A 52985-nucleotide genomic window follows, 5' to 3' on the forward strand; every position below is an offset into this window, starting at 1 on the left:
GTGCAGGCACGTCTCGAAGTGCAGGCACGTCTCGAAATCAGTTCTCGGTCAGGGGGAAGCCGGGACGGAATAGATCGGTGCGCGATCGATGACCTGCCCGTTCGAGGAGGTAAGCGCATGCAGTTCAAATCGGCTACCGGACGCAACATTTTTTCCGTGGCAGCCTGCGGTGTCGTCGCGACGATCGCGGCATCGAGCGTTCTTTTTTACATCGCCTATAACGATATGCGCAAATCGAGCCTCGATCAGATGCTCCAGATCGCTGCCACCAACGCGCTTAGCGTCGAGAAATCCATGAGCGTGGCGCTCGGCATCGTCAATGCGTTGGAAACGTCGCTGTCGACGATGAAGGAAGGCGGAAATTCCAATCGTGCGACCGCCGACGACCTGCTGAAGAACATGCTGCAGGATAATTCGATGGCGCTCGGTGTTTGGACCGGTTGGGAACCGAATGCCTTCGACGGCAAGGACAAGGATTTCGTCGGCAAGGACGGCCACGACACGACCGGCCGCTACGTGCCTTACTGGGTCAGGAGTGGCGACAAGATCCAGCACACGCCGCTGGTCGATTATGGCGTGTCGGGCGCCGGAGACTACTACCAGCTTCCCTTTACCCAGAAAAAGACCGTCGTCATCGAACCCTATGTCTACGCGGTCGACGGCAAGGACGTGCTGATGACCTCGGTCGCCAAGCCGATCATGGTCGACGGCAAGGCGCTGGGCGTCGCCGGCATGGACATTTCGCTCGACGACGCCAACAAGGCGATCTCGGCAGTCCACCCGATGGAGGCCGGCTATCTCAGCCTCGTGACAGGCGCCGGCAGCATCATCAGCCATCCCTCCGCCGAGCTCGCAGGCAAGAATATCAAGGACGGCGGTGATCTCACGGCCGGCTGGGATCAGTTGATCGCCAAGCCCGGCGTCGAGCAGGAGATCGCAGGCCCGGACGGCCAGACCTATTTCTCGGTCGCCTATCCGGTAAAGCTCACGGCTGACCTGAACTGGTATGCCGTCGTTTCGGTGCCTAAATCCACCGTCTTTGCCCAACTCAACAACATGGCATGGAGCGCCGTTGCGATCACCGCCATCGCTGCCCTCCTGCTCGGTCTCGCAGGCTGGCTCATTGCCCGCAAATTCATCCGCCGCATAGAGGGCGTGATTGCCGAGACCGATCGCATCGCCCATGGCCAGCTCGACGTGCAACTGAGCGACAAGAATGCGAAGGACGAAATCGGCGACCTCTCACGTTCCCTCGCCATCCTGCTGGAAAGCAATCGCCAGAAGATCAAGCTGGAAACGGATGCGGAAAGCTCCCGGTCCCGCGAAGAGATCGAACGACAGGAACGTTCCGTCCTCCATGCCGCCCGTGAGGATTCGATCAAGTTCGCGGTCAGCGAACTCGGCAACGGACTGGCCAGCCTTTCCAATGGAGATATGACCGTCCGGCTGGAAAAGCCATTCACCGACTCCCTTGACGAAATCCGCGTCGATTTCAATGCGTCTGTCGAAAAGCTCCAGGCAGCCCTGATTTCTTTCTCCGAAAACGCTGCCGTCATTCAGGCCGGTTCGGAGGAAATCCGCTCCGGCGCCGACGATCTCGCCCGCCGCACCGAACAGCAGGCCGCTTCCGTCGAGGAGACTGCCGCAGCACTCGAGCAGATCACCACCTCGGTCAAGGACTCCACCCTTCGCGCCGAGGAGGCGGGAACGCTCGTCAGCCGCACCAAGGATGGTGCAGAAAAGTCTGGTGAGGTCGTGCGCAATGCCGTTGACGCCATGACCGGCATCGAGCAATCGTCGCAGTCGATCTCCAACATCATCGGCGTGATCGATGATATTGCCTTCCAGACCAACCTGCTGGCCCTCAATGCAGGCGTTGAGGCAGCACGTGCGGGGGAGGCCGGCAAGGGCTTTGCCGTCGTCGCACAGGAAGTGCGTGAACTCGCGCAACGTTCAGCGACGGCCGCCAAGGAGATCAAGGCGCTGATCACCTCGTCCGGCGACCAGGTCAAGCGTGGCGTCGATCTCGTCGGCCAGACCGGCAAGGCGCTGCAGGCGATCGTTGCCGAAGTCCAGCAGATCAACAGCAACGTCCAGGCAGTCGTCCAGGCCGCCCGTGAACAGTCGACGGGCCTCCTGGAGATCAACACGGCGGTCAACCAGATGGACCAGTCGACCCAGAAGAATGCCGCAATGGTCGAGGAATCGAATGCCGCCTCGCACACGCTGGTGACGGAAGTGTCTGCCCTTTCGGAGCGTCTGGCACAGTTCAATCTCGGCCAGACGGCCAACGCGGCTCCTGCCGCCCGGACGATTGCCAGGCCGTTGGCACGCCCGGTCGCGGCGACGCTTGCGGCGCGCAGGCCGGTTCCCGCCTCAGCCACCGACCATGCCAGGCCCGCTCCCTCGCCGGCGCGCGCACTCGGCGGCAAGCTCGCAGCCGCCTTCGGCACCTCAGCCGCACCGGCTTCGACCGAGGGCAACTGGGAAGAGTTCTAGGACATTTGGCGCGCGACGCTGCTGAGCGCCGCGCCACACGCGCCCTCGAAGGCGGCAAGCATTGTTTTCCTCAAGCGGCCACAGCTGCAAGGATGGCGCGCGCTCAATTTTGATTTGAAAGCATTCAATATCTCGCGCTAAGGTCACACAAACCAGCATCAGCGCAAAGTCCTCGGAGTTGCCGATGACGTTTCCCAATCCCTCAGCCGCCTTTGACCGCATGCTCATCATGGGCAATGGCGGCGCGGGTAAAACATGGCTCGCCTGTCGTATCGCTGAGCAGCTTCACCATCCGGTTGTCCACCTTGATGACATGCATTGGGAGCCGGGGCGCTACGGCATCGATCGCGACAGAGCGTTGCGGGACGAGATGGTCAAGGCGGCGGCCGAGCGCGATGCCTGGGTCATGGAGGGCGTTTACGGGCAGCTGGCGAACATGGTCCTCAACCGCACGACGACCCTGATCTGGATTGATCTGCCGGAGGAAGAATGCATCGCCAACATCAAGCTGCGAGGCATCCAGGGCGGCGAGTCCCAAACTCAGTTCGATGGCCTTTTGAAGTGGGTGGCCGAATACCGGAGTAGAATGAACAACTGGAACTCTTTCGAGACGCACGCGCGATTGTTCTCGGTCTTTTCCCGTCCGAAATTCCTGTTATCGAGCCGTGAGGCCGTCACCGATTTTACCGGCCGGTTGTCCACGAGCATCGTCGAGGCCATCGATGAACGAGCCCAGATTTCCGAATGACGAGGGCGAAGACGCCTGGATAGTCGTCCAGGTGTCTGCGGATGAACACTGGAACGCCTACCACGACATCCGCCGCGCTGTCCTTTTCGAGGCCCGCGGGTTGATTGGCTATGATGCGAGCCATCCCGATGATCGAAGGGATGGGTATTTCCCTTTGCTGCTTCTGCTTGAAAATACGCCAGTGGGTGCGGCTCGCCTCGATCTGATGGACGATGCGGCGGCGTGTGTGCGAACCGTCGCGATCAGGACGGAATGCCAGGGAAAAGGGTACGGGCGGATGCTCATGACGGGCCTCGAAAAATTCGCATCACAACACGGGGTCGAGAGATTGGTTGTGAATGCGGCGCGAGACGCCGTCGGATTCTACGGCGCGCTCGGGTGGACCGCCGTTGAGGCCGGTGGTGATAACCCGGTGCTGACTAAGGAATTGCGAACCGGGCCTTAATGGTGAAGTATTGCGCGACCGCGAGCTGATCTGACTTTCTCGTGGAGCTTCTGCAACCAACGCCGAGGTCACGATGCTCATTATCTTTGGCGGTCTGCCTGGCAGTGGAAAGACGACGATTGCCCGCGCTTTGGCCGAGCGGTTGAATGCGGTCCATGTGCGCGTCGATACCATCGARCAAGCAATCCGCGCTTCCGGAATAGCCGATGATGCCGGGCCTGCAGGCTATATCGTGGCTTACGGTATTGCCGGAGACAATCTGACCCTTGGCAGGACTGTCATTGCCGACTCCGTCAACCCACTTCGGATAACCCGGTCGGCGTGGCTTTCGGTCGCACAAGCGGCTGGGGTGATGGCGGCGGAGGTCGAGGTCATTTGCTCGGACAAAGCCGAGCACCGCAACCGTGTCGAAACGCGCCTCACTGACGTCGAAGGTCTCGTGAAGCCGACATGGCAAGAGACTTCCGAAAGAGCCTATGACGAATGGCACGATGCAATCCTCATCGATACGGCTTTGAAAACGGTGGAAGCGGCTGTTGACGAATTGATCGACCGACTGAGCGACTGAGAAGGTAATTACACCAACCTGCCGCCAATTAACGACGAATCGGTATCGGAATCATGGAATCTCGGATCGTTCTCGTTCGTCACAGTATCCCTTCCATTGAAGGGGATACGCCGTCCATCGACTGGAGCCTTAGTGTGGCTGGTAAGGCAGCCGCGATCGAGTTGGCAAAATACCTCTCCGGCTTCCGCGTAAAGGAAATATTCAGCAGTCCTGAAATGAAAGCGCATCAAACCGCTGCCTTGATTGCTGATCGTCTGGCTCTGCCCGTTTGCCTTGATTCCGACTTGCGGGAACACGGCCGATCCAAGGTGGGATATCTTGCGCGAACTGATTTTGAAGCAGGCATCACCAGACTGCTAGAGCATCCTCACCAGCTCACATTTGGCGACGAAAGCGCGGATGCGGTTTTCAACAGAATGGACCAAGCCGTGGCCCGAGCGAGAAGGGCCCAACCGAGTGGCGACTTAATGATCGTAACACATGGCACTGCCATGTCGATCTACGCTGCTCGGGTTCTCAGGGTCGATCCGCTGGCGTTCTGGCGAAGTCTTTCCATGCCGACTGCCGTTGTGCTGAACGGGAACGAAATGAAGGTTATCGATGTACCGGACACTCCGGCGGGCCGATGACCGATTAGGCAACCTCCCAAACATAGCTTCCGTCCGCGGTGCTTGCGCTCCGCTAGGCCGCGAGAATGGTGATCCCGTAGGCATTGGCAGCTGCCGTCATGCGGGCGATGGTGTCCACCGAAGGGCTGGCCTTCGGTGGCTCGGTCGTGCCTTCCGCTGCGATGAACTCGGCCATGTCCCGATCGACTACCGCGGAAAAGACCACGAGGACGGTTCCGCGGTTGGAATAGCCGTCCAGCATGAAGGGGGATGGCGGCCGCTTTGCTGGTGATTTCCCTAAAATCCTACCGTCGGGTAGACAGGCGCCCTGTCGCCAATTCTGCCCGGCAAGCCTCACCAAAATCGAGGAGAAAGTTCATCGCGCCGGAACGGGCAAGATCCCGGATTTCGGAGAGCGAGCGATTGGGCGTCAAATAGGTTTCGACGATCCTTACCATCGCCAGCTCGGCTGCATCCACGACCGGACGGGATGAAATCAGACGCATCTGGGCGACCAGTGCATAAAGCAGCACGAGGTCGGAAACATCGTCCTTCTGGTGGCTTATTGCGTCACCGTAAAGCCGCGTGGCTTCAGCGATGAAATCCGAAAACAGCTTTTCGCGTTTGGCAGCCTCGGCCTCGCGTTGTTTTTCCTTCACCTGTGATCGATGCGTCATCCAGGTGGTGGCAAACGAGGTCAGGCTGCCAATCGCGATGCCGGCGAGCCCCATCAGAGCAGAAATGTATGCGTCCATGAGGTTCTCCTCTCGGAACGAGCCGGCGCGCGACACGTAAGTAACAGGGCGGATCGCCGACCAGCCCCAATGCCCAGGCGTGCTGGTCAAAAATTCAAAGGTTTACCAGCGCGAGGCTTGGGAGGTTCTACTCGGCAGGCGGAGGCCCCACCCACACGCCGACTGGTATTTCCGGGATACAATTCGACAATCCGTCGAGCATGCCTTGCAACACGCCCTCGCTCAGCTCTTCAATCTTGCCGCTGGGGCCGACGAGGCTGTCTACCAGCAGCAAGGTCAGTCCATGCATTTGCGACCAGAATATTAGAATGGCACCATCGATCATACGCGTGTTTGCCGCGGTGTTGGGAATGAGGCGCCCAAGAGCGCCGTCGCATATCGCCTCTACCACAACGGCTTTCATGCTGTAGGCCGCAGTTCTTTCGATCGCAGGGCGCCCATTGTCCTGGCCACCAAGGTAGCCGCCGAACATCAATCTGTAGAGCGCTGGATTGTTGACGCCGCCGCAAACGTAAGCGCGCGCTATAGCTGCCAGCCGCTCGCGCGGACTGTCGAGTTCCTTCGTCGCATCGGCCATCCGCTTCGCAAGGAGCTCAAATCCGACTGCCGAGACGGCGGCCAGCAATTCGCGCTTGTCGGCGAAGTGTTTGTAGGGGGCGTTGTGACTGACGCCCGCTCGTCGGGCGAGCTCCCGCAGCGAAAATTCCGTGCTCTGGGATTCGCTGAGGACATCGAGTGCGGCCTCTACGATCGCCCTGTGCAGGTCGCCATGATGATACGGGCGCTGCTCTGTGGTGGAAATATCTTTGGTCATATTCGTCCATTAGGTTTTTAAGTTGCTCGTGTCAACATTTTTGACTGCGCGATGTTGACATTGTCTACTCTAATCTTTAAGTGGGCGTTGTCAACATCTGGCGCGCCCGTTCCGTCTGCTATTTCGGCGCAATACGAGCACGCGATCGGCGCCTACGGACGCTACAATAAAAAAGGTACATTGATGGCCGCTCAACATCCCGTCAAAAACAAGAGGCACCGCATGGCGGAGCGTCCGCCATTCGAGCGTATCGCGCTGTTGTTGCAAGGCGGAGGGGCGCTCGGTTCATATCAGGCCGGCGTCTATCAAGCACTGGCCGAAGCCGGTCTGCATCCTGACTGGGTCGCCGGCATCTCCATCGGTGCCATCAACAGCGCTCTGATCGCCGGCAATCCGCCCGAAAGACGAGTGGAGGCGCTCAGGAGCTTCTGGGAGACGGTAACCGCCCCGGCTCACGGGTTTCCCACTCTGTTTTCGGCGATGCTAGGGGCGATGGGGCTCCAGGGTGATTTCGCGCGTGGCCTGCTCAATCAGGCACATGCCTTCGCCACCCTTATGGACGGCGCCGCAGGCTTCTTCACGCCACGTCCGGCGCCACCTTTCTTTTCATCCGCCGGCAGCATCGAGGCGGAAAGCTTCTACGACGTCGCACCGCTGAAGGCGACGCTGGAACGGCTGGTGGACTTTGACCGCATCAATACAGGGGCCATGCGTTTCAGCGTCGGCGCCGTCAACGTGCGCACCGGCAACTTCGAGTATTTCGACACTACGACCCACAATATCCGCCCCGAACATATCATGGCGAGCGGCTCCCTGCCGCCTGGCTTCCCGGCGACGAGGATCGACGGCGAGTGTTACTGGGACGGCGGCCTTATCTCGAACACGCCGCTGCAATGGGTCCTCGATAACGCGCCGCGCCAGGACACGCTGGCCTTTCAGGTTGACCTCTGGAGCGCGAATGGCGAGTTCCCGCGTGACCTGCTCGGAATCGAACTACGGCAGAAGGATATCCGCTTCTCGAGCCGCACGCGCGCGGCGACCGACCATTTCAGGACGCAGCAGCGGCTGCGCCGCGCACTCGGCCATCTCGTGGAGCTCGTCCCGCAGGACGCCCTGCTGCAAGCCGATCCGGAGATCAAGCTTCTCGTCGATCAGGCCGACGAGAAGGTCTACAACATCGTCCAGCTCATATATCGCGCCAAGAAATACGAAGCGAGCTCCAAGGATTACGAGTTCTCCCGGCTGACGATGGAGGAGCACTGGGCCTCCGGCTACAACGACGCCCTTCAAACATTGCGCCACCCCGAGGTGCTGCAGCGGCCCGGCACGCCGGACGGCGTCGCCATTTTCGACTTCGATTGAGATTTCACCCAAAGAGAAGAGCACGACCATGAAGATCGCCGCAGTCCGCGAAAATGCCTTCGCGATGCCGCTCAACAATCCGGCCTATCCGAGGCCACCCTACAAGTTCTACAACCGCGAATTTGTCGTCATCCACTACCGGACCGATCCGGAGACCCTTCGCGCCGTCGTGCCGGAGCCGCTGGAAGTGATCGGCGACACCGTCGCCTATGAATTCATCCGCATGCCGGATTCAACTGGCTTCGGCGACTATACGGAAACCGGGCAGGTCATTCCGGTGCGCTTCACGACGCCATCGGGCAAGGTGCAGGAAGGCAGCTACGTGCATGCCATGTACCTTGACGACAACTCTCCGATCGCCGGCGGGCGTGAGATCTGGGGCTTTCCGAAGAAGCTGGCAACGCCGAAACTGTCGCACGAGCAGGAGACGCTCGTCGGAACGCTGCACTATGGCTCGGTTCTCTGCGTGAGGGCGACCATGGGCTACAAGCATCGCGAGCTCCCGCTGGAGCCGCTGGCAAAGGCGATGGCGAAGCCCGCCTTCGTGCTGAAGGTCATCCCGGACGTCGACGGTTCGCCCCGGATTTGCGAACTTGTGCGCTACTATCTCGAGGATGTGACGCTGAAGGGCGCATGGGCCGGGCCTGCAGCCCTGCAATTGTTCGAACATGTGACGTGCGACGTCGCGCGTTTGCCCATGCGCGAGGTCACGTCGGCCAGCCACTACATCGCCGACCTGACCCTCGGCCTCGGCGAGGTCGTGTTCGACTACCTTCAAAACGACTGATCTCCCCTAACTGAAAGGAACCATCCATGTCTCGATTTGATGGAAGAGTGGCGATTGTCACCGGAGCCGCGAGCGGCATCGGCAAGGAAATCGCGCTTCGCTTCGCAGCCGAAGGCGGCATTCCCGTGATCGCCGACCTCAATCTTGACGCCGCGAACGCAACGGCCGCCGAGATCAAGAGCAAGGGCGGCGATGCCTTCGCCGTGGCGATGAACGTCGCCGACGAGGAGCAGGTGGAAAAGGCCGTTGGCGAGGTGGTCGCCAGGTTCGGCAAAATCGACGTGCTGGTCAGCAATGCCGGTATCCAGATCGTCAAGCCGCTGGTCGACTTTCCCTTTGCGGACTGGAGAAAGCTGCTTTCGATCCATCTCGACGGCGCCTTTCTGACCACTCGCGCCTGCCTCAAGCACATGTATGCCGCCAATTATGGCCGGGTAATCTACATGGGTTCCGTGCACTCCAAGGAAGCCTCGAAGCTGAAGGGCCCCTATGTCACGGCCAAGCACGGACTGATCGGACTGGCCAAGGTACTGGCAAAGGAGGGAGCCGAGCACAACGTCACGGCCAACGTGGTCTGTCCCGGCTTCGTGCGCACGCCGCTCGTCGACAAACAGATCCCCGAGCAGGCGCGGGAGCTCGGCATCAGCGAGGAGCAGGTGGTCAAGACGGTGATGCTCAAGGACACGGTCGACGGCGAGTTTACCAGCACCGATGATGTGGCCGATGCTGTTCTCTATTTCGCGGCGGCGAGGTCCAATGCCGTGACCGGTCAGTCGCTGGTCGTGAGCCACGGCTGGTTCATGCAGTAGGATCGATTACGGACAGACGGACGACGCCCTTTGCGGCGCCGTGCGACAGAAACGCTCCAGCACCCGGACCAACTCTACCTCGCGACGAGCCACAGTCGGCTCGCGCTATCTCGTTCTTGAGTATCAAAGGAAATGAACATGGAAGTCTGTAATGGTTTGCGCCGGGCCTTCTTGAAGGCCCGGCGACCGTCTGTCGCCACCAGTCCGTCTGTTGACCGCGCAAGCGTGCGTCGCGTGACCGCGACACTGCGGAATGCGCTCCAGACTACCGCGCTCGGCATGATCGTAGGACTCGCCGCGCTGCCGACAGCCCGAGCGGATGAGCCGACACCGCCGGTAAAAAAAGCGGTCAGCGACGAGGCCGCGACCGCCGTTGCGCAGATGGGAAAGACGCTGCACGCCAGGGACCTGTCGGTCACGGCAAGAACGATCAGTGTCTATCTGGACGAATTCGGACAACCGCTTCACATCTTCCATACGATCAAAATCGCCGCCCGCCGGCCCGATCGGATCGCCGTCGAGTTTATCGGCGATGACGGCAGACACGATCTCTTCTACGACGGTAAGGCGGCCTCGGTCTTCCTTCCCGACAGAAAGAAATACATGACGATCCCCGCGTCGGGCGACATACCGTCCGCGCTCGACGAGATCGCAGACAAGCTGGACCTCGATTTTCCGCTCGGCGTCCTTTTTGCGGGCTCTCCGGACGAAGTGCTGCTGGGCGATGCCATGGCGGCCGAGCAGGTGGGCATGGCTACTATCGACGGGGTCGAGTGCCGGCATCTGCTTTTCTCACAGAAGTCCGGTATCGATGTGGAATTGTGGCTGGAGAAGAATGACGCGGCGACGCCGCATCGCTTGGTCGTCACCTACCCGTTGCTGCAGGGCCAACCAAGCTTCGTTGCCGAATTCACCAGCTGGAAGACCCAGCCCCCTCTGTCCGACTCCGAATTCACCTTTGAACCTCCTGCGGATGTGAAAAAGATTGAGCCGACTGCGGCCGCCGCGCCGGAAACGGAAAGGGCCAAGTGATGACCTATCTGAAGCGCACCTGCTTTGCTTTTCTCGCCTTGACGGCCATTACATCGGACGCGGCCTTCGGTCAGTTTGCACCGCCGCCCGGCGGCCCACCGCCCCTGCCGTCTGGAGGCCCACCACATCTGCCGTCGGGAGGGCCGGGAGGGCTGCCACGTCCACAGATGGGCGGCATACAGCGTCCGCCGATGGCCCATGGCCGCCCGCCGATGCACGTGCAGAACCGTCCACCGGTGAACCCTCGTACTCGTCTGCCAAATGTCGGTGGCGCCAAGGGGCGATTGGCGGCAGGGCCTGGCCGCGGACGGGGCAACCTGTCCGGAAATATCCGCAACACGCTGAACTCAGGCGGTAACTTGAATGGGAACCGCGCCTTGATGAACTCCGGGGGCAACATCGCCGCAAAGGACTCGGGCAACCTCACCGTCAACAACTCTGGCGATCTCAAGGTGTCTGGCAACGGCAACGGATACTTTGGCCGTGGTTATTATGGTCGTGGGGACCACGGCGTTGGAGACTATGGTCACGGAGGGTATGGCCGTGGAGACTATGGCGGTGGAGACTATGGGCGTGGATACTATCGCCGCGAAGCCTACGTCCTGGGCGGGTATGCGGCAGGCGTCGTCACCGGTGCTGCGGCAGCCTCGAGCACGGGCGGAACGACGTATTCTTCCTATGGATACCAGTCTGGCTCCGCTACGGGCTCCTCTGGCACGGCGTCCTCGAGTTCGTCCCACGGCAGCGCGGGCTCTGCTAACGGGGCATCGTCGGGTTCGTCTCACGCTGGTTCTTCTGGTTCGTCTGACGCCAGGTCTTCAGGCTCTTCTGGCGAGGTATATGCGAGCTCTTCGGATCAGAGCCGCTCCGGCCCGTCCGTTGGCGGCGGGACGAACCAAAGCGGCGGCAATAGCAGCTCCCCGTCTGTGAATCCTCTGATTGCCGGCCTGTTTGAGAGCCTGCCGCCAGAGGGTACGGCATGGACATCGGAAGAAGCGGTCGGTTGGCTTCAGGCCGCAGCCGCCAATCTACGGATCGTCTATAAGATCCAGGGAAATATCTTGGTGACGGGTGAAGTTCCATCGTCGAATTACGATCGCGTGCCTGGCGGGAATTAGGTTCCGCTCGGCACCGGAAGGAGGTTCAGGCCGGACGTCGCACGACGCATCCGGCCTTGCCACGCATCGAAGACTGCCAAGCTCCCCTCCGCTCTGACGTACTTCGCCAGATCAGTACCTGCGTCCCGAACGCTGCACGAGTCCGCTCATCACGAGGTCGATGTGCGCCTCAACAATTGCCTTGCCGTCGATCGGTTTTCGACCCGCAAACATGAGACGCCAGACGGCAACGTGAAAAATCGAACTCGCGAGTACGTCCGGCGCATGGGCCGCCGCGTCTTGCCGAAACTCTCCCGATTTCACGCCTTGCTCGACGAGGGCCGTGAGGGCAGCAAGCGTCGGCGCAATGAACTTGCCATGATAGAAATCGACCGCTTCGGGAAAGCGAGTGCCTTCGGCGAGGGACAAGCGCAGAAGTTCTCTCGTCTTTCGGTCGTTGGCCGTGCTTTCATAGGAGATCAGCAGCAGGCCTCGCATCCGGTCGGCGCAGGATCCACGAAGGCTGCCGATGGCGGTCGACAGGTCCGCGGATGACGTCGAGGCCTGGCGAAACATTTCCTGGAAAAGAACTTCCTTGGTCGGGAAATAGAGGTAGACCGTTCCCTTTGTTATCCCCAGTCGGGTTGCGACGTCTTCGACACGCGTTGCCGCATAACCTTTCGCCGCAAATTCCTCGAACGCGGCCTCCAGTATTTCATCAGGACGCCTTGCCTTCCGCTCCGCCCTTGATGTTTTCTTTTCGACTCGTTTCATCACATCCCATTGGATTCTTTGAGAATATCCGGTGACACACCTTTAGTGGGTGTGCGATCCACAGTGGCAGCAGAGACCTGGTCGTGCGTGCTCATCTTGCAACGATGTTGCGTGTGTCAACATATTTGGCCTAGATATGTTGACAACGCCCACTTTACGCATGCAAAGTGGGCGTTGTCAACATCGGACGATGGCCTGTTACACGCAGCAAATTGAAGCTGGCGATTCGCGGCGTCGTAGCGTTCGTCCCTCGGGAGCTCTTCGGATTCGTCTCTCGCAAGATCTTCAGGCTTGTCCTGGGGGGTATAGCCGAAGTCCGAACGTGCAAGACTCTTGACTGGCGGAAGGCAGCTTCGAATTGGTCATCCGGACACCTACGAGCGGAACTAGGTGCAAGCCGCGGCACCACGTGCCGCTCGCCATCAATGGGGACGATGCGAGCTTTTGGAAGGCTATACGAATAGATAGCATGCCTGATTCCAACGCATCTCTTCATTGGCGGGTACAAAAATGCTCTACTGTGAGCGCCTTCTTAAAGGCAACGAGCCGCCTAACTCTTTGTGGTGCAACGGTTCCTTTACCACCCGCTGAATGGGAGCCCTCTTTCTCTGTCGAGCTGCCGCCTAGCGTCATGAGCCTCGCAGATGTCCAAGAGCCACCGGGCAGTCATGTCTTGTAGACCGCTCACAATTGACGAAAGTCATTACCACACGGAGGCCGTTCACGATGGCAGCGCCGAGATATACCCGTTGTAAGAACCTCAATATTTACTGGACTGTGGTCGATAAAGTCATCGGACAGCCGGCCATCATCGATGGGTTTGTCATGGACATGCTCACCGCCGAGGAGGCCGATAATTTGGTCGATCTACTAAATCGTGGCAACCAAGAGAGCCTCTGGTGTTTTGCAGAACGATGTTAGAAGCAATGGTCGATGACCGGCGTGCTCGTACGGCCCTCAGACAGACTGAAAACCTTGAGCTCGACATCCTTTCGACTAGGGCGTTCATCGGATGCTGGAAACTGAATTCGGTGTGGAGAATGCAGCCGACGTTCGGATGATCATCAAAATTGACGCTGGCGTGAACGAGCACGGCAAACCCAGGATTCCCGACCCCCCGCCTGAGGACCCCATCTGCGTCCGAAAGCCGTAACTTGTTCGCTTTCGGTTGCGGTGGCATTTACTATCCAATTCCGGATAATCCCTCGTCGGTTCAATTCCTTTAGAACTTTGCGAAGCCTGCCATTTCATTTGGCCGTCGGGCTATGCATCGATATGCTTGGACCTCAATTCCCTCGGCCAAGAATATTGAGGGCGTCGTGCAATCTAAGGGCAGCCAGCGCCTTCGTTGCCTCGTCGGCCGGCCATCCGGCTTCCATTGCCGCCGACAGCAGGGTGGCGTCGGTGTGAAGCTCAAGTCTCTCGTAGAGGGGCTCAAGCGCTTCTCGGGCGGTAACAACGTGTTCGTCTGGAGGCGTGATAGGAGCCGGAGATACCGTCGGCATTCTGCGTCCCTTCCTAACGGTTTTAGAACCTGAAAATCGGCCATGGTTCCAACGTCTGGTGAATGGCTGCCGACGCCGGTGCCAACATGACCAGCCTGGGGAGCCAGCACTCATGAGCAAAAGGTAAAACAAGCCGCGTAGCTCCGCCATCATACTTGTGTATGCTCAAGTTATACGGAGGCAGCACCAGGCGGGCTGCTAGGGAGCTATGCTCGGCTCGGCCGCTCGTTTCGAGAGTGAAGCGTCCACACATTTCTCACCGAGGGCATCTCATCGGGAAGGAGCGGGTGGTGGTCTGATTTCTGGCAGCAGGCCTCGACGAGCGACTCCTAAACCCCTGTATAAGGCATCCCCTCCTCTTCGCTACCCGATCCTTCCTCAAGATCAATAGCCGGTCGAGCGGCGTCCTGTTACGGTCAGGGCACTTTATTCCGCGCGGCAATGTCATCAAGCTCGCGAAGGAGTTCATCACGCCTCGTGATGCCTGCATCAAGAACAGACTTGAGGCCGGTTCGCCAACGATAGGTGGCCGGCGAGCCGATGGGGCCGGACCGTTTGCCTCTTCGCTCCTCCGCGTTCTTTCTAAGGATTGACACCATGACACATGACCTCCACCGCATCCAAATCGAGCTGGTCCCATTGACGCTTTTTCCCAGCGCATATGGGGACGCCGGGCCTTGGGCTCCGGGCTCTCCGCTCCACACGCCGCCAGATATTTCATCACTGCCGACGACAGACTTGGAGGCTCATTTGATGATGTTTGCCGTCATGCCGCGCGAAACGATCGAGTGTCCCTGGGGGCAAGCTATGCACGCCTGGAGATCTGTCTTTACCCTATACGTTACTGGAACCCAGTTCGGTCTTTTTTGCTACTCCGCCGGGCTTGTCCGTCTCCTGGATGACCTCGGGAGTCTTACCCCTTCAGTGATTTCCGCGACCATGCATTAAGCCAGAGCCGCGTCTTGGGTCCAGAATTGAGGATCATCGAGCTTGGTGCCCGGCACCTTCTAGCTGGTTCAGACATGTGGATGCTCCCCACCGCCCCATCGGCCCGGTCGCGGCGTCGTGAAGATGAATCCAGCTCCGGCCRCACATTGTTCGTCTCGTGATGGAGACCAGAGGCCCTGCCTAAGGCCTTGAGACTGCGCGAGACCTACTTGCTGCGAGTGCTTCAGCCGGGTGTTGGTCCTACGCAGTTTCCCAACACCGCCATTTCGTCGGCTGGCTTTGCGCCGATCGTTTCATCTCGTTGGAGAGGCAGGCTGAACAGAAACAGTGCCCCACGAGGGTCATTGGCGGCGGCCCACATTTGGCCCCCGTGAGCCTCGATGATTGAACGGCAGATCGCCAGGCCCATACCCATGCCGCTGGATTTGGTCGTGTAGAATGCCTCAAAAAGACGGTCCATGGTCTGCGGGTCCATGCCTGGACCCGAGTCGCGTACCCCGACGACCACGCCTCCTGAGGCCGCTATCTCGGTGCTGATCAGCAACTCGCGCTCTTCCCCATCGATGCCGCTCATCGCCTCGATGGCGTTCATGATCAGATTTAGGACCACCTGTTGCACCTGGATGCGATCTCCTTCCACGGACGGGAGACTCGTCGCGAATTCGGTCTGCAGCGTGACGCCTTGCCGGAGCACTTCACTGCCGGTCAAGGCAATCACGTGACGAATGGCTTCATTGAGGTCGAACTGCCCCTTGCGAGGGGGCTCCTTCTTGACCAAGGCACGGATCCGGCCAATGACATCGCCGGCCCGATTGGCGTTATCCACGATCCGGCCGAGCGCCTGAGCCACTTCCTCCAGATTCGGCGGATGGCTGCCGAGCCAGCGCAAAGCCGCCTGGGCGTTGGTGAGCGACGCGGCGAGCGGTTGATTGACTTCATGGGCGATGGATGCAGTGAGCTGCCCCATTGTGGCGACGCGGTTTGCGTGGGCCAGTTGCCCCAGCGCCTCGCGCAGGGCTCCCTCGCTCTCCCTTAACGCCTCTTCGGCCTGCCGGCGCTCCGTCAAATCGAGGACGAATGAGACACCTTCGTTCCTGCTTTCTTCTAATAGGGCACCGCCGATCAGCACGGGCAGACGGCTGCCATCTTTCCGAAAGTACTCCTTCTCGAACGGTTGGACTGCCCCGATCAACTTCAGCTCCCCGATGGCCCGTGCGTCGCGGTCGCGCCATTCGGCCGGCGTCAGTTCCGTCCAACATAGCCGACCAGAGGCAAGATCCTCTCGGTCGTATCCCACCATGCGGAGGAACGCGTCGTTGGCCTCAAGAATGCGACCTTCGATGTCCCAGATGACGATTCCGATGATGTTGGCCTTGACCAGGCGACGGATCCTGGCTTCGCGTTCAGCGAGATCGCGGTACAACCGGGTATTCTCCAGTGAGATCGCCGCCTGAGAGGCGAGCAGCTTCAGCACCGCGATCCTGGCCGGCGCAAAGACCCGAGGGGCGAGGTTGTTTTCAAGATAGAGTACCCCGGCCAGTTGGCCCTGATTGAGCAACGGCACACAGAGAATAGAACGAGTACGGTGCTGACAAATGTAGGGGTCCGCGGAAAATGGGTTCTGAGCTATGGCGTCGTCGAGAACCACGCTTTCGCTTGTGCGCAAGACATAATGAAGGAGCGATTGCGGCAGGGCGGTCCCTGTCGCGATCTCGTCACACATCTGCACCACGACCGTTTCGCCGCCCGTCGTGGCTTCTGCCGTGATCCGCGACTCACCGCCACGCGACAGGATCAACAAGCCGCGCTCGGCGCCCGCCTGCTCAACGGCGGTGCGCAACACGGTGTCGATCAGCTTTTGAAGCACAATCTCGCCCGACACCGCTTGCGAGATTTTGATAACGGTTGCGAGATCGAGTTGTTCGACCGGTGCACCAATGGTGCTTGTCGGAGAGGGAACGCGCTCTTCCCCTCTCAGGTCAGGATAGAGTTGGTCAAGTTGCCGCACCTTACCGTCGGCGCCCCAGCGCCGATAGCAGCCACGCGCATTGCGGAGATAGAGACGTGCGAAATCCTCGAAGCCTCCCTGCGCGTAAAAGCGGGCGGCAAGTTCATATGCGAGGGCTTCATGATGAACGAAGCCGTTTGCGCGCGCCGAGCGGATCGCTTGTTCGTAAAGACGCACCGCGTCGATTTCGCGGCCTTCGAGGCGTGCTATTTCGGCGCCGACCAGCGCGGCTCGGTTCTCGAAGTTCTCCGGGCAATTCTTCGCATAGATCTGAAGCTGTCGGTGGTGGGCAACCAGAGCCTCCGTATGCTGCGCCCGCGGCTCAGCCACAGCATAGTCGCAGCATGCGGCGCGGGCCAACGCACCGTAGAAATGATGCTCCGGCGTTTCTTCGAAATGCGACACCGATGTCCATGGCAGCCTCTGCGCCCGCAATGACGCATCGACGGCCGCCTCATAGTCGCCGGCAAAGAACCGCGCCTGCAGTTTTCTGACAAAGTAGCAGGTTTCCGCAAGATTCGGATTTTCGGAAAACCGACGTTCGATCTCAAGTTCGTCAAATCCGTCGTCGTCAAAGGAGCCGAATTTCCGGGTCAACCCGCGCAGCGTCCGGACGAGTCCGAGTTGCGCACTGGCGAGATCTATCACGAACTGGAACCGCACCTCCTGCGCAAACGTGAGGCCAATCTCCGCTTGGCGCTGCACTTCCATAAGCGGATCTCCCGCGGCCAGCAGGTTCGAGTTCAAACTGACATGGCTGTATCCGGCAAACGTGAGGTCGCCGCACTGGTTGGCAATTTCAAGCGCTCGCCGCAAGATGTCGCGGCCGGTTCGGACATGTCTCGTCCACGGTATGACGTGAGCCCCGAAGTCTTTGTAAGTCCTGGCCTGAAAGCGCTTCAGGTCGTGCTTTTCGACCAGATGGCAGCCTAGCTGACCAAACCGGAATCCGGCCTCATAGTCGCCGAAGCGCGGTCCGGCAATATAGCCAAGCGACACATAATGGTAGCAGGAGCCGTCGCTGTTGCCTCGCTCGAGGCTCAGGTTCACAGCCAGGCAGATTGCCATGCAAGCCAGATTCGCATCCGTATGCCATACCGCCCCAACGAGCCGGGTGAGAATATCCAGCGTCGAGGCGGATGCTGGGTCGCGCATCAACGGCAGATCAATGAGTTCCTCGATCGCGCGGCTGCCGAGCTGCGACCATATTCGGCCGTATTCTCTTTGAACCTCCTCGTCGGCCGGATGCGGCGCCCAGTCGATGCCGAGATGTTGCCTCACATGGTCGAGACCGACCGCGGCCGACCGGCCGGTCTGACCGAGCGCAGCATAGAGATCGATGCGCAGGCAGGCGACAGCAGCCTGATCGTCGGAGCAGACAGCACGATTGGAAAGCTGAGCTAATCGCTCCTCCGCGTCCGGCAGCGCGCCAAGGTGGAACTCGCATTCGGCTCGGTTCAGCTCAAGCGCGAAGGTCAGTTGGCGCTGGCGCTCCCAGGCGTCTTCCGGCAGCAGCGTCGTGCCTGCAACAAAATAGTTGAGTGCCGAGGCGTATGCCGTCGACGCCGCTGCGCGCTTGCCGGCCAGCAGATTGAACTCGGCCAGTTGCTCGCGCTCCTTAGTTGAGGTGATCAGTGCGGCTCCCCGATTGAGCTGGCTGACAATCTCGAAAACATAATCGTCAATCAGCTCCGGCGCGGTGTTTGCCGCAAGCAACCTCCCAATGCGGAGGTGCAACTCGCCGCGTCGCTCCTCCGGGATTAGCGAATAGGCGGCTTCCTGAACGCGATCGTGGACGAACCGATATGCGCCTGCCAACCCCTCGAGCAGTTCATGAGCGACGGCGGGCCATAAGGCGCCGGCGACTTCTTCCTCCGGTATCCCGAGGACGAGCGAAAGCGTCGCAATATCTGCTATGTTTCCAAGACAGGCGAACTGCTGCAGCGCCTCCCGCGTTTCGGGCGGCTGGCGCTCGAGCTTGCCGACCATGAGGTGCACGACGTTGTCGGTGTATCCCTTGGCGTGAATGCGCCCGAGATCCCAGGACCAGCATGCCGCGTCATGATCGAAGGCGAGCATTCCCTCTTCGGCGAGCGAAAATAGGAACTGACGGACGAAGAACGGATTGCCGCCGGTCTTGTCGAGCATCATTTGTGCGAGCGGGGCTGCACGATCGGTCTGACAGTGGAGCGCATCTGCAATCAACTGCCGGAGATCGTCTTTGGTAAGCGGCGCAAGGGTGATCTCCGCTACCTTGCCGCCGGCGGTTTTGATCGCGTCGAGCTTCCGCATCAGCGGATGGGCGGCGGTGACTTCGTTGTCGCGATAGGCACCAACCAGCATCAGGTGTTGCAGATCCGGCCGGGTCAAGAGATCTTCAAGCAGATCGAGCGTCGCCGCGTCGAGCCACTGGAGATCGTCGAGGAACAGCGCCAGCGGATGCTCCGGCTGGGCGAAGACACCGATGAACCGCCGGAATACCAGCTCGAAACGCCGTTGCGCCTCCTGTGGCGGAAGTTCGGGGACCGGCGGCTGGTCGCCGATGATGAGCTTCAGATCGGGGACGAGGTCGACCATCAGCCGTCCGTTCGGTCCCAGCGTCTCCCTCAGCGTCTCGCGCCAGAGTGCCAAATCGGCGTCGCTCTTCGCGAGAAGCTCCCGGACAAGGCTCTGAAACGCCTGCGCAAGGGTCGCATATGGAATATCGCGCTTATACTGATCGAACTTGCCGGACGCAAAAAGGCCGCGCGGCGGCGCCAGAGCTTTGTGAAGTTCATTGACCACCGCCGACTTGCCGATGCCGGAATAGCCAGAGACCAACACCAACTCCGGCGCGCCGCTCGACACCACGCGGTCCCAGGCAGTGAGCAAGATCTCGACCTCGTGCTCTCGCCCGTAAAGCTTCTCGGGAATCAGCAGGCGGTCCGGGATGTCGCGTTCGCCGAGCGGGAATGCGTCAATCCGGTGCTGCATTTCCCATTGGCTGAGACAGTGGGTCAGATCGTGCTCGACGCCGCCTGCCGTCTGGTATCGTTCCTCGGCCGTCTTGGCGAGCAGCTTCATGACGATGGCCGAGACTGCCGGTGAAACATCCGCCACCCGCTCGTTGGGCGGCGTCGGCTGCCGTGCAATGTGGCAATGCACCCATTCCATCGGGTCGGAGGCGGAGAACGGCAGGCTGCCGGTCAGCATTTCGTAGAGTGTCACGCCGAGCGCATAAAGGTCGCTGCGGGAATCGATCGAGCGGTTCATGCGCCCGGTCTGTTCGGGGGCCATATAGGCGAGCGTTCCGGCGACCACTTCGGGCGGCTCGTGAGTCTGCCGCTCGCGGGAGAGGCGCGAGGCGATCCCGAAGCTTGTTAGCCGCACCTCGGCGCCCGTGCCCGTTACCAGGATATTGGCCGGTTTGATGTCCTTGTGGACGAGACCGCGCTGGTGGGCCCCACGGAGCGCAGCGGCGATGCCGATCCCGAGGCGCAGGAAAAGCTCCGTTTCCATAGCCGTTCCGAGCCGCCCGGCGAGCGGCTCGCCGCCCGGATCTTCAAGCACCAGCATGGTCCGGCCGCCTTCGCGCACCAACTCAAGCGGTCGCACTGCCCATGCGCTATCGAGCTCATCCTTCAATGCATATTCATGGTCGAGGCGGCCGAGGCTCGAAGGCGTCGGGTATTCGAGCGTCGAAAGCACGACCAGTACCGGGTTCCACTTGCCGTCGGCACCCCGGCGCCGTTCCCGATGGAGCACGCGCTCACCGTCCTCCCAAAAAACCTCCAAACTCCCATCTCCACCAACACCGAAGAAAGAGGATGTGCCTGCTTGCCGACTTCGTCATCTCGCCTGTCGCATTTGGCACTGCCACTTTCGTTTCGGGAATCCGTCCGTCAAATTGGCCAAAGTGAGCACATGACGAACCGCGACCACTTCCCCACTTTCTTACCACATCTCGCCTGTTCGTCCCAACAACGAGCGGCCATCACCCACCCGTTCGATACGTGGTCCACCGCTACGAAAGACCGCCCAACGGCTGCTGGGCGGTCAGGCGGATCGTGGACCCGCAGAGCTTCGGATGGAGGGAGCGCCGAAGCGTGGTGGTAGCAACGGGGGGATTCGCGACCTGCCTGTCCCGAGGCAACGAGTAGAGGCTAGCGATGGAAGGGACGACGGGAAATTATACTGTGGTATCGTCTTGCGATACTTTGGAATACCGGCACCGACACCCATCAGCGAATTCCGCTCAGCGATTGACATGTCGGCGACGTCATCCGTGGCCCGACAACGACTGGGCCGACAGTCTCTCTCCTTGTCTAACCCAGCAGGCCGGCAGGTGGTACAGCCGCGGTGTCGCCGAAGATAAAAGGCGAGCACAACATCGGCGTGCTTCGTGCCTGTCGTACCGTCAGGTGCGATTCGTTGTCGGTGTTGAAGTCGAAAGTGTCTGCCGGCTCTGAGTCCAAAAAGGAGCCTCCCGCGGGGGTAGGGAGGCTCAAGGCGGGCCGATCGGGACGATACGGCCTGGGAGGAGGTGGAGAACGAAAGGAGCCTGCATCATAGAGGAGAGCTCCCGCCGGCGCTATTAGCCACCAGGACGGTTCGATTACCAATGAGGAGGGGGTAACCTATACGCGCAGCCAAGACCCTTACGAGTGCGTTTGCGGCTTTCCCGGCGCGAGCATCAGTTTGTCAGCCATACGCGCGAGTTCGGGCAGGGATCTGGTGCCCATCTTCTGCATGACCTGGCTGCGGTGAACCTTCACGGTAATCTCGCTCACGCCTAGATCGCCGGCAATTTGCTTGTTAAGCCGTCCGGTCACCACCAAAGCCATCACCTCGCGCTCCCGCGGCGTCAGGCTATCGAAACGCGCGCGCACCGTCGCCAATGACTTTTCATTTTCAAGCCACACGCGGTCGCGCGCCAGGCCGACGTGAACGGCGTCGAGCAAATCCTGGTCTCGGAACGGTTTCGTTAGGAACTCGACGGCGCCCCCCTTCATCGCCTGGACAGACATGGGAATGTCGCCGTGCCCGGTGATGAAGACGATCGGCAACTGAATATTTTCTCGCGACAGCGCAAGCTGAAAATCAAGGCCGCTTTGCCCTGGAAGGCGGACATCGAGCACGAGACAGGTCGGTCCGTCGGGTCGCCCAGATCTGAGGAAGTCGCCGACCGAAGCAAGGAGGTTGACGGCAAAGCCGACGGAACGCAGCAGACTGCCAAGCGCCTCGCGGATCTCCGGGTCATCATCGATGACAATGATGGTTGCTGGCGCCTCGGTCAATCGTCAGAACTCCCAAGGTGATTCGACGTCTTGGGAATATATACTATCGAGCCCCACTGCAGCGGCAGCGGGCGAAGCCAACCAGCATAAGCATAGCGCCGGTCACGCGATGAGAACACTCCTCCTGTCTCCTTCGCTATTGCCGAAACGGGTCCTCTTTCGCACACCAGAATGCGCGATAATTACCTCGGCCACAAGGCTAGATGCGGGCGGCCCCAAAAGCGCTTGCGCGTCCAGCTGTCTGCCGTGGCATGCCGATGCGCCACATGCCCGGCGATGCCGCGCTCGTCGCGCAAGTCTTAGACACGCTATACGATTGTATAGCTTGCGACGCCTTTGTCGCCGTTCGATACTAAATCCATCCAGTCAAGCGCGCCACAACGCTAATTCGGCACGATGCCGGTCGGCGAAGTTGGGAGGCGGCAGTGCCAACCAAGAGACCTCTGATTGCGATCGTCGACGACGACGAGTCGATACGGGACGCTATAAAGGGGCTCATGAGGTCGATGGGATTTGACGCCGAGTCCTTTTCATCCGCAGATGATTTCTTGATATCTCCTGATGTCCGCCGCACGGCCTGCCTCGTGACAGACATCAATATGCCTGGAATGAGCGGACTCGATCTGCACCGCCGGCTCGTCGCGCTGGGCAAGAGCATTCCGACTATTCTGATCACCGCCTTCCCGGAAAAGAATATGGGCGCGTCAGCGTTGGGCGCGGACGTCGTCGGCTGTCTGACAAAGCCGTTCAACGGACAGACTTTGCTTGATTGCATCCGYTCTGCGCTGGCTCTCAATGGCGAGGGCGAAAGCGGTTCATGAGGTCGCAAAGACCTGTCCGAGGCAAAGCGCGCCGCCCTGTAAGCATTTGGCCGGTGACGGGCAGGGGACCGTCTCGCCCGGTTCTGAGACAGTGTGAAGTAAGGACGACGCTCGAGGCTTTTGAGCAAGGCCCACCGCCCGCCCGCTGTCGAACCTGCTGACGGGGTCTTAGACGGCCTGCCATGCGTCGTGCCGTGACATAATCAGGCGCTCGCGCGGCCGGTCCGCAACCTTCTCAATGCCCCCTCGGGCGAGGGGCGGTTAGGCAGGCGGGGGAACGCTGGGGGCCGCAGCGCATCGGATCTAGAGCCACCCTCCGGAAAATCCCGCGCGACCAGTGGCTTGCAGCCATTCCACTCGAACTCGATGTTGCGTGTGTCAACATTTTTGCTTTGCGATGTTGACATTGCCCACTCCCATCTTTAAGTGGGCGTTGTCAACATCGCAAATGGCCCTCATTCGCAATCAGATTGAAGACTGCGGCGAACACCGTGGCTCTCCTTTTGGTCGCAAACCGTACCGGAGCAAAAAATGCAGTCCTTTCGATTGCTGGGAATTGGTCTCGCCTGCGCAGTTCTGGCTGCTTGCGAAGAAAAAGCCGAAGTTGCGCCGCCGCCGCAGCAGGTCCGCGTCGTCGCGGCCGCCGAGGCTCAGTATCAGCCGGGTGCGGAAATCACCGGCGAGGTGAAGGCTAGGGTTCAGACCGACCTCTCCTTTCGCGTCAGCGGCCGGGTTCTTGAGAGAAGGGTCGACGTCGGATCGCATGTCCACGCCGGCGACGTCCTTGCCCGCCTCAACGACACGGAACAACAGGCGGATGTCAGCGTCGCCCGCGCCGCGCTGGAGTCGGCGCAGGCCATCGTTGCGCAGAAGACACTCGCCTTCGATCGAGCCAAGTCGCTCCTGCAGTCGCAGGCCGTTCCGCGGGCGGTCTTTGACGATGCACAGAAGGAGTTGCTGAGTGCGCGGGCTTCCCTCGAGGCGGCCGAGGCCGCGCTCGCGACGAGCGAGGACGCGCTGTCCTACACCGAGTTGAAAGCGGCTGCAGACGGCATCATCACGGCGCGCGGCATCGAAGCCGGGCAGGTGGTATCAGCAGCTCAGTCGGCCTTCACGCTCGCCCATGACGGACCGCGGGATGCGGTGTTCGACGTCTTCGAGGCATTCTTTCTGGATGGCCGGCCGCGGAACGACGTCGAGGTCGCACCGGTCTCCGACCCCTCGCGCGACGTCCATGCCAGCATACGCGAGGTCTCGCCCGTCATAGACGCGAAGGCAGGCACGATCCGGATCAAGGTGGGGCTCCAGGACGGCGCGCCATGGCCGCTCGGAACGCCTGTCGTGGGCAAGCTGCGCGCCTCGCCGCGCGACGGCATCGTGCTGCCCTATACCGCAATCGCATCAGCCGAAGGCGAACCAGCCGTGTGGCTCGTCAACACTCAAAACCAAACCGTTTCGCTCCGGAAGATTTCGGTCGACCGGTACCGCCAGAGCGATTTCGTCGTCACCGGCGGCGTCGCTGCACAAGACGTCAAAGTTGTCATGGCTGCGGCCGAACAGGACAAAGCGGTAAGCTCGCCCGGCGTGGTGCGAGCCCGCATCGAGACTGACCTGGCGTTTCGGACGCTCGGGCGAATGGTCTCTCGCAAGGTCGATGTCGGCGACTTGGTGCACAAAGGCGATGTCCTGGCGGAAATCGATCCTCTCACTCTGCAGCTCGCGGTCAGGAGCGCGGAAGCCGAACTGCGCAACGCCCAGGCGCAGTTGGAGAACGCGGCGACGACGGAAACGCGTAAGCGAAGGCTCGTCCAAAGCAATGCAGCGAGCGTTGCCGATCACGATCTTGCCGAGCAGCAGCTCAAGTCGGCTACCGCCAATGCTGCGAAAGCGACGGCCAGCCTTGCGAAGGCGCATGAGCAGCTAGGCTACGCCGAACTGAGGGCCGAGTTCGATGGCGTCGTGACCGCCACGTCCGCGGAAATGGGTCAGACCGTCTCGGCCGGCCAACCGGTCTTGAAACTGGCACGCCTCGAGCAGCGCGACGTGGTCGTCGACGTGCCGGAAGCGCAGTTCAGTCGCGTTCGCCTGGACGACCGCTTCAATGTCGCCCTCCAGCTCGACAGCAGGATCCAGGCGACTGGGGTGGTCCGCGAGATCGCACCGCAGGCCGATCCCAATACCCGCACTTATCGGCTGAAGATCGGGATCGATCAGGCGCCGGACATCTTCCGCCTTGGCGCCGTGGTCACTGCGACGCCGCTTGTTGTCGGAGAAGGGAAGCAGGCGATCATGCTGCCGCTCTCCGCCATCCGCCATGAAGGCGGGACCAGCCAGGTATGGGTGGTAGATCGCTCGACGGCCACTGTCGCTCCGAGAACGGTTGAACTGGAAGGTCCGGCGTCCGCCCCCCGTTCTGTCCTGGTTCAAGCGGGGCTGCGGGAAGGGGAAGAGATCGTCATAGCCGGAATCGATGAACTCACCGATGGACAGAAAGTGCAACTCGGACAGGAGCCACGCCCGTGAATAAATTCAACCTTTCTGACTGGGCGCTCGAGCATCGTTCTCTTGTCTGGTACTTCATGATCATGTTCGCGGTGGCGGGCGCCTTTGCCTATCTCGGACTCGGCCGCGAGGAGGATCCGTCCTTTACGATCAAGACGATGGTGATCCAGGCTCAGTGGCCGGGCGCTTCTGCCCAGGAGGTGACGCAGCAGGTTACCGACCGCATCGAAAAGAAGCTCCAGGAACTCGACAAACTGGAACATACCCGCAGCATTACGACTGCCGGTCAAACGATCGTCTTCGTCGATTTGCTGCCGGATACGAACGCGCGGGACGTAAAGCCCACCTGGTCGCGCGTCCGCAACTTGATTGACGACATCAAGCACGAATTCCCCCAAGGCGTGGTCGGACCCTTCTTCGATGACCAGTTCGGCGACGTCTATGGCAATATCTTTGCCTTCACGGCAGATGACCTCAGCCAGAGAGAACTGCGCGATTTCGCAGAGGGTGCCCGAACGCAGATCCTCAACATCCCCGACGTCGGCAAGGTCGACATCGTCGGCGCACAGGACGAGGTGATCTACCTCGAGTTCTCCACCCGCAAGATCGCCGCCCTCGGCATCGACCGTTCCGCCATCATTGCCACGCTCCAGGCGCAGAACGCAGTCACCCAGTCCGGCTTTGTCGAAACGGGGCCGGAGCGGGTCGCTTTGCGGGTCGGCGGGCGCTTTATTTCCGAAGACACCTTGCGCGGGATCAACCTTCGGGTAAACGACCGGTTCTTCCCGCTGACCGACGTCGCAACGATCACCCGTGGTTACGTCGACCCGCCGACGTCGCTCTTCCGCTTCAATGGAAAGCCGGCGATTGGACTGGCGATCGGCATGAAGACCGGCGGCAATGTGCTCGCCTTCGGCGAAGCGCTCGAAAAGACGATGACCCGGATCATTCAGGATCTGCCGGTCGGTGTCGCCGTCGAACAGGTCTCGGATCAGCCGAAAGTGGTTGAAGAGGCAGTCGGCGGCTTCACGAAAGCCCTGTTCGAGGCGGTCGCAATCGTGCTCGCAATCAGCTTCATCAGTCTGGGGATGAGGGCCGGCCTGGTGGTGGCAATCGCAATCCCGCTCGTTCTCGCCATCACGTTCATGGTCATGTTCTACACCGGCATATCGCTGCAGCGCATCTCGCTTGGAGCGCTGATCATCGCGCTCGGCCTCCTCGTCGACGACGCCATGATCGCCGTCGAGATGATGGTTGCACGGCTGGAAGCGGGCGACAATCTCACGAGGGCCGCCACCTACGTCTACACATCGACTGCGTTTCCCATGTTGACCGGCACTCTGGTTACGGTCGCGGGCTTCATCCCCGTCGCTTTCAACAAGAGCAACGCGGGCGAGTTCACCTTCACCCTGTTCGTCGTCATCGCGGTTTCACTCGTCGTGTCGTGGGTGGTCGCCGTCGTGTTCACGCCGCTGATCGGCGTGACCGTTCTACCGAAGGCGATGAAGAAGCACGCCGAGCACAAGGGTCGGTTTGCCAAAGTTTTTTCCAGCCTTCTGCAATTCTGTCTGCGCTGGCGCTGGATGACGATCGTCGCAACGGTCCTTCTCTTCGCGGGATCGATCGCCGGCCTGTCGATGGTGCAGCAACAGTTCTTCCCGAGCTCCGATCGCCCGGAACTGATCGTCGACTGGAACCTGCCACAGAACAGCTCCATCGCCGAAACGAGCCGCCAGATGGGCCAGTTCGAGCGTGAGATGCTGGCCGGCAATCCTGGCGTCGAGCATTGGTCGACATATGTCGGGAGGGGTGCGCCGCGCTTCGTTCTTTCCTTCGACGTGCAGCCGGCCGACGTTTCCTTCGGCCAGACGGTCATTGTCACCAAAGGACTCGATGTCAGGGACAAGCTGAAGCAGCAGATGGAAACCTACCTTCGGAAGTCGTTTCCGGGAACGGACGCTTACGTGAAGCTTCTGGACATCGGCCCTCCGGTTGGCAAGCCGATCCAATACCGCGTGTCCGGCGAAAATCTGCAGACGGTGCGCGAGCTGGCACAGAAGCTGGGCTCGATCGTCGGCGCCCATCCATCTCTCAGGAACCTTGCCTTCAATTGGAACGAACCGGCCCGCGTCGTGAAGATAGACGTACTGCAGGACAAGGCCCGGCAGCTTGGCGTCTCGTCCCAGGACATCGCGATGGCGCTCAACACCGTCGTACAGGGGAATGCCGTGACGCAGGTCCGCGACGACATCTATCTCGTCGACGTCATCGGGCGTGCCGCGGAAAAGGAGCGCGGCTCGATCGACACCCTGCTTGACCTGCAACTGCAGAGCAGCAGCGGTCAATCCGTGCCGCTGTCATCGGTCGCAACCTTTCACTACGAGCTCGAACAGCCGACAATCTGGCGGCGCGACAGAATTCCGACCATCACGATCAAGGCCGGAATCGGCGATGCGACGCAGCCGGCGACCGTCGTGAAGGCGCTCTCCGACAAGGTTTCGGCATTTGAAAAGACACTACCGGCCGGGTATTCGGTCAAGATCGGGGGCGCGGTCGAGGAAAGCGCCAAGTCGCAAGGCCCGATTGCGAAGGTGGCGCCGGCTATGTTCGTCATCATGGCGACGCTCTTGATGATCCAGCTTCAGAGCTTCCACAGGCTGTTCCTGGTCTTCTCGGTGGCTCCGCTGGCGCTCATCGGCGTCGTCGTGGCGCTGCTCGCCAGCAACTCGCCGCTCGGGTTCGTCGCACTCCTGGGCGTGCTCGCGCTGGTCGGAATCCTCATCCGCAACTCCGTGATCCTGATCGTGCAGATCGAGGAGCTGCGTGCAGAGGGAATGTCGGCATGGAAGGCGGTGGTGGAGGCGACCGAACACCGCATGCGACCGATCATGCTCACTGCCGCGGCGGCGACGCTGGCCCTGATCCCGATCTCGCATGAGATTTTCTGGGGTCCGATGGCCTACGCGATGATGGGTGGGATCGTCGTCGGAACGGCGCTGACACTTCTCTTCCTACCGGCGCTCTACGTCGCCTGGTTCCGGATTCCTCGCGAAGTCGAGCAGAACTGAGATGAGCACACCGCTCTCACTCCCTGGACACATTGCCCAGGGTCTCACCGGCTTTGGATTTGGATTCGTCAAGGCAATCGCTGCCCGCTTGGGCCGCGCCGTCCCGGTCCTTGTGGCCCTGTCTCTTGTTGCATCGGGTTGCGCCAACCGGGTGCAGGATGTCCTGCAGCCTCTCGCCGTAGCCCCGGCCGGCACGAGCCGGGTCACCATGCTCGTCGCCACGACGCGCAAGCCTTCGGAGGATCCCGGCAAACTCTTTACCGGCGACCGCGGGACGGCGATTTCCCTTAACAGCGTCGACGTATCCATCCCGCCCGATCGGGACCGCAAGATCGGGGAGGTGCAGTGGCCGTCCCGCATGCCGCCCAACCCGCAAAAGGAGTTTGCGGTCACGCAGGTTGCCAAGGTGCAATCCGAGGGCCAGGCGTTCGACTGGTACCGGAAGAATCGAAACACGAAGCATCAGGTCATCATTTTCGTGCATGGCTTCAACAACACCTACGCCGATGCTGTCTTCCGCTTCGCGCAGATCGTCCATGACTCGGGTACCGACGCCGCACCGATCCTGTTCACCTGGCCATCAAGGGGCCGTGTCTTCGATTACCTCTACGACAAGGAGAGCGCCAACTATTCGCGTCGCGCTCTGGAGGATCTGATCCTCCAGGCTGTCAAAAGTCCCGACGTCTCCGATGTGACGATCCTCGCCCATTCCATGGGCGGCTGGCTTGCGGCCGAGGCGTTACGCGGCGTCGCCATGCGCGAGAAATCAATCCCGACGAAGGTGAAGAACGTCGTCCTCGCATCGCCGGACATCGACATCGACGTTTTCCGTCGCCAGTTCACTGAGATGGGGCCGAAGCGGCCGCACTTTGTGATTTTGACATCGACACGCGACAAGGCGCTGGAGATGTCGAGCTGGCTATCGGGTGGCGTCAGCCGCGTCGGCGGCTCCGATCTCAGACCTTATGCGCCTCTTCTCGACGAACTCGGCGTTTCCGTTATCGACACGAGCGCCATCGCGACGAACGATCCGCTCGGCCACAATGCCTTCGCAGACAGTCCTGAGATCGTGCGCCTGCTCGGGCGGCGGCTGGCAGGGCAGAGCCTCGAGGGCGGAAAGGCGAGCGTTGCCGATCAGATCGGGATGACAGCGGCCAATTTCGCCGGCTCGGCAGCGCGCGTAGCCGTTGCGGCTCCAGTCGCGGTCATCAGCCCGGAGGCGCGAGAAATCCTGAAGCGAGAGCTCTCCTCGAATGGGGGAAAGATGGTGGATGGCCAGATTGCGTACTGATCGTCAACCGCCTCGATCAGACGCTATCTGAGACCCGCCCAGCATGCGGACTAGATAGGATTGGCAAATGGAAATTGGCACGACTGTAAAAAACCAGCCGCAGACTGGCTATTTGTCCTCGATCATCGAAGCCGGCACGGCAGCGTGCCGGCTGTACGGGCTCTCGAAAACAAACGTCGTCGATATCGCTCGACTGCTGGGGAAGTCGCCGGCCAGTGTGTACAAAATCTTCCCCTCCAAGGCCGCGATTTGGGATGCCATTGCCGGGAATTTCTTCGAAACTGACCTCTGCTTCACCCCGTCTGCTGGCGGCGAGCTCACCAGTGCGGCGAGCCGCCTGAAAGAAACCGCGCTCGGACAACACCGCTTGATGCTGCGAGCACATCACGGCGACAGCCAGATGTTCGACCTCATTGTTCTCGCCGCAGAAGGCAATTGGCCATCATTCAGAGACCACCTGACGCGACTTCAAGCGTATGTGGGGGAGCTCGTTGCTACCGGCATCGCGACTGAAGAGTTCGCTCCGAGGAATGTTGTCACGGCCGCTGCCTGCTTTTGCGCCTCAGTCATCTCCTTATGGGACCCCAGAATTATGGGCGCCCTGCCTGTGAACCACAGTGAGCTGTCAGCTCATGAACTCGCTTCCTTCGCAGTTGCAGCTCTCCGGCCAAGCTCCCCGGGCGAGGAGAGCATGGCCGCGGAATGACGCCACCAGATGCGGCCGCTAGGCCGCGAGAATGGTGATCCCGTAGGCATTGGCGGCCGCCGTCATGCGGGCGATGGTGTCCGCCGAAGGGCTGGCCTTCGGTGGCTCGGTTGCGCCTTCCGCTTCGATGAACTCGGCCATGTCCCGATCGACGACCGCGGAAAAGACCACGGGGACGGTTCCGCGGTTGGAATAGCCGTGCACCATGAAGGGCGGGATGGTGACGATGTCGCCGGCGCTGGCCTCGATCTCTTCGGGGCCGCTGTCGCTCAGGCGCCAGATCGTCAGCTTTCCCTCGAGGATGCGGAACACTTCGGGGCTCGCATGCGCATGTTTCGGCGTCCGGCTGCCTGATGGCACGGTGACGTCGAAGATATTGAGCCAGGTTCCGCTGATTCTAAGCCGCCGCTCGACCCGGTCAGCGAGGACGAAAAACCGCTTTGCCTCGTCKCTCGCAGGCATTTTCACAAATGAGTTGGACATCATGTCTCTTTCTTTTTCTTACAGGGCTTTTTCTTGCGGGCGCAGCCGTTAGACCTTTGCGACGCCTTTGACAACCCGCCCTGTTGTTGGGGGTAACATCGCCGAGCGCTTTCAAAGAAGCGCGCTATATCAGCCGAAGCGCTGAACAAACGGCTCCGTTGCCAGGGGTTCAGCGCCGCTCGCGCGCCACTGCGTCACGAGACTGTCGGGGCCGATATCGGTACTTCGGGGCGTTTCCGCAAGGTCCGCCAATGCCGCATCAGCTATGCGGAAATGACTGAGGCCGGAGAGTTCGAAAGGCTCGGCACCTGTAATACCGCCGACACAGAAGGGGCGCATAGAACGCGGCGGCCGTTCTTGGCCTCCCTGGGGCCGTCCTTCCACGCAGTCCCGGCATTCACATTGATCATTCACATTGATGGAGCGCATCCATGTCCTCTCTTCCCGTCGTCGGCGCAGCCATGACGCTCGATGAAGTCGAACTTCACCGTGATTGGCTCTTCGAAAAGTCCCGCGATCTCGAATTGCAGAGCTTCGTCGATGCCGAGGTTCTGAACGGCGACTGGGCGCCGCTTGCCGCCCGCGCCAGGCGTATTCTCGACGGTCATGGCGGCCGCCTCGGCATTCACGGCCCGTTCTGGGGCTTCACCGTCGCCTCGGAAGATCCGGATATCCGCGCCATCGTCACCCGGCGCCTGCTGCAGGGCCTCGATGTGTGCGCCGCCATCGGCGCGACCCATATGATCATCCACAGCCCTTATACGTCCTGGTCCTACAACAATCTCGACGACAATGCCGGCGCCCGCGAAGCTCTGGTCGAGCGCACGCACATGACCCTGCGCGACGCCGTCCGGCGCGCCGAGGATATCGGCTGCACCATGGTCATCGAGAACATCGAGGACAAGGATCCGCATATTCGCGTGGCGCTTGCCGAGAGCTTCCAATCGCCTGCCGTCGCCGTCTCGATCGATACCGGCCACGCCCATTATGCCCATGGCTATACCGGTGCGCCGCCGGTCGATTATTACGTCAAGGCCGCCGGCAATCGCCTGCAGCATGTCCACTTGCAGGATGCCGACGGATATGCCGACCGCCACTGGAGCCTCGGCGAAGGCACGATCCGCTGGCATGCCGTCTTCGCAGCCCTTGCCAAGCTCGARAGCAACCCGCGCCTCATCATCGAGATTAAGGACAAATCGAAGATCCCGGCTTCATCGGCTTTTCTTGCCTCGATCGGTCTGGCTGAATAAGGCTGTTGTCTGGGCATTTTGGCTGGCTCCCTCTTCTCCCCAGCGGGGGTCCGGAGGACGGGTCGAGACCCGCGGCTCGACCCCGGTCGGTGGCCCGAAGGGTCGGATGAGGGGGCCACACGGCACTACGTCATTGATTGCCCTTCGCTTCCGCTCCGTGCATTCGCGGCTTCGCCACTCACCCCCTCAACCGCCTGCCGGCACCTTCCCCGCTGGGGAGAAGAGATTCGTGGTAGCGCCTTGGTTCCCTTCTTCTCAGTAGGAGCAAGACATATCAGACGAAACCCGCTTGCTCGCTCACCTGTGTTCGTCACAGGAGGGGAGGGCGGAACTCGCTCATGAAAACCGGGTAATCACGCTGATCCCCGTGGCCTCAGCCTTGTCGAGCGCCATCAGCGCCGGCACAGCCTCCTCGAGGCTGATGCGGCGTCCGATCAGCTTCTGCGGCGCGATCTTTCCGGCCGAAAGCATCGACAGCATGGCGTCGTATCGCCAGGCCTGCATGCCGTGGCTGCCGTAGATTTCCAGCTCGTGGCCGATCACCTGTGCCATCGGGATTTGCGGCGCCGCATGCTCGCCGAGCATCAACCCCACCTGAACATGCCGCCCGCGCCGGCGCAGGTTCTTTATCGAGTTGAAGCAGGTGACGGGATGGCCGAGCGCGTCGATCGAGACATGCGCGCCGCCCTTGGTGATTTCGCGCACCGCCTCCGCCACGTCGGCGACGCCGGATGCATTGACCGTCGCCACCGCCCCGCACTCCCGCGCAAAGGCAAGTTTCTCCTCGGAAATGTCTATGCCGATCGCATTCGCTCCGAGCGCCGTGGCGATCATGATCGCCGACAGCCCGACACCGCCGCAGCCATGCACGGCGATCCATTCGCCGGGCCTGGTGCGCGCCTGGTCGGCGACGGCGCGAAACGAGGTGGCGAAGCGGCAGCCGAGGCTTGCCGCCGTCGCATCGTCGATCGTATCGGGCAGGTGCACCAGATTGGTGTCGGCATAATCGATCGCCACATATTCGGCAAACGACCCCCAATGGGTGAAGCCCGGCTGGAACTKGTTCGGGCAGACCTGCTGGTTGCCGGAATGGCACTCTCCGCAATGGCCGCAGCCGGAAACGAAGGGCACAGTCACCCGGTCGCCCACCTTGAAACGCATGACACCGCGGCCGGTGGCGACGATCCTCCCGGCAAGCTCATGTCCCGGCACATGCGGCAGCCGGATATCCGGGTCGTGCCCCATCCAGCCGTGCCAGTCGCTGCGGCAGAGCCCGCTGGCCCCAACGGATATGATGACACCGTCCTCTGTCGCTGTCGGATCGGCAACGGTGCGGATTTCGGGCGCCTGTTCGAAGGCTTCGTAAAACATGGCTTTCATCGGCGTCTTCCCTTGCTGCCGAATGCATGTCGCCCGGAAGTGTGCAGCGGTTCCGGGATAATGACATGCATAAAAAAGAGCTTAAGAGCGTGGCATGGATAAAAGTCGATGCGACGCTCTTAAGCGGCGGTTCCACCCATCATCGCATGCGACAAGTAGCCATTCCAACCTTCCATTCCATCATTTTTGCTGATGCACCCATCGCTGAGGCCCGTGTGACTGCGCACGAATATTGCGGCTTCGCACCCGCTTCCGGCATTTTCTTGCTTCCGCGTTTCCTGCCCCGATTTGTCCTTGACCCGGCTAGCCGTGGCGGCTTTTCCTTCTCCGGCTTCAGGAGGAAACCATCATGGCCGTCGATACAACACCCCGTTCAACCACCTGGACACATGTCGACGGGGAATGGCTCCCCGGCAATCCGCCGCTGATCGGGCCGACCTCGCATGCCATGTGGCTCGGCTCCACGGTCTTCGACGGTGCTCGCTGGTTCGACGGCATCGCGCCGGATCTTGACCTGCACTGCCAGCGCATCAACCGCTCGGCGCTCGCCATGGGCCTGAAGCCGGTGAAAACAGCCGAGGAGATTGTGGCACTTGCCTGGGAAGGCGTCGCAAAATTCGATGGCGCGACACCGATCTACATCAAGCCGATGTATTGGGGCGAACATGGTTCGCCGGGCAGCGTCGTCTCCGTCGATGGGGACTCGACCCGCTTCGCGCTCTGCCTGTTCGAGGCGCCGATGGGCGGCCATGGCGGCACCAGCCTCACCGTCTCGCCCTATCGCCGCCCGTCGCCGGAAACGGCGATGACCGAGGCGAAGACCGGCTCGCTCTATCCAAACAGCGGCCGCATGATCGCCGAAGCGCGCAGCCGCGGTTTTGACAATGCACTGGTGCGCGACCTGAACGGCAACGTCGTCGAGACCGCCTCTTCGAACGTCTTCATGGTCAGGGACGGCGTGGTGTTGACACCGGCCGCCAACCGCACCTTCCTCGCCGGCATTACGCGTTCCCGCGTCATCGGCCTGCTGCGCAAGGCCGGTTTCGACGTGCATGAAGCAACGCTCTCCGTGGAGGATTTCATGCAAGCCGACGAGATCTTCACCACCGGCAACTATTCCAAAGTCGTCGGCGTCATCCGTCTCGACGGCCGCGACCTCCAGGAAGGCCCAGTCACCCGCAAGGCGCTGGAACTCTACATGGACTGGGCCTTCGGCAGAAGCGAGAGTGAAGAGTGAGCCACGATCCCGCAAAGCGGGAGCAATCGATCCAGTGAATCGATTGCAGTGGCGAACGCCCGGAGCGCAAGCGCAGGGCCGGCGCGCAGCAAGTGCAAGCGCCGGCGCGGATGTCAGCGGCCCTGAGCTGATGGACTGAACACCAGCAGGCTTAGAATTTCGAAGAGAACCTGAGCCCCCGCCTGGGCGGTGTTGGTGGTGCTGTCATATTGCGGCGCGACTTCGACCACGTCACCACCGACGAAATTGATCCCCTTGAGACCCCGGAGCAGCTCGAGTGCTTCCCGGGTGGTGAGACCGCCGGGCTCGGGTGTTCCGGTGCCGGGGGCAAAGGCCGGGTCCAGGCTGTCGATATCGAAGGACAGATAGGTCGGACCGTCGCCGACAATGCGTCGGGCTTTTTCGATGATGGCTGGAATGCCCATGCCGGAAATCTCCTCGGCATGAATGACGGTCATCCCGGATTCATAGGAGAATTCCCAGAGATATTCGGAGGGACCTCGGATGCCGATCTGCACGGTGCGGGTCGGATCGAGAACGCCGTCCAGCACGGCGTTGCGCATGGGGCCGCCATGGTGGAACTTGCTCTGGTCGAAAGGACCGCCGGTATCGCAATGCGCGTCGATATGGATAAGGCCGACCGGCTCCCGCGCCCCGACCGCTTTCAGGATTGGATGCGTGATGGAGTGATCACCGCCGACCGAGACTGGGATGACGCCCGCCGCGACGATCTTCGTGATGGCCGCCTCGATATTCTCATGGCATTGCTCCAGGCGATATCGGCTCGCAAACGGCACATCGCCGATATCGGCTGCACGCAGGTCATAGGCCGGGGCGCAATCCAGAACGTGGTGATAGGGTCCGATCCGCTCGATGCCGCGTACGGCCCGCGGTCCGAACCTTGATCCCGGCCGGTTGCTGACGCCGAGATCCATCGGGATGCCGACGACGGCGACTTGCAGATCACCAAAATCGGGAGCGGCGAAGTTCACCTCCTTGTAGGGTAGGCTCGCAAAGGTCGAGACGCCGGAATAGGGGGCCGCGCGCGTGCCGCCCCTGAAAATCTTCTCAGCCACCCGACGGAATCGCGGATCGAAAAATTCGGCGCTATCTGCGAATTTCCTGCGCAGATCGTCGAGATGCTTCTTCAAATCAACCATGGTCTTGTCCCTCGTTTCTGCATTCAGTCTGACGGCGCGCCGCCCGGTTCACAGCTTCAATGCCGATAATGGTTGCGGCTATGCCTGACAGCTCTATTGCGCGAAGGGCAGCCTGTTGCACCGAGGTTTGCCTCGCTCATGTCATCCACTTCCGATGCTCCGCAAATCTCTCCGCCAAGAGGTCGATGAACAGCCTCACCTTCGTCGGCAGATGGCTKCGGTTGGGATAGACGGCGTTGATATTGAATTCCACCGGCCGGTAGTCCGGCATGATCTTCACCAGCCGCCCTTCGGCGATGTCGTCGAACACGACGAAACTCGGCGCCAGGAAAATGCCGCGCCCGGTCAGCGTCAGGAAGCGCAGCATCTCGGCGCTGTTGGAAACGACGTTGCCGCTGATCTTGACGCTCTCCTTGTTGCCCTCGGCATCCTCGAAGCGCCATTCGTCGCCATAGGGGTAATAGGCATATTGCAGGCAATTGTGATCGGCGACCTCGGCCGGGACCTTCGGCATCGGATGGCTCTCGAAATAGGCCGGCGAGCAGACGAGCATATGGCGCCACGGCGTCAGCTTGCGGGCGACGAGCGATGAATCCGGCGGTGGTACCGTGCGCATCACCAGGTCGTATCCATCCTCGATCATGTCGACCATCCGCTCGCCGACGCTGAAATCGAGTGCGATCGACGGATAGAGCTCCATAAATTCGCTGACGACAGGCAGCAGGAAACGCACGATGGCGCTGCTGGTATAGACCTTCAGCGTGCCGCGCGGCGTCGTGCTCAGCGCGCCCGCCGTCCGGTCCGCCTCATCGAGTTCGGCCAGGATCTGCGACGAACGCTCATAATAATATTTGCCGGTTTCCGTCAGGCTGACCTTGCGCGTCGTGCGGTTAAGCAGCCGCACGCCGAGCCGGTCCTCCAGCGATTGCACGTGGTTGCCGACCATTGTGACGGACATGTTGAGCCGGCGCGCGGCGGCGGAGAAACCGCCGCATTCGACCACGCGGCCAAAGACTGTGAGACTTGTCAGTCGATCCATATTGCCCTCGGATTATCCGCTGAGAGTTGATGATCCTTCCCGATTTAAGCAGATTATCAAAATAAATGTCAGGGTGCATTTTCCTTCGCATCGAACATGGCCTCTCACAGAGGAGGCTAGGAGTGAAGGAGAAGGACGATGGTCGAGTTACCCCACAGGCAAGTTTTCGAAAGTGCGAAGCAGGCCGAGCAGATCCTGGCCGAGGAAGCCGCCAGGGCGCCTTCCGCCGAGGCGGCTCCTGTGCCGGCTGCCGAAGCGCCGGTCACCGAAGCCCCGGTTGCGGAAACTCCCAAAAAGACCGGCCGTCGGATCGTCAAGCGCGCCGTCATCGCCGCCGTACTGCTTGCCGGCGTCGCTTTCGCCGGCGATTTCGGCTACCGCTATTGGACGGTCGGCCGCTTCATCGAATCCACCGACGACGCCTATGTAAAGGCCGATTACACCACCGTCGCCCCGAAGGTCGCCGGCTATATCAGCCAAGTGCTGGTCAACGACAATGATGCGGTCAAGGCCGGCCAGGTTCTCGCCCGCATCGACGACCGCGACTTCCAGGCAGCGCTGTCGCAGGCCAAGGCCGATGTGAAGGCGGCCGAAGCCGCCATCACCAATATCGACGCCCAGATCTCCCTGCAGCAATCGGTGATCGAGCAGGCGAGGGCGACGGTCGATGCCTCGCAGGCATCGCTGGATTTTGCCGTATCCGATGCCGCCCGCTCGGCCCGCCTGATCACCAACGGCGCCGGCACCCAGTCTCGTGCCGAACAGACCCAGTCGGCCCGTGAACAGGCCGCTGCCGCCGTCGAGCGCGATCGGGCAGCCCTCGTCACCGCTCAGAATAAGGTGCCGGTGCTGCAGACTGAGCGCGAACAGACGGTTGCCCAGCGTGACCGTGCGGCCGCCGCCGCCCACCAGGCAGAGCTCAATCTCTCCTATACCGATATCGTCGCCGCCGTCGACGGCACGGTCGGCGCCCGGTCTATCCGGGTCGGCCAGTATGTCACCTCGGGCACGCAACTGATGGCGGTCGTGCCGCTACATGCGGTCTATGTCGTCGCCAATTTCAAGGAAACGCAGCTGACCTATATCAGCCCCGGCCAGTCGGTCGAGATCAAGGTCGACAGCTTTCCCGATATCTCGATCAAGGGTCATGTCGACAGCGTTTCGCCGGCAAGCGGGTTGGAATTCTCGCTGCTGCCCCCGGACAATGCCACCGGCAATTTCACCAAGATTGTCCAGCGCATCCCGGTCAAGATCGTCATCGACGACGAGGCGCTGAGCGGCCTGTTGCGCTCGGGCATGTCGGTCGAGCCGGAAATCGATACCAAGGCTGCCCAGAGCCAAGCTGCCGAGACCAAGGCTGCCCAAGCCCCTGGAACAGTCGAGGAGGGATTATCCAGCCACGCTGGATGATCCTTCCCTTCTGCTCCCAATTATCCCGATCATTCCCGAATGATCCCGATCATTCCCCGAATGATCACCCGAACCCCGTCATGAGAAAGTTTCCCGCGAGAGCTGGAAGGAGATAAGCCATGGCCACTCTTCAGATCGCCGCAAACGGCAATTCGCTGGCGCGCCCCGCCGCCGCAGCGCCCGCGGCACCTGCCGTCATGAGCCCGCTGCGCATGTGGGCAGCCGTTGTCGGCTCGACGCTAGGCGCCTTCATGGCCGTCCTCAACATCCAGATCGTCAACGCCTCGCTTGCTGATATCCAGGGCGCGATCGGCGCCGGCACGGATGACGGTGGCTGGATTTCGACCTCCTATCTGATCGCCGAGATCGTCGTCATTCCGCTCAGCGCCTGGCTGGCGCGCGTCTTTTCGCTCCGCAACTACCTGCTTGTCAACGCCATCCTCTTTCTGATCTTTTCCGTTGCCTGCGCCTTCGCGGCCAATCTGCAGCAGATGATTATCCTGCGCGCCATTCAGGGCTTTTCCGGCGGCGTGTTGATCCCGATGGCCTTCACCATCATCATCACGCTGCTGCCCAAGGCCAAGCAGCCGATCGGCCTGGCCCTCTTTGCCCTGTCCGCCACCTTCGCGCCGGCGATCGGCCCGACGATCGGCGGTTACCTTACCGAGAACTGGGGCTGGGAATATATCTTCTACGTCAACCTGGTGCCCGGCGCGCTGATGGTCGGCCTGCTCTGGGTCTCGCTCGACCGCGCGCCGATGAACCTGAAGCTGCTCGCCAAGGGTGACTGGCCGGGCATCATCACCATGGCGATCGGCCTGGCGGCCCTGCAGACCGTGCTGGAAGAGGGCAACAAGGAAGACTGGTTCGGCTCCGATTTCATTGTCCGATTGTCTGTCATCGCCGCCGTCTCGCTGACGCTGTTCCTGATCATCGAGCTAAAGACCGCCCAGCCGCTCTTGAACCTTCGCCTGCTGGTGCGCCGCAACTTCGGCTTCGGCATCGTCGCCAATTTCCTGCTCGGCATTGCGCTTTATGGCTCTGTCTTCGTGCTGCCGATCTATCTGACCCGCATCCAGGGCTATAATTCCGAGCAGATCGGCATGGTTCTCGCCTGGACCGGCATCCCGCAGCTGCTGCTGATCCCGCTGGTGCCGCAGCTGATGAAGCGTTYCGATGTGCGCCTGCTGATCGTCGTCGGCTTTGCCCTCTTCGCCGCTTCGAACTTCATGAACGTGCACATGACCGGCGATTATGCGAGCGACCAGCTGTTCTGGCCGAACATCGTCCGCGCCATCGGCCAGGCGCTCGTCTTCACGCCCCTCTCGGCGATCGCCACCGCAGGCATCGAGCAGGAGAATGCCGGTTCGGCTTCGGCACTCTTCAACATGATGCGCAATCTCGGCGGCGCCGTCGGCATCGCTTCGCTGCAGACCTTCCTGTCGAAGCGCGAACAGTTCCACTCGAATATCCTGACCAACTCGGTCTCGGTCTTCGAGGAAGCCACCCGCGATCGCATTGCCAGGCTCACCGCCTACTTCATGAGCCACGGTGTCAGCGATCAGGCGCTCGCCAGCCACAAGGCCGTCGTCGCCATCGCGCTCAAAATACGCAAGCAGGCCAATATCATGGCCTTCAGCGACACCTTCTTCCTGCTCGGCGTCGCCCTGGTCGTCGCCCTGCTTGCAAGCCTGCTTCTCAGAAAACCCGGTCAACTCTCCGGCGGCGGCGCTCACTAGTGCCCCGCCTCCCTTAAGGAGGAGAAAGCCATGACAACTGCGATCTATGCCCCGGATACCGACAGACTCCAGCCCAAGGCAGCCGGCCATGCCGTCAGTGTCGGCGCACTGCTCTCCATCATCGAATGGCTCTCCGGCGACGAATGCCACGCGCTCGACGAAGCAGGCCTGGTTTCCGGGCTTGGCCGCCGGCTTCAGGCGCTCGGCCTGCCGGTCGACCGTCTGACCCTGCATCTGATGACCCTGCATCCCGAGTTCATCGGCCGCACCATCGCCTGGGCGCCGGGCGAGCCGGTCGAGATCCACGACCGCGAACACGGCGCCCGGGTCGCCATATCAAATACGCCGCTGCGCAAGGTCATGGAAACTCGGGAGCCGCTGGTCGTCGATACCGGCGAAAGCGTGCATGGCCGCTGGCAGCATATCGATGTCTTCGCCGATCGCGGCCTGATGCAGCTCGTCATCGCGCCGCTCTGCAATGTCGACGGTCCGGTCAGCGCCGCCGTCTTCGGCACGCGGCGGCCGGGCGGTTTCACCGCCCCCGAGCGTCAGGTGATCGAGCGTATCCTGCCGGCGCTGCGCAACACCAGCGAGTTGCGCATCCTTCGTCAGGTCGAGCTCAGCCTGCTCGATACCTATATCGGCCCGCTGACGGCAAGCCGCATCCTGGCCGGCCGCATCCGCCGCGACGAGATCGAATCGATAGAGGCGGCCCTGCTGCTCTGCGATCTGCGCGGTTTTACCGAGCTGTCGAACCGGCTGCCTGGCAGCACCATGCTCGGTCTGCTCAATGCCTATTTCGACAGGATCGTGCCGGCCATCACCCGCCAGGGCGGCGAGGTGCTGAAGTTCATGGGCGACGCCGTGCTCGCCTTCTTCCCGGGCTATGACGCTGCCCATTCCTGCGGCGCGGCCCTGGCATCGGCCCGCGCCATCCTCGAGGAGATCGACCATTTCCAATATGAGGGCATCGGCGTGAAGGCCGGCATCGCCCTGCATTACGGCGAGGTCAGCTATGGCAATGTCGGCTCCGGCCGCCGCCTCGACTTCACCCTGATCGGCGGCGACGTCAACCTGGTCAGCCGCATCCAGACCGCCTGCAGCGAACTGGGAGAAGCCTTGCTGATGTCGGCGCCGTTTCGCGACGAGGCCGGGGCAGGGGATGTGGTGTCGGTCGGCGCGCACAGGCTGAAGGGTTTTGCCGATCCGGTGGAGCTGTTCACGATCATGCGGTAGGGGCAAGCCCACCCAGCTGGCAGAATCCAGATCTCCGGTCCGCCCTCATCCGCCTGCCGGCACCTTCTGCCCGCCAGCGGGGAGAAGGGATATGCCGCAACGTCTCTACTGCCTTCCACCGTTGCTTGAGGCACGTCCCCTCTCCCCGTCAGAACGGGGAGAGGGTTAGGGTGAGGGGCAGCTTTATTGCTGTGAGGTCAGGCAGTTCATTCCTAAGCCCCCGACGCCCACTTGCATAAAATGCATGGCAGGTCTGCCCGGAACGGTTTCGTCTTCCCTCATCTTTTCGCCATAGTGGCGCCGAAATTCCGTAAGCGGGGAGGAAGAGGCTTATGACGGTGCTGTTCGACGAACAAGGCGAGATCATCCGCGAACTGGGTGTTGCCGCCGATATCGACCCTGAGCGGGAGATCGAACGGCGAACTGCTTTCCTCAAGGATTATCTCGTCGCCTCGGGCATGCGCGGCTACGTCCTCGGCATCAGCGGCGGCGTCGATTCGCTGACGGCGGCGCTGTTGGCTCAAAAGGCGGTGCGCGAGCTGCGTGACAGCGGCCATGCGGCCGAATTCATTGCCGTGCGCCTTCCCTACGGTGTCCAGGCGGATGAGGCGGATGCGGGAAGGGCGCTGGAAACGATCGGCGCCGACCGCTCGATGGTGGTCAATATCAAGGCGCCGGCGGATGCGATGCTTGCCGCCGCGCAGGACGGTGGCCTCGCCTTTGCCGATGCCGGCCGGCAGGATTTCATCCTCGGCAATATCAAGGCGCGCCAGCGGATGATCGCCCAATTCGCCCTTGCCGGAGCGCTTGGCAGCCTCGTCATCGGCACCGATCATGCGGCCGAAGCGGTCATGGGTTTCTTCACCAAGTTCGGCGATGGCGCCGCCGATATTCTGCCGCTCGCCGGCCTTAACAAGCGCCGCGTCCGCCTGCTGGCAAAACGGCTCGGCGCCCCGGACGACCTGGTGTTCAAGGTGCCGACCGCCGATCTCGAGGACCAGCGCCCGCTGCGTCCCGACGAGGAGGCCTACGGTGTCAGCTATGACGAGATCGACGATTTCCTCGAAGGCAAGCCGGTCGGCGAGATTGCCCGCCGCCGCATCCTCGCCGCCTATCGGGCGACCACTCACAAGCGCGCTTTGCCGGTGGCTGTCAGCGCGCTCTGAAGTCAAATCCAGGTCAGTGCTTTGGCCCTACGGCGGCGGTCACGTGACCGACGAACAGGCAGCTCGTCGCCATGCGCCGGGACTAACGCCGGCAAGCTGCGTGAAGACGCGGGTGAAATGGCTCTGATCGGCAAAGCCGCAGGCAAGGGCGATCTCCGTCAGTGTCGATCCCTTCAGACAAAGAAGCGACTTTGCCTTTTCGATACGGTTCTTCTGCAGCCATGCATGCGGTGAAAGCCCGGTCGAGTGCCGGAAGGCGCGGCAGAAATGCCGCTGCGACAGGCTGCATTCGCGTGCAAGCTCGCTGATCGACAGGCTGCCGCCGATGCCTGAGGAGAGCAGCTCCTTGGCGCGTCGTTCCTGCCAGGGCGCCAGTCCGCCGCGGATCGGCCGGCATTCGGGTCTGAGGCCGCCATAATTTTCCGCCACATGCGTCGCCATGGCGAGCGCCATCTGGTCGACGAAGAGCCTGCCGATCTGCTCCGGCCGCGAAAAGGCATGACGCATGGCAAGGATCATATGCTTCATCGTTTCGTCGGAAACGGGTGCGCCGGCCCTATAGGCGAGGTCGCCGATCCTCAACGCTTCGGCATCATCAGCCACCTGGTCCAGCACCGGGCGCGGCAGGTAGAAATGCACGGAGTGATGCGGCCCGTCGGTCAGCACATAGGGCTGGCGCTTGAGGTCGTAGAAGATGATGTCGCCGGCCGCAAGATTGCGGGCCGCGGCCGGCCGGTCGTCCTCCCAGCACTGGTGATTGGGAAAGTCCCGCATCAGCAGTGTGATGAGAAAGGCATCCTCGTAGGGGACGGGTTTCGACAACTCGCGTCTGTCTGCTTCGGAATGGATCTCGGTGACGGCAAGGTTGGCTTTCCGGATGGCCCGCGAAACGATGGTCGGGACCTCCTCCAGATTGAACCGCGAAGCCAATTGCCGGCCGTAGGCGCCGGTCTCCGACATGGTCGCTCTCCTTGCACGGGCCGCGGCAAAGGGGGCGTAGCCGGACCTCGCGCGCACTATAGAACGACTGCCGCGAACCGCAATCGCGCCGCTCGCGACACGTCTCCCGACCTGCAAAAAAGTGTCCGATTCAGACAAGAGAGCGTGTGCAGCGCGGCTGAATTCGTCCCAAACGTCCAATCCATGCGCCTATCGGCAAAGAGGAAATTCATCACGCCGGCTCTAATGCGATCGTTCCTTTCCGACGCATTGAGAACGACGATGAGCGATCCATGGCTGCCAAGCCTTATCACCGAGACACCGCAGGCGGGTTTCGAACTCGCGATCAAGCTTTCGCGTATGGGCGTCAAGATGACCCAGCCCTCTGATGAAATCCGCAAGAAGCTACGGGTGATCTACGAGGACGATGCCGACAGCCTGATCGCCGCCTCGCAGGTTATCGCCATCAATTACCAGACGGTCGCCGCTGCCAACAATTACTGGCGTTGAGCCATGCCGGCGCCACCTTTCAAGGAGAGAGTCATGAGGCGATCTGCAACGATCATTCTTGTCGCGGCCTCTCTTGCCGCCGCAAGTTTCGGTATCGGCCATGCCGACGACGGCGAGAAGGTGACGCCGGTCTTTCGCCATGAATTGCCGAACAGCCCCGGCAAGAGCCTTGTCGCCTTCATCGTCGCTTATGCGCCAGGCGGCAAGTCGGTYGCCCACCACCATGCGAAATCGGCTTTCGTCTACGCGCAGATCCTCACCGGATCAATCCGCAGCAAGGTCGGCGACGAACCGGAGAAGATCTACAAGACAGGGGAGAATTTCTTCGAAATGCCGGGTTCGGCGCATGCCGTCAGCGAAAACGCCAGCAGGACCGAGCCGGCAAGCCTGCTTGCCGTGTTCATCGTCGACACCAAGGACAAGGACCTGACGGTGCCCGACAAGCACTGATTGCCGGATAATGCGGAAAGACCGGGACGATGCCCGGCCTTTCCTCGTTCTTTCATGCGGCAACGGTGAGAACGATCTTGCCCTTGGCATGAGGCCGGGTTCCCTCCAGCATCTCATGCGCGGCAATCGCTTCGGAAAGCGGCAGCACGGTGCCGACCTGGGTAACGAGCGCGCCGGCATCCACCATCGCCGCGATCTCGACAAGCTGCGCTGTCGTCACCTCGACAAGGAAGAAGAAGGCCTCGACGCCATGCGCCTTGGCCAGCTCCTGGTCCGGCTGCGAGACAGCCGAAACCAGCCGGCCGCCACGCTTCAGCACCGTAAAGGAGCGTGTCTGTGTTTCACCGCCGACGAGATCGATGACGGCATCGACCTCATCCGCCACCTCCTCGAAACGCTGGCTGCGGAAATCGACCACCGTGTCGGCGCCGAGGTTGCGCACCATCTCGATGTCGCTGCCGCTCGCCGTCGCTATGACGGTAAGACCAGCCTTGCGGGCGAACTGCACGGCATAGGCGCCGACATTGCCGGCTGCGCCGTGGATCAGCACGGTCTGCCCGGATTCAAGCTTCGCATGGTCGAACAGCGCCTGGCGCGCCGTCACCGCAATCACCGGGATCGATGCCGCTTCGATGTCGCCGATCGTTGCCGGCTTGCGGGCGATCATGCCGGCCGCGGCAATCGCATACTCGGCATAGGCACCGATGAAACGCGGATTGGTGACGCCATAAACCGCATCGCCTGGCGCCACGTGCTTCACGTCGGGCCCGACGGCTTCGACGATGCCGGAAAGGTCGGAACCGAGCGTCAGCGGCAGCGGCTGGGGCAGGGCGCTGTGGCCGGAGCGAATCCAGCCGTCCCATGGACCGACACCTGATGCCTTCACCTTTACCAGCACTTCGCCTTCACCGGGCACGGGTCGTTCGATCTCTTCAGCTACAATTGCCTGCGGCGGGCCAAAGGCATGGACCCTGTAGGCTTTCATCGTCTTGCTCATTGTCATCTCCTGTTGTTGGGCAGCCGGCTCTTCGGCTTTCACGGGAGGCAAGATGCAGTCGGCGCAGCCTTTCGATAATCCGGCAAGTTCGGGAAGGATCATCAAGCGCCGGCGGATAATCGCCGGCGCGTGGAAAATCGTCAATTGGCCTTCACAGAGCCGAGCGCCTCGGCAATCCCACCGCTTGCTACCCGCATCCGGTTGGCGCCGTGTTCAAGGCTGCACCGGCGAGCCCGTCCGCCCGGCCGAAGCGAGATAGGCATGCGGCGCGAAATAGACGCCGTCGGCATCGAAGGCTTCGAGGTCTTCGGCTTGCAGCGCCTCGCGCACCTTCGGCCGTGCCGCAACACGGGCCATGAAGCCGTGCAGCGCCGGCCATTGCTTGAGATCGATGTCGGTCCAGGGCGACCAGTTCAGGCAGACGAAGAGATAGGCATCCGCCACCGTAAACGTATCGCCGGTGAGATAGGGTCCGGCAAGACGGCTGTTCAGCCAGGCGAGCCGCTTCGAGATCAGCGCGCGGATCTCCCCATGAACGCTGGAATAAATCGGATTGAAGAGCAGCACCATCGGCTTGTGCAGCTCGGCGGTGATGAAGTTGAGATAGGATTGCACCTCGTTGCGGCGGATGTTGCCGACCTCAGGCAACAGGGCTGCCCCTTCGGGCACGCTGTCGGCGAGGAACTGCACGATCGCCGGCCCCTCGGTCAGCACCTTGCCATCGTCGAGCATCAGCGCCGGCACATAGCCGTTGCCGTTGATCGCGAGATAATCCTCGCCGGTGCTCGCCCTGTGGGTCTGCCGGTCGACCTGGACGAGTTCGATATCGAGCCCCAGCTCCCGGCAGATGATGTGCGGCGAAAGCGAGCAGGCCGCGGCGTGCATATAAAGTTTCATTGCGGTTTCCTCTCCTTGTGGAGGCGGTCGATGCCGCCGGCCGACAGTGTTGAACATCTGTACTGTTTCGCATAAAATAGCTCTCGTCAAGAATTTAATGCGAAACGGTACAAATATGAAAGACGGGAAGAAGCTCGGCCGCCCGAGGGCTTTCGACGCCAAAGCGGCGCTCGGCAAGGCGCGGGATGTCTTCTGGGACAGGGGGTTTGCCGCCGCCTCGCTCGACAATCTGAGTGCTGCGACCAACCTCAACCGCCCGAGCCTCTACGGCGCCTTCGGCGACAAGGAGGATCTCTATCTCGATACGCTGGAGGGCTATCGGCAGGACGGCATGAATACGCTCGCCGAGGCGCTCGACCCGTCACTGCCGCTGCGCGACAATATCGCCCGCGTCTATGCCGGTGCGCTGGCGATCTATCTGCACGGTGAAACCGCCGCTCGCGGCTGTCTGCTGATCGGTACGGCATCGGCCGAGGCGGTCCAGCATGAGCGGGTCCGTGAAGTGCTCGGCCGCAGCCTCAACGATTTCGACGACGAGATCGAAAAGCGCATGCGGCTTGGCGTGGAAAGGGGCGAGCTTGCTCAAAGTGCCGATCCGCAGATGCTTGCAAGGCTCGCCTCCGCCGTCATGCATTCGCTCGCCGTCCGCGCCCGCGCCGGCGACAGCCGCGAGACACTGGAAGCGATCGCCCGGTCAGGCGTCGAGCTGATCTGCGGGAGCGCCAGTAATCCTTAGGTCGAGTCCCGAGTCTTCCCATCCCTCGGCCGCACGATCCAGGCATAGGCCGCACCGGCGAGAAGCAGCACGGAGGTGCCGAGAAAAACCGCCCGCATGCCGATATGCCCGCCGACAAAACCGCCAAGGATGGGGCCGGCCACCTGGCCGACATATTGTGAGGAAATCGAAAGCCCGAGAATGCTGCCGGCCGCACTATCCGGCACGCTGTGCCGGATGACCGCGGCGATGCAGGGCAGCAGCCCGCCGAGCGCCACACCCATCAGGAAACGCAGGATGATCAACTGCCAGGAACTGGTGACGAAGGCCTGCGGGATCAGCAGCAGCCCGGCGACGGCGAGCGCGCCTGCAATCACTGGCCAGTGGCCGATCCTGTCGGCGAGCTTGCCGAGCCATGAGGCCGAGAGAATGCTGCCGAGGGCAGCCGCCGACATGACGATGCCCGATATCATCGTCACCTGGGATTCGACGGGCACGAGCTGCGCGACATAGACGGTGATGATCGGCTCGATCGACATATTGGCGAACATCAGCAGCATGCCCGTCGCCAGCATCGCGATGACGGGCCGCTTGTCGGCAATGGATTTCCAGCCGCCGCTGGCCTTGGCCGCCTGCTTGCGGGCCGGCGATTTCTCTTCCTTGATCAACAAGGTCGTGGCGAGGAAGGCGAGGAAGATCATGCCGCCGGCAGCGAGAAACGTGCCGCGGATGCCGATGATCGGCGGCAGCGCCCCGCCGATCAGCGGCCCGACGAGATTGCCGGCCATGATGCCGGAGGAGAGCACGCCGAGCGCCCAGGCCGAACGGTCCTTCGGCGTCTGCGTCGCCACCAGCACCATCGAGCCGGAGGCATAACCGCCGGCAAGCCCGACGAAGAGGCGCAGCGCCACCAGTTGCCAGACATTGCCGGCCATGCCCATCAGCGAGATCGCCAGCGTCATGCCGAGGCTGGCGCGCACCAGCATCAGCTTGCGGCCGTAAATATCGCCGAGCCGGCCCCAGAGCGGCGCGACGAGAGCCGCGGCAAAGAAGGTGGCGCCATAGGCAATGCCCGACCATTGCACGATCGCTGCATGGTCGCTGACGCCGAGTTCCTCGACATAGAGCGGCAGAAACGGAAGCAGCAGCGTCATCGCCACGATGGTGGTGAAGGAGCCGATCAGCGAGATGGTGAGATTGCGCTTCCAGTAGATCGAGCCCGGCTTGGCGCTGGCGGCGTCCCATTGCGTATCGGTCATTCCTGTGCCTCGGCATTGATCGTGTAGCGCGGGTTCCGCCGCGCCTGATGAAACGATGTGCCCTTTGCCGCGACGAGGAGATCGGCGCGGGTGAATCTGTCCTGAAGATCGAGCTTTTCGAGGTCGAGCGCATAGGCCGTAGCGGTGCATGCGCTCGCGGTTCCAGGGCGGGCACGCGCTGATATAACCGCGCTATGGCCCATCCTTCAAGGCGGCGCTTTCGCATCGGTGACCTGTCTTTGGAAATGAGAGCCGCAATCTGGACCCTCTCGGGCAAAAGTGCTACAACAATACCGATTGCATGATGCAATCGGTTAATCCGAGGACATTGCCATGAGCGACATGCGCACATCCCGAGAACAGTCCGTCCGTCATCTCTACGCCGCCTATCTCGACGACCGCAAGGATATCGTCGGCGCCATGCTGACGGAGGATTTCACCTTCTCCAGTCCGCGTGACGACCACATGGACCGGGCGACTTATTTCGAGCGCTGCTGGCCAAAGGAGCCGGTCTTCCGCGGTTTTGACATCGAATTCCTGGCGATCGACGGCGACGAGGCGGTCGTCCGCTACCGTGCCGAAAAACGGGATGGCGGCAGCTTCCGCAACATAGAGAGCCTTCGCTTCCGCGGCGACAAGATCGCATCCGTGGATGTCTATTTCGGCCGGACTCTGTAATCCCGGCCGAGGTGGTCTTCACAGGATCCGCATCGCCGAAGTGCCGATGATGATCATCGACACCGCCACCATCAGCGGCCGCACCGGCAGCCGCTTGACGAGGATCGCGCCGAAGGGGGCAGCGATGACGCCGCCGATGATCAGGCCGATCGCCGAATTGAGCTCCGACCAGCCAAGCGTCAGCATGAAGGTCAGGGAAATCGTCAGTGTCACGGCGAATTCGGTGAAGTTGGTCGAGCCGATCACCCGCTTCAGGTCATGGCCGCGGCTGACGAGCGAACTGGTGACGATCGGTCCCCATCCGCCGCCGCCGATCGCATCGAGCACGCCGCCGCAGAACCCGACGGGCGGCACCATCCAGTCACGGACATCCCGCTTCGGCGGCGGCCGAAAGGCCTTGTAGAGGATCACCAGTCCGATCGCGATCAGATAGGCCGAGACGAAGGGCTCGATCACCTTGCCGTCGATATTGGCCAGCAGATAGGCGCCGATTGCGCCGCCGATCATGCCGGCCGGTGCAAGCCGCGCCACCAGGCGCCAGTCGACGTTGCGATGATAGGCATGCGAAAGGCCCGACGCGGCGGTCGTGAACATTTCCGCCACATGCGTCATGGCGCTGGCATTGGCCGCCGGCACCCCGAAGGCAAGAAGGCTCGTCGTGGACAGCACGCCGAAGGCCATGCCCAGCGCGCCGTCGACGATCTGTGCGCAGAAACCCACGACGATGAAGACGAAGAAATCCGATGTCATGCAGTCCCCTCAGACAAACGGTAGCATCAGAAGAAGCGACGCGGGGAAAAACTTTCCAGTCTCAGGCGGCAAGTCCGTGCTGCTTCAGCCGGATAATCTTGAAGAAGCCGTTCGGAAAGACCGGCAGGATATCGGCAGGAGCGAAATCACCGCGGCGCTCGGCCCAGGCGACGATGCGGTGAATACGGAAGGCGGAGGACCAGCCGATGTGACGCACCAGCGGCGCCACCGCCGTTTCGATCGCGCCCTGCAGACCGGCGCCGTCGCCAAGCTTGCTGGCAAGGATGATCTCGCCGCCCGGCCTGAGCACTCTCGCGCATTCGTCGAGCGCGCGTTCGGGCTCGGGGATCAGCGTGATGACGAAGGGCAGGCAGACCGCATCGAAAGACCGGTCGGCAAAGGTGAGCGCATGGGCATCCATCACATCAAGCGCCTGCACATGCTGCAGCTTCTCGCGTCTCGCCTTTTCGCGCGCCCGCGCGATCATGTGTTCTGAAATGTCGATGCCGCTTACCCGGCAGTGGCGCGGGTAATGCCCGAGCGTCAGGCCGGTGCCGACGCCGATCTCCAGGATATCGGTGCCGGCCGCGGCGGCGAGGGCTGCAAGCTTGCGGTGGCCATCACGCAGGATGCCGCGATACACCCGGTCATAGACCGGTGCCCAACGCTGATAGATTTTCTGCTGATCTTCCGCCCTGCTGCGAAGCTCTGACATGCCGGCACCTCCCTAAAGCCCAGGCTTTCAACTCCTGAGCGTAGGCTTCGGTTCCCCAGAAATGTGACGCAAGGCACAAACCAGCACGGTAAGTAACCTCATAGCGGCCTATTTTGCCGGCATGAGACCAAGCGTCTTGGCGTCCAGCTCGCTGCCGATCTCGACGGTCTTCTTTTGCTTGTCGTAGACGCAGATCTGGGCAATCAGCCCCTTGGCGCCTTTCGGCTTGCCTGTCACCAGGGCGAGCCCGTAATGCGAGCTGCCGAAGGGATCGACGGTGGCGCTGGGCTTCTCGATCGTGACCGCTGCCTTCTTGCATTTGGCCTCGACGTCAGCGGCGAGCTGCTTCCAGGCGTCATCGGAGGAGGCATGCGCCGCACCTGYCAGGCAAAGCAGTACGGCGGCAGTGAGAAGCTGGATTATATTCCTGTTCATATCGGGTCTCCGTTGATCTCCATAACAGGCAAAGTGGTTTTCGGGGCGGGTATTCCCATTGATTTGCCCAGGCGATTTCTACGCACGACTCCAACCGTGCAACTGAGGCAAATTTTCCTCCGGCCGGTCATTTTTTGATAATTCGCCGGTTGCCTCTCCCCCTTTCCCCTCCTATGTTCCGCCTCACCTGCCGAGACGCAATCTATTGCCAAGAGGAGATCTGACATGGCTTTCGAATTGCCTGAACTTCCCTATGATTACGAAGCGCTTGCTCCCTTCATGTCGAAGGAAACGCTGGAGTTCCACCACGACAAGCACCACAAGGCCTATGTCGACAACGGCAACAAGCTCGCCGCCGAAGCCGGTCTTTCGGACCTCTCGCTCGAAGACGTCGTCAAGAAGTCCTTCGGCACCAATGCCGGCCTCTTCAACAACGCCGCCCAGCACTACAACCACATCCATTTTTGGAAGTGGATGAAGAAGGGCGGCGGCGGCAACAAGCTGCCGGGCAAGCTCGAAGCGGCCTTTACCTCCGATCTCGGCGGCTACGACAAGTTCAAGGCCGATTTCGCCACTGCCGGCGCCACCCAGTTCGGCTCCGGCTGGGCCTGGGTTTCCGTCAAGAACGGCAAGCTCGAAATCTCCAAGACCCCGAACGGCGAAAACCCGCTCGTTCACGGCGCCACCCCGATCCTCGGCGTCGACGTCTGGGAACACTCCTACTACATCGACTATCGCAACGCCCGCCCGAAATATCTCGAGGCCTTCGTCGATAGCCTGATCAACTGGGACTACGTCCTGGAACGCTACGAAGCAGCCACGAAGTAAGCGGTACCAGACTCGCCGCCATGGCGGACGATGTCGTCCGCATCTTCGAACTCGGCACCCGGCGCGCCCAAAGCGCCGGGTGTTTTGTTTTCACGCGAAGTCGTCACAGCCCTGTCATCGGCCGCTCCTAATCACGCCCCATGTCTTCCTCTGCTTCTCCCCTGTTCCGCTTCGGCATCATCGCCGACCCGCAATATGCGGCGATCGCGCCGCACGTGGCGATAGACCGCTATTACGCCAACAGCCTCGCCAAGGTCGCCCAGGCGATCGAGGTCTTCAATGGCGAGGAGCTGAGCTTCGTGATGACGCTCGGCGATGTCATCGACCGCAGCTTTTCAAGCTTCGACGATATCCTGCCGGTCTATGAGAAGCTCAGGCACGAGACGCTCTTCCTGCTCGGCAATCATGATTTCTCGGTCTCTCCGGGCCATCTCTCCGACGTCGCCGCGCGTCTCGGCATGCCGGCGCCCTATTACAGCTTCTCGCGCCACGGCTGGCGCTTCATCGTGCTCGACGGCAATGAGGTCAGCATCTTCGCGCCGCCCGAAGGCCATCCTCATCGCGCGCTGGCCGGAGAGATGCTGGCGGAGCTGCAGGCCAAGGGTGCCAGGAACGCCCATCGCTGGAATGCCGCGCTGAGCGACGAACAATTCGCCTGGCTTGGCGATGAAATCGCAAAAGCGGCCGAGGCCGGCGAGAAGGTGATCGTCATGAATCACTATCCGGTGCATCCGCCCAGCGAGCACGGCATGTGGGACAGCGAGCGCATCGTCGAGTTGCTCGCCTCCAGCAGCAATGTCGTCGCCTATCTCAACGGCCACGACCACGCCGGCAACTACGGCTTGGTCAGCGCCTGTCACTTCGTCAATTTCAAGGGCGTGGTCGACACGGAGACGAAAAACGCCTTCGCGATCGTCGAGGTCCAAGCCGACCGCATCGAAATCCGCGGCTTCGGCCGCGAGGTGAGCCGCACGCTGCCTTATTAGGTTGTGACAGGTGGCTGACAGAGTCGCCAACCTCACCATGCTCGGGCTTGTTCTTCGGATCCCCGCTTGCGGGAAAGGGGGACGCGCCTTGCAAGAGGGCGCGAGGAACGGAGAGGTCACGCCATATCCTCTTCTCCCCTCGGGGAGAAGGTGCCGGCAGGCGGATGAGGGGCTGTGTTTGGTGTCAAGGTGGATTTGGTGTCCAGATACGGTTTTTAGTGATGAGGGTATTTGCGAGCACGATGAGCTTTCGCATGACGGCGACGAGGACGACCTTGTTGGGTTTCCCGGCCTTCTTCAGTC

45 protein-coding genes and 3 pseudogenes are annotated in these 52985 nt (G+C 61.4%); 27 read left to right on the forward strand and 21 right to left on the reverse strand.

What is annotated here, in order from left to right; all coding sequences use genetic code 11:
• Positions 1-117 precede the first annotated feature (117 nt).
• From AC1ECN_RS32270 to AC1ECN_RS32290, 5 genes are all read left to right on the forward strand, one after another.
• The gene (locus AC1ECN_RS32270; protein WP_024323856.1) at positions 118-2499 is read left to right on the forward strand and encodes a methyl-accepting chemotaxis protein; all 2382 of its coding nucleotides are present in this window, start codon (positions 118-120) and stop codon (positions 2497-2499) included.
• A 184-nt stretch (positions 2500-2683) separates the two neighbouring features.
• Positions 2684-3247, forward strand: a complete 564-nt coding sequence (locus AC1ECN_RS32275) for a P-loop NTPase family protein (RefSeq protein WP_024323855.1) — start codon at positions 2684-2686, stop codon at positions 3245-3247.
• On the forward strand, positions 3222-3692 hold the full coding sequence (locus tag AC1ECN_RS32280; RefSeq protein WP_024323854.1) for a GNAT family N-acetyltransferase: 471 nt from the start codon (positions 3222-3224) through the stop codon (positions 3690-3692). Before AC1ECN_RS32275 ends, AC1ECN_RS32280 begins: the two co-directional genes overlap by 26 nt.
• 73 nt (positions 3693-3765) lie before the next feature.
• Entirely contained in the window at positions 3766-4260 is a 495-nt protein-coding gene (locus AC1ECN_RS32285; RefSeq protein ID WP_130661214.1) for a P-loop nucleotide/nucleoside kinase family protein, read from the forward strand.
• Between the two features lie 53 nt (positions 4261-4313).
• Positions 4314-4889 carry a histidine phosphatase family protein gene (locus tag AC1ECN_RS32290; protein WP_018070835.1) on the forward strand — a complete coding sequence of 192 codons (576 nt, stop codon included), beginning with the start codon at positions 4314-4316 and terminating at the stop codon, positions 4887-4889.
• 52 nt (positions 4890-4941) lie between these two features.
• Here the strand turns inward: AC1ECN_RS32290 and AC1ECN_RS32295 are convergent.
• The 3 genes and pseudogenes from AC1ECN_RS32295 to AC1ECN_RS32305 form a co-directional block, all read right to left on the reverse strand.
• A pseudogene (locus AC1ECN_RS32295) lies at positions 4942-5136 on the reverse strand (cupin domain-containing protein); the annotation flags it as partial.
• Between the two features lie 37 nt (positions 5137-5173).
• The gene (locus tag AC1ECN_RS32300; protein WP_018070837.1) at positions 5174-5623 is read right to left on the reverse strand and encodes a hypothetical protein; all 450 of its coding nucleotides are present in this window, start codon (positions 5621-5623) and stop codon (positions 5174-5176) included.
• Between the two features lie 127 nt (positions 5624-5750).
• Positions 5751-6437, reverse strand: a complete 687-nt coding sequence (locus tag AC1ECN_RS32305; RefSeq protein ID WP_024323851.1) for a TetR/AcrR family transcriptional regulator — start codon at positions 6435-6437, stop codon at positions 5751-5753.
• A 222-nt stretch (positions 6438-6659) separates the two neighbouring features.
• Here AC1ECN_RS32305 and AC1ECN_RS32310 point away from each other — a divergent pair, with 222 nt between their 5' ends.
• The 4 genes from AC1ECN_RS32310 to AC1ECN_RS32325 all read left to right on the forward strand — a co-directional run bounded on the left by AC1ECN_RS32310 (position 6660) and on the right by AC1ECN_RS32325 (position 10427).
• Positions 6660-7799 carry a patatin-like phospholipase family protein gene (locus tag AC1ECN_RS32310; RefSeq protein ID WP_318030194.1) on the forward strand — a complete coding sequence of 380 codons (1140 nt, stop codon included), beginning with the start codon at positions 6660-6662 and terminating at the stop codon, positions 7797-7799.
• Positions 7800-7827: 28 nt separating this feature from the next.
• Entirely contained in the window at positions 7828-8586 is a 759-nt protein-coding gene (locus AC1ECN_RS32315; protein ID WP_130664313.1) for an acetoacetate decarboxylase, read from the forward strand.
• Positions 8587-8612: 26 nt separating this feature from the next.
• Complete coding sequence (locus AC1ECN_RS32320) at positions 8613-9395, forward strand: 3-hydroxybutyrate dehydrogenase (protein WP_130654987.1); 783 nt, start codon at positions 8613-8615, stop codon at positions 9393-9395.
• Positions 9396-9533: 138 nt separating this feature from the next.
• Complete coding sequence (locus tag AC1ECN_RS32325; protein ID WP_130672236.1) at positions 9534-10427, forward strand: DUF2092 domain-containing protein; 894 nt, start codon at positions 9534-9536, stop codon at positions 10425-10427.
• A gap of 1229 nt (positions 10428-11656) precedes the next feature.
• Here AC1ECN_RS32325 and AC1ECN_RS32330 read toward each other — a convergent pair.
• Positions 11657-12100, reverse strand: a complete 444-nt coding sequence (locus tag AC1ECN_RS32330; RefSeq protein WP_245484740.1) for a TetR-like C-terminal domain-containing protein — start codon at positions 12098-12100, stop codon at positions 11657-11659.
• 9 nt (positions 12101-12109) lie between these two features.
• Positions 12110-12298 (reverse strand): annotated as a pseudogene (locus tag AC1ECN_RS32335) (TetR/AcrR family transcriptional regulator); the annotation flags it as partial.
• Between the two features lie 726 nt (positions 12299-13024).
• Between AC1ECN_RS32335 and AC1ECN_RS32340 the strand changes: the two are divergent.
• A complete protein-coding gene (locus AC1ECN_RS32340; RefSeq protein ID WP_018070855.1) occupies positions 13025-13219 on the forward strand; it encodes a hypothetical protein in 195 nt (64 codons plus the stop codon).
• Between the two features lie 365 nt (positions 13220-13584).
• On the opposite strand, the gene AC1ECN_RS32345 is transcribed toward AC1ECN_RS32340, so the two are convergent.
• From AC1ECN_RS32345 to AC1ECN_RS32355, 3 genes are all read right to left on the reverse strand, one after another.
• The gene (locus AC1ECN_RS32345; protein WP_130672237.1) at positions 13585-13803 is read right to left on the reverse strand and encodes a hypothetical protein; all 219 of its coding nucleotides are present in this window, start codon (positions 13801-13803) and stop codon (positions 13585-13587) included.
• A gap of 1171 nt (positions 13804-14974) precedes the next feature.
• On the reverse strand, positions 14975-20533 hold the full coding sequence (locus tag AC1ECN_RS32350) for a trifunctional serine/threonine-protein kinase/ATP-binding protein/sensor histidine kinase (RefSeq protein WP_130672239.1): 5559 nt from the start codon (positions 20531-20533) through the stop codon (positions 14975-14977).
• Between the two features lie 863 nt (positions 20534-21396).
• A complete protein-coding gene (locus AC1ECN_RS32355) occupies positions 21397-22035 on the reverse strand; it encodes a response regulator transcription factor (protein WP_018070861.1) in 639 nt (212 codons plus the stop codon).
• 425 nt (positions 22036-22460) lie between these two features.
• On the opposite strand from AC1ECN_RS32355, the gene AC1ECN_RS32360 reads away from it, so the two are divergent.
• From AC1ECN_RS32360 to AC1ECN_RS32380, 5 genes are all read left to right on the forward strand, one after another.
• Positions 22461-22856, forward strand: a complete 396-nt coding sequence (locus AC1ECN_RS32360) for a response regulator transcription factor (protein ID WP_018070862.1) — start codon at positions 22461-22463, stop codon at positions 22854-22856.
• 531 nt (positions 22857-23387) lie between these two features.
• Complete coding sequence (locus AC1ECN_RS32365) at positions 23388-25379, forward strand: efflux RND transporter periplasmic adaptor subunit (protein ID WP_477955254.1); 1992 nt, start codon at positions 23388-23390, stop codon at positions 25377-25379.
• On the forward strand, positions 25376-28426 hold the full coding sequence (locus tag AC1ECN_RS32370) for an efflux RND transporter permease subunit (protein ID WP_130672241.1): 3051 nt from the start codon (positions 25376-25378) through the stop codon (positions 28424-28426). Before AC1ECN_RS32365 ends, AC1ECN_RS32370 begins: the two co-directional genes overlap by 4 nt.
• A 1-nt stretch (position 28427) precedes the next feature.
• Positions 28428-29717, forward strand: coding sequence for an alpha/beta hydrolase (locus AC1ECN_RS32375; RefSeq protein WP_130672242.1), 1290 nt, complete (start codon positions 28428-28430; stop codon positions 29715-29717).
• Positions 29718-29784: 67 nt separating this feature from the next.
• Positions 29785-30423, forward strand: coding sequence for a TetR family transcriptional regulator (locus AC1ECN_RS32380; protein WP_130672243.1), 639 nt, complete (start codon positions 29785-29787; stop codon positions 30421-30423).
• Between the two features lie 18 nt (positions 30424-30441).
• Here the strand turns inward: AC1ECN_RS32380 and AC1ECN_RS32385 are convergent, their stop codons facing one another.
• Complete coding sequence (locus tag AC1ECN_RS32385) at positions 30442-30909, reverse strand: cupin domain-containing protein (protein WP_477955257.1); 468 nt, start codon at positions 30907-30909, stop codon at positions 30442-30444.
• Positions 30910-31337: 428 nt separating this feature from the next.
• Between AC1ECN_RS32385 and AC1ECN_RS32390 the strand changes: the two genes are divergently transcribed.
• Positions 31338-32156: a sugar phosphate isomerase/epimerase family protein gene (locus AC1ECN_RS32390; protein WP_477955259.1), complete on the forward strand. Its 819-nt coding sequence runs from the start codon at positions 31338-31340 to the stop codon at positions 32154-32156.
• Positions 32157-32492: 336 nt separating this feature from the next.
• Here the strand turns inward: AC1ECN_RS32390 and AC1ECN_RS32395 are convergent, their stop codons facing one another.
• Positions 32493-33536, reverse strand: a complete 1044-nt coding sequence (locus AC1ECN_RS32395; protein ID WP_477955261.1) for a zinc-dependent alcohol dehydrogenase family protein — start codon at positions 33534-33536, stop codon at positions 32493-32495.
• 349 nt (positions 33537-33885) lie between these two features.
• On the opposite strand from AC1ECN_RS32395, the gene AC1ECN_RS32400 reads away from it, so the two are divergent.
• A complete protein-coding gene (locus AC1ECN_RS32400; protein WP_130654998.1) occupies positions 33886-34773 on the forward strand; it encodes a branched-chain amino acid aminotransferase in 888 nt (295 codons plus the stop codon).
• A gap of 113 nt (positions 34774-34886) precedes the next feature.
• On the opposite strand, the gene speB is transcribed toward AC1ECN_RS32400, so the two are convergent.
• Complete coding sequence (gene speB / locus AC1ECN_RS32405; protein WP_018070872.1) at positions 34887-35933, reverse strand: agmatinase; 1047 nt, start codon at positions 35931-35933, stop codon at positions 34887-34889.
• 136 nt (positions 35934-36069) lie between these two features.
• A complete protein-coding gene (locus tag AC1ECN_RS32410; RefSeq protein ID WP_018070873.1) occupies positions 36070-36972 on the reverse strand; it encodes a LysR family transcriptional regulator in 903 nt (300 codons plus the stop codon).
• A gap of 138 nt (positions 36973-37110) precedes the next feature.
• Between AC1ECN_RS32410 and AC1ECN_RS32415 the strand changes: the two genes are divergently transcribed.
• The 4 genes from AC1ECN_RS32415 (at position 37111) to nadE (ending at position 42523) form a co-directional block, all read left to right on the forward strand.
• On the forward strand, positions 37111-38382 hold the full coding sequence (locus tag AC1ECN_RS32415; protein ID WP_130672247.1) for an HlyD family secretion protein: 1272 nt from the start codon (positions 37111-37113) through the stop codon (positions 38380-38382).
• A 119-nt stretch (positions 38383-38501) separates the two neighbouring features.
• The gene (locus AC1ECN_RS32420; protein ID WP_477955264.1) at positions 38502-40121 is read left to right on the forward strand and encodes an MDR family MFS transporter; all 1620 of its coding nucleotides are present in this window, start codon (positions 38502-38504) and stop codon (positions 40119-40121) included.
• 30 nt (positions 40122-40151) lie between these two features.
• Positions 40152-41357, forward strand: a complete 1206-nt coding sequence (locus tag AC1ECN_RS32425; protein ID WP_130661230.1) for an adenylate/guanylate cyclase domain-containing protein — start codon at positions 40152-40154, stop codon at positions 41355-41357.
• Positions 41358-41689: 332 nt separating this feature from the next.
• Positions 41690-42523, forward strand: a complete 834-nt coding sequence (gene nadE / locus AC1ECN_RS32430; RefSeq protein ID WP_130661231.1) for an ammonia-dependent NAD(+) synthetase — start codon at positions 41690-41692, stop codon at positions 42521-42523.
• Between the two features lie 39 nt (positions 42524-42562).
• Here nadE and AC1ECN_RS32435 read toward each other — a convergent pair whose 3' ends face one another.
• Positions 42563-43483: a helix-turn-helix domain-containing protein gene (locus AC1ECN_RS32435; protein ID WP_130661232.1), complete on the reverse strand. Its 921-nt coding sequence runs from the start codon at positions 43481-43483 to the stop codon at positions 42563-42565.
• Between the two features lie 261 nt (positions 43484-43744).
• Between AC1ECN_RS32435 and AC1ECN_RS32440 the strand changes: the two genes are divergently transcribed.
• Positions 43745-43972 carry a hexameric tyrosine-coordinated heme protein gene (locus AC1ECN_RS32440; RefSeq protein WP_130661233.1) on the forward strand — a complete coding sequence of 76 codons (228 nt, stop codon included), beginning with the start codon at positions 43745-43747 and terminating at the stop codon, positions 43970-43972.
• A gap of 33 nt (positions 43973-44005) precedes the next feature.
• Positions 44006-44422, forward strand: coding sequence for a cupin domain-containing protein (locus AC1ECN_RS32445; protein ID WP_130661234.1), 417 nt, complete (start codon positions 44006-44008; stop codon positions 44420-44422).
• A gap of 52 nt (positions 44423-44474) precedes the next feature.
• Here the strand turns inward: AC1ECN_RS32445 and AC1ECN_RS32450 are convergent, their stop codons facing one another.
• Positions 44475-45425 carry an NADP-dependent oxidoreductase gene (locus tag AC1ECN_RS32450; protein WP_245484741.1) on the reverse strand — a complete coding sequence of 317 codons (951 nt, stop codon included), beginning with the start codon at positions 45423-45425 and terminating at the stop codon, positions 44475-44477.
• A gap of 207 nt (positions 45426-45632) precedes the next feature.
• Positions 45633-46316 carry a glutathione transferase GstA gene (gene gstA / locus AC1ECN_RS32455; protein ID WP_130672249.1) on the reverse strand — a complete coding sequence of 228 codons (684 nt, stop codon included), beginning with the start codon at positions 46314-46316 and terminating at the stop codon, positions 45633-45635.
• A gap of 115 nt (positions 46317-46431) precedes the next feature.
• Here gstA and AC1ECN_RS32460 point away from each other — a divergent pair, with 115 nt between their 5' ends.
• The gene (locus tag AC1ECN_RS32460; RefSeq protein WP_130672250.1) at positions 46432-47052 is read left to right on the forward strand and encodes a TetR/AcrR family transcriptional regulator; all 621 of its coding nucleotides are present in this window, start codon (positions 46432-46434) and stop codon (positions 47050-47052) included.
• On the opposite strand, the gene AC1ECN_RS32465 is transcribed toward AC1ECN_RS32460, so the two are convergent.
• Complete coding sequence (locus AC1ECN_RS32465; RefSeq protein ID WP_130672251.1) at positions 47049-48290, reverse strand: multidrug efflux MFS transporter; 1242 nt, start codon at positions 48288-48290, stop codon at positions 47049-47051. The two genes, AC1ECN_RS32460 and AC1ECN_RS32465, sit on opposite strands and share 4 nt — an antisense overlap.
• Entirely contained in the window at positions 48287-48493 is a 207-nt protein-coding gene (locus AC1ECN_RS32470; RefSeq protein ID WP_163862061.1) for a hypothetical protein, read from the reverse strand. The genes AC1ECN_RS32465 and AC1ECN_RS32470 overlap by 4 nt, the downstream gene beginning before the upstream one ends.
• A gap of 130 nt (positions 48494-48623) precedes the next feature.
• Between AC1ECN_RS32470 and AC1ECN_RS32475 the strand changes: the two genes are divergently transcribed.
• A complete protein-coding gene (locus AC1ECN_RS32475) occupies positions 48624-48968 on the forward strand; it encodes a nuclear transport factor 2 family protein (protein ID WP_477955267.1) in 345 nt (114 codons plus the stop codon).
• A gap of 18 nt (positions 48969-48986) precedes the next feature.
• On the opposite strand, the gene AC1ECN_RS32480 is transcribed toward AC1ECN_RS32475, so the two are convergent.
• From AC1ECN_RS32480 to AC1ECN_RS32490, 3 genes are all read right to left on the reverse strand, one after another.
• Positions 48987-49718, reverse strand: coding sequence for a sulfite exporter TauE/SafE family protein (locus AC1ECN_RS32480; protein ID WP_018484352.1), 732 nt, complete (start codon positions 49716-49718; stop codon positions 48987-48989).
• 61 nt (positions 49719-49779) lie between these two features.
• Complete coding sequence (locus AC1ECN_RS32485; RefSeq protein WP_018070884.1) at positions 49780-50433, reverse strand: class I SAM-dependent methyltransferase; 654 nt, start codon at positions 50431-50433, stop codon at positions 49780-49782.
• Between the two features lie 108 nt (positions 50434-50541).
• Complete coding sequence (locus AC1ECN_RS32490; protein ID WP_477955269.1) at positions 50542-50868, reverse strand: hypothetical protein; 327 nt, start codon at positions 50866-50868, stop codon at positions 50542-50544.
• Positions 50869-51093: 225 nt separating this feature from the next.
• On the opposite strand from AC1ECN_RS32490, the gene AC1ECN_RS32495 reads away from it, so the two are divergent.
• Both AC1ECN_RS32495 and AC1ECN_RS32500 read left to right on the forward strand, forming a co-directional pair.
• Positions 51094-51696 (forward strand): superoxide dismutase, encoded by a 603-nt coding sequence (locus AC1ECN_RS32495; RefSeq protein WP_003546549.1) that lies wholly within the window; start codon positions 51094-51096, stop codon positions 51694-51696.
• A 140-nt stretch (positions 51697-51836) separates the two neighbouring features.
• Positions 51837-52682 carry a metallophosphoesterase gene (locus tag AC1ECN_RS32500; RefSeq protein ID WP_477955271.1) on the forward strand — a complete coding sequence of 282 codons (846 nt, stop codon included), beginning with the start codon at positions 51837-51839 and terminating at the stop codon, positions 52680-52682.
• Positions 52683-52866: 184 nt separating this feature from the next.
• On the opposite strand, the pseudogene AC1ECN_RS32505 reads toward AC1ECN_RS32500, so the two are convergent.
• Positions 52867-52985, reverse strand: a pseudogene (locus AC1ECN_RS32505) (IS110 family transposase); the annotation flags it as partial.

Source organism: Rhizobium sp. 01N447_2 (assembly GCF_056399245.1).

Excerpts from the sequence above, each read along its gene's own strand:
- AC1ECN_RS32270 (WP_024323856.1), top strand. The coding sequence starts at position 118 with ATGCAGTTCAAATCGGCTACCGGACGCAACATTTTTTCCGTGGCAGCC.
- AC1ECN_RS32275 (WP_024323855.1), top strand. The coding sequence starts at position 2,684 with ATGACGTTTCCCAATCCCTCAGCCGCCTTTGACCGCATGCTCATCATG.
- AC1ECN_RS32280 (WP_024323854.1), top strand. The coding sequence starts at position 3,222 with ATGAACGAGCCCAGATTTCCGAATGACGAGGGCGAAGACGCCTGGATA.
- AC1ECN_RS32290 (WP_018070835.1), top strand. The coding sequence starts at position 4,314 with ATGGAATCTCGGATCGTTCTCGTTCGTCACAGTATCCCTTCCATTGAA.
- AC1ECN_RS32300 (WP_018070837.1), bottom strand. The coding sequence starts at position 5,623 with ATGGACGCATACATTTCTGCTCTGATGGGGCTCGCCGGCATCGCGATT.
- AC1ECN_RS32305 (WP_024323851.1), bottom strand. The coding sequence starts at position 6,437 with ATGACCAAAGATATTTCCACCACAGAGCAGCGCCCGTATCATCATGGC.
- AC1ECN_RS32310 (WP_318030194.1), top strand. The coding sequence starts at position 6,660 with ATGGCGGAGCGTCCGCCATTCGAGCGTATCGCGCTGTTGTTGCAAGGC.
- AC1ECN_RS32315 (WP_130664313.1), top strand. The coding sequence starts at position 7,828 with ATGAAGATCGCCGCAGTCCGCGAAAATGCCTTCGCGATGCCGCTCAAC.
- AC1ECN_RS32320 (WP_130654987.1), top strand. The coding sequence starts at position 8,613 with ATGTCTCGATTTGATGGAAGAGTGGCGATTGTCACCGGAGCCGCGAGC.
- AC1ECN_RS32325 (WP_130672236.1), top strand. The coding sequence starts at position 9,534 with ATGGAAGTCTGTAATGGTTTGCGCCGGGCCTTCTTGAAGGCCCGGCGA.
- AC1ECN_RS32330 (WP_245484740.1), bottom strand. The coding sequence starts at position 12,100 with ATGTTTCGCCAGGCCTCGACGTCATCCGCGGACCTGTCGACCGCCATC.
- AC1ECN_RS32340 (WP_018070855.1), top strand. The coding sequence starts at position 13,025 with ATGGCAGCGCCGAGATATACCCGTTGTAAGAACCTCAATATTTACTGG.
- AC1ECN_RS32345 (WP_130672237.1), bottom strand. The coding sequence starts at position 13,803 with ATGCCGACGGTATCTCCGGCTCCTATCACGCCTCCAGACGAACACGTT.
- AC1ECN_RS32365 (WP_477955254.1), top strand. The coding sequence starts at position 23,388 with ATGCAGTCCTTTCGATTGCTGGGAATTGGTCTCGCCTGCGCAGTTCTG.
- AC1ECN_RS32375 (WP_130672242.1), top strand. The coding sequence starts at position 28,428 with ATGAGCACACCGCTCTCACTCCCTGGACACATTGCCCAGGGTCTCACC.
- AC1ECN_RS32380 (WP_130672243.1), top strand. The coding sequence starts at position 29,785 with ATGGAAATTGGCACGACTGTAAAAAACCAGCCGCAGACTGGCTATTTG.
- AC1ECN_RS32400 (WP_130654998.1), top strand. The coding sequence starts at position 33,886 with ATGGCCGTCGATACAACACCCCGTTCAACCACCTGGACACATGTCGAC.
- speB (WP_018070872.1), bottom strand. The coding sequence starts at position 35,933 with ATGGTTGATTTGAAGAAGCATCTCGACGATCTGCGCAGGAAATTCGCA.
- AC1ECN_RS32415 (WP_130672247.1), top strand. The coding sequence starts at position 37,111 with ATGGTCGAGTTACCCCACAGGCAAGTTTTCGAAAGTGCGAAGCAGGCC.
- AC1ECN_RS32425 (WP_130661230.1), top strand. The coding sequence starts at position 40,152 with ATGACAACTGCGATCTATGCCCCGGATACCGACAGACTCCAGCCCAAG.
- nadE (WP_130661231.1), top strand. The coding sequence starts at position 41,690 with ATGACGGTGCTGTTCGACGAACAAGGCGAGATCATCCGCGAACTGGGT.
- AC1ECN_RS32435 (WP_130661232.1), bottom strand. The coding sequence starts at position 43,483 with ATGTCGGAGACCGGCGCCTACGGCCGGCAATTGGCTTCGCGGTTCAAT.
- AC1ECN_RS32440 (WP_130661233.1), top strand. The coding sequence starts at position 43,745 with ATGAGCGATCCATGGCTGCCAAGCCTTATCACCGAGACACCGCAGGCG.
- AC1ECN_RS32450 (WP_245484741.1), bottom strand. The coding sequence starts at position 45,425 with ATGACAATGAGCAAGACGATGAAAGCCTACAGGGTCCATGCCTTTGGC.
- gstA (WP_130672249.1), bottom strand. The coding sequence starts at position 46,316 with ATGAAACTTTATATGCACGCCGCGGCCTGCTCGCTTTCGCCGCACATC.
- AC1ECN_RS32460 (WP_130672250.1), top strand. The coding sequence starts at position 46,432 with ATGAAAGACGGGAAGAAGCTCGGCCGCCCGAGGGCTTTCGACGCCAAA.
- AC1ECN_RS32465 (WP_130672251.1), bottom strand. The coding sequence starts at position 48,290 with ATGACCGATACGCAATGGGACGCCGCCAGCGCCAAGCCGGGCTCGATC.
- AC1ECN_RS32470 (WP_163862061.1), bottom strand. The coding sequence starts at position 48,493 with ATGGGCCATAGCGCGGTTATATCAGCGCGTGCCCGCCCTGGAACCGCG.
- AC1ECN_RS32475 (WP_477955267.1), top strand. The coding sequence starts at position 48,624 with ATGAGCGACATGCGCACATCCCGAGAACAGTCCGTCCGTCATCTCTAC.
- AC1ECN_RS32480 (WP_018484352.1), bottom strand. The coding sequence starts at position 49,718 with ATGACATCGGATTTCTTCGTCTTCATCGTCGTGGGTTTCTGCGCACAG.
- AC1ECN_RS32485 (WP_018070884.1), bottom strand. The coding sequence starts at position 50,433 with ATGTCAGAGCTTCGCAGCAGGGCGGAAGATCAGCAGAAAATCTATCAG.
- AC1ECN_RS32495 (WP_003546549.1), top strand. The coding sequence starts at position 51,094 with ATGGCTTTCGAATTGCCTGAACTTCCCTATGATTACGAAGCGCTTGCT.
- AC1ECN_RS32500 (WP_477955271.1), top strand. The coding sequence starts at position 51,837 with ATGTCTTCCTCTGCTTCTCCCCTGTTCCGCTTCGGCATCATCGCCGAC.